Here is a 49,435-nt window from a genome sequence, read left to right on the forward strand (position 1 = left end):
AGGAACAGCTCGCGGGCGATCTCCGGATTCGACATGCCGCGGGCGATCCGGTCGAGGATCTCGGTCTCCCGCGCGGAGAGCTGGGGGAACGGCCGCGCGTCGGCCTGGCGCAGCGCCGCCGCGGCGACCATCCGCCCGACGGGTCCGCTCAGCACCACGTCGCCCTCGGCGACCGCGACGAGGGCGCGGGCGATGGCGGCGGGCCCGGACGACTTCAACAGGTATCCCCGCACGCCGGCGCGCAGGGCCTTCAGCACGCTCTCCTCGCCGGCGTGCATGGTCAGCACGACGACAGCGAGCTCGGGGCGGCGGTCCAGCAACTCGGCCGCCGCCCCGGCGCCGTCGAGCACCGGCATGTCGAGGTCGACGACGGCGACGTCCGCCTCGATCCGCTCCGCCTGCCGGAGCAGCTCCGCTCCGTCCGGCGCCACCCCCACCACCTGGACGCCCCGCACCGTGTCGAGCATGGTGCGGAGCCCTTCGAGGAAGACCGGATGGTCGTCGGCGATCAGCACCCGGATGCTCACGCCCGCACCCCCGGCAGCACGCCGCGCACCACCGTGCCGCCCTCGGCCGGCGACTCCACCCGCACCGCCCCGCCGAGCGCCTCGGCCCGCTCGGCCATCGAGCGCAGCCCGACCGCGCCGACCCGTACCGGCGTCGCGGGCAACCCGGCGCCGTCGTCGCGGACGTCCACGGTGAGGGTGCCGTCGGAGATCGCCAGCCGCACCCGCGCCGATCCTCCGCCGCTGTGCCGTTCCGCGTTGCGCAGGGCCTCCAGCACGATCCGGTACGCGGCGGTCTCGGTGGCCGGTTCGATCGGAGGCAGCGGGTCCGGCGCCTCCAGGGTCACGGTCAGCCGCCCGGCCCAGTGGTCGACCTGGTCGCGGAGCGCGGCTACCAGGCCCCGCTCGGCGAGCTGGCCGGGCCGCAGGTCGGCGATGATGCGTTGGACCTCCTCCAGCGCCCCGGCCAGGTCGCCGGTGGCGGTGTCCAGCACGGTCGTGGCACGGTCGACGTCGGCCGGGTCGGCCAGCAGGTTCCGGGCGGCCGCCACCCGCATGTTCGCCGCGCTGAGCAGCGGACCGAGGCCGTCGTGCAGGTCCCGCTGGAGCCGGGAGCGCTCCTCGGCACGGATGTGGGTCAGCCGCTCGTGACTGCGCCGAAGGGCGGTGTCGAGGCTGGCGCTCTGCACCACGACGCCGAGATGGCCGGCCAGGTCCGTGAGCAGGCGCCGGTCGGCGGGGGACAGCGGCTCGGCCGGATGCCGCCGGGACGTGACCAGCGCGCCGACGGTCTGCCCGCCGACCTGGAGCGGGATCCGCAGCCCGTTCCCGGTCGGCCCGCCGGTGCCCGCCGCCGCCGTCACCGAACCGTCGGGCAGCTCGATGGCCACCCGGGGCAGCCGCAGCGCGGCGGACAGTTCGGCCACCACCCGTTCCAGCAGCGGCTCCCGGCTCGACTCCAGCAGCCGGCCAAGCGTGCGTACGACCTGGTGCGGGTCGCGCCGGGCGCCGAAGAGCACCCGTTCGAGCGCGGCCTGTAAAACCTCGCGCAGCGGGAGCGCGACGATCGCGACCACCCCCGTGACCAGTACCTCCGGCAGCAGTTCGGGCGCCGTGGGCAGCGCCGCGTCGAGGCTGAGCACCCCGCCGACGTAGGCGCCGAGCAGCACCGCGGTGAGCAGGGCGTAGAGCAGGGTGCGGCGGAGCACCAGGCCGAGGTCCCACAGCCGGTGTCGCAGCACGGCCACGGCGATGGCGCCCGGCAGGAGGACGACCGCGGCCGCCTCGGCGATCCAGGCCGTCCCGAGCAGTGCCGTCCCGACGCTGACGGGCGCGAGGATCCCCGCCGCGGCCACCACCCAGCGGATCTGCTGCCGTTCGACCGGTCCGCCGCGCCGGTACCGGACCACGAGCGCCGCGGCGCCGAGGAGGAACGCGCCCGGCAGGACCGTGAACAGGGCGTTGAGCAGCGGGGTCAGGGTCACCAGCGCGGGGACCCCGAACGGTTCGGCTCGCCCGTCACCGTGCCCTCACCACCCGGCATGAACCCCGCGAGCAGGGCCAGGCAGAGGGCGAGCGCGGCGGCCACCCGCTCGGCGAGCCGCCACCAGCGGCCCAGCGGCGTGCCGGTGGGGAACCGCAGCAGCAGCGTGACGATGCCGACCGGGACGGCCAGCCACAGCCACGTCGGCAGCCAGGCGAGCACCGGCCCGACCACCGGCAGCCGGTGGTGGCCGTGCGCGACCGCCGTCGAGGCGGCGAAGAAGCCGGTGCCGCCGAGCCCGGTCGCGATCAGGACCGCCGCCAGCGGGTGTCGCTGCCGTCGTGCCAGCACCACGCCGGTGCCGGCCAGCAGCCCGAGCGCGACCGCGTAGAGGCTCACCGCCGGACGGTCGGGCAGGGCCGAGGCGCCGGGCAGCACCCACAGGGACAGGACCAGCCAGACCGTCAGCGCGGACTGCGCCGCCAGCGCCGCTCGGCCGGCGCGTCTGTCCATCATCTCGACCTCCGGATCGCCGCCATCGAGGGCCGGTCGCGACAGGGTAGCCGCGACCGGCCGCCCTCCGGTGTCAGCTGGCCGTCGGGACGGCCGGCGCCGGGTCGTACGCGGCGGGGGCCGGCGACCGCAGCCCGGCCGTCCCGCCCCAGAGCAGCGCCGCACCGGCGAGGGGGACGAGGACGAAGGGAAAGATGCCGCCGACCGCCGCGACGATCAGCATGACCGCGGCGGGCCGGGGCAGCAGCCGGGTACGCACGCTGCCGATGCCCAGCGCGAGCAGGCCCACGACCAGCAGCAGCATGCTCCCGTAGAGGGGGAGACCGCCCATCTCGCCGGTCAGGTCGGGGTGCGCGGAGCCGGCCAGCCACGGCAGCACCGTGCCGATGTACCACTGCGACACCATGCCGCCGGCGGCGCCGAGCATCGCCAGCAGCGTGACGGTACGCCCGAACCGGCGGCCGGCCGGCCCGACGTGGGTGGCGAGGGCGGGAACCGCGAGCAGCAGCGCGCCGAAGCCGAGCAGGATCAGCCAGGCCGCCGTGCGGTGCGGCCCGCCCGCGGCGACCTCGGCGAACGGTCGGTCGTCGAACGCGGTCATCACCTCGAACGGGGTGCCGACCAGCAGGGCCAGCCCGGAGAGCACCATCAGGGGGCGGGCCAGCCCGTGCAACGCGGACGGTTCCAGGGACGACGTCGGGTCAGTGGTCATCGGCGTACTCACAATCCTTCCGGCGGGGCGCGGCGGGTGCCGCGTGCGGGAACGATCGTCGGTCGCCGGCCTTCCCGGAGGCATGAGGCGGATGTCCCGACCATGCGGGAGCGCTCACGGGCGGCGGCGGGCCGCCGCGGGTCACCCCGCGACGCCCGCCTCCACACCCACCGGCTCCTCTTCCGTCACCGGGCGGGTGAACTGCGACCGGTACAGCCGGTGGTACGCGCCGCGCGCGGCCAGCAGCTCGTCGTGCGTGCCCTGCTCCACGATCCGGCCGTCCTCCATCATCAGGATCAGGTCGGCGTCGCGGATGGTGGAGAGCCGGTGCGCGATGACGAAGCTGGTGCGGTCCGAGCGCAGGGCGGCCATCGCCCGCTGGAGCAGCACCTCGGTGCGGGTGTCCACGGAGCTGGTCGCCTCGTCGAGGATCAGCAGCGACGGCTCGGCGAGGAACGCCCGGGCGATGGTGATGAGCTGCTTCTCGCCGGCGCTGACGTTGCTGCCCTCCTCGTCGATCACCGTGTCGTAGCCGTCGGGGAGGCTGCGCACGAACCGGTCCACGAAGGTCGCCCGGGCCGCGGCCAGGATCTCCTCCTCGGTCGCGCCCGGCCGGCCGTAGGCGATGTTGTCGCGGATGGTGCCGCCGAAGAGCCAGGTGTCCTGGAGCACCATCCCGACCCGGTCGCGCAGGTCGTCGCGGCGCATCGTGGTGATGTCCACGCCGTCCAGGGTGATCCGGCCGGCGTCCAGCTCGTAGAAGCGCATGACCAGGTTGACCAGGGTGGTCTTGCCGGCCCCGGTCGGCCCGACGATGGCGACGGTGTGCCCGGGCTCGGCGACCAGCGACAGGTCCTCGATCAGCGGCTTGTCCGGGGCGTACCGGAAGGAGACGTGCTGGAACTCGACGCGGCCGTGCGGATCGGTCACCCGCGCCGGCTCGGCCGGGTCGGGGCTCTGCTCCTCGGCGTCGAGCACCGCGAAGACCCGTTCGGCGGAGGCCACCCCGGACTGGAGCAGGTTCGCCATCGAGGCGACCTGGGTGAGCGGCTGGGTGAACTGCCGGGAGTACTGGATGAACGCCTGCACGTCGCCGAGGCTCATCGACCCCGACGCCACCCGCAGGCCGCCGACCACGGCGATCGCCACGTAGCTGAGGTTCCCGACGAACATCATCGCCGGCATGATGATCCCGGAGATGAACTGGGCGCCGAAGCTGGCCCGGAACAGCTCCTCGTTCTTGGCGGTGAAGGCGGCCTCCACCTCGCGCTGCCGGCCGAAGACCTTGACCAGTTCGTGGCCGGTGAACGCCTCCTCGATCTGGCCGTTCAGCTCACCGGTGTGCGTCCACTGGGCGATGAACTGCGCCTGCGACCGCTTGGCGATCGCGCCGGTGACGACGACCGACGCCGGCACCGCGACCAGCGCCACCAGGGCCAGCAACGGCGAGATCCAGAACATCATGGCCAGCACGCCGACCACGGTGAGCAGCGAGGTGAGCAACTGGCTCAGCGTCTGCTGGAGGCTGGTCGAGATGTTGTCGATGTCGTTGGTGACCCGGCTGAGCAGCTCGCCGCGGGGCTGCCGGTCGAAGTAGGGCAGCGGCAGCCGGTTGAGCTTGTCCTCCACGTCGGCGCGCAGCCGCAGCACGGTCCGCTGCACCACGCCGGTGAGCAGCCAGCCCTGCCACCACATCAGCGCGCTGGCCGCCAGGTAGAGGCCGAGCGCCAGCAGCAGCACCCGCGCCAGCGCGGCGAAGTCGATGCCCACGCCGGACACCACGTCCATCCGCGCGAGCATGTCGGCGAAGCTGTCGTTGCCGGCCGCCCGGGCCGCGGCCACCGCCTGGTCGGCGGTGGTGCCCGGCGGCAGCTGCCGGCCGATCACCCCGGTGAAGATCAGGTCGGTGGCGTGCCCGAGCACCTTCGGCCCGACCACGCTCAGCCCGACGCTGACCACCGCCAGCGCGATCACCGCGACGAGCGCGAGGCGGTCCGGGCGCAGCCGGCGCAGCAGCCGCCGGGCCGACGGCCCGAAGTTCATCGACCGCTCGGCGGGCATCCCGGCCCCCGCCCACGGCGGGCCGCCACGCTGCCCGCCGCCCGGCAGCCGCTTCGGCGTCCCCGCGTCGGCGGCCGGCTTCTGCTGCGGTACGGCGCCTCGCGCGGCCACCTCGCTCCGCTCGGCGGCGGCGCGAGGCGCCACGCTGCTGTGCCCGATGGTTCGCTCGCTCCGCTCGCTCACGCGGCCACCCCCGCCGTGTTCTGCGACGCCACGATCTCGGCGTACGTCGGGCAGGTGTCCAGCAACTCGTCGTGTCGGCCCATCCCGACCACGCCCCCGTTCTCCAACACGATGATCTGGTCGGCCTCGACGATCGTGGAGACCCGCTGCGCCACGATCACCACGGCGGCGTCCGCGGTGACCGGCCGCAGCGCCGCCCGCAGCCGCGCGTCGGTGCCGAGGTCGAGCGCGGAGAAGGAGTCGTCGAAGAGGTAGATCTCCGGCCGGCGCACCAGGGCCCGGGCGATCGCGAGCCGCTGTCGCTGCCCGCCGGAGACGTTCGTGCCGCCCTGCGCGATCGGCGACGCCAGCCCCTCGGGCATCGCCTCGACGAAGTCCCGCGCCTGGGCGATCTCCAGCGCGTCCCAGAGTTCCGCGTCGGTCGCGTCCGGGTTGCCGTAGCGCAGGTTGCTCGCCACCGTCCCGGTGAAGAGGTAGGGCTTCTGCGGCACCAACCCGATCCGGCGCCACAGCTCGTCCGGCGCCAGGTCGCGGACGTCGACGCCGTCGACCAGCACGGTGCCGGCGGTCACGTCGACCAGCCGGGGGACGAGCGACAGCAGCGTGGTCTTGCCCGCGCCGGTGCTGCCGATGACCGCCGTGGTGGTCCCCGGCGTCACCCGGAAGGAGACGTCCCGCAGCACCGGTGCGGCCGCCCCTGGATACCGGAACGACACGCCGCGCAGCTCCAGCTCGCCGCGCGTGGACACCTCGGTGACCGGGCGGGGCGCCGGCACCACCGAGGAGTCGGTGTCCAGCACCTCGACGATCCGCTCCGCGCAGACCGCCGCGCGGGGCACCATCATCAGCATGAAGGTGGCCATCATGACGGCCATCAGGATCTGCATCAGGTACTGCAGGAAGGCGGTGAGGGCGCCGACCTGGATCGCCCCGGCGTCGACGCGCTGGGCGCCGAACCAGAGCACCGCGACGCTGGAGACGTTGAGCACCAGCATCACCACGGGGAAGATCAACGCCATCAGGCGGCCGGTGCGCAGGGCGGTCGCGGTGAGGTCGGCGTTCGCCGTGGCGAAGCGCTCCGTCTCGTACGGCTCCCGGACGAACGCCCGGACCACCCGGATGCCGGTGATCTGCTCCCGCAGCACCCGGTTGACCGTGTCGATCCGGGTCTGCATGAGCCGGAAGCCCGGCACCATCCGCCGGATGATCAGCCCCAGGGCGACGGCCAGCACGGGCACGCTGACCAGCATCAGCCAGGAGAGCCCGAGATCCTCGCGCAGCGCCATCACCACGCCGCCGACGCTCATGATCGGCGCGGCGACCAGCATGGTGCAGCTCATCAGCACGAGCATCTGCACCTGCTGCACGTCGTTGGTGCTGCGGGTGATCAGCGAGGGCGCGCCGAACCGGGCCACCTCGCGGGCGGAGAAGCGGTTCACGTGCCCGAACACCGCCGCCCGAACGTCCCGCCCGAATCCCATCGCGGTGCGTGCGCCGAGGTAGACGGCGGCGACGGAGCAGACGATCTGCACCAGGCTGACCGCGAGCATCCACCCGCCGGTGCGCACGATGTAGTCGGTGTCGCCCCGCGCCACGCCGAGGTCGATGATGTCGGCGTTGAGGCTGGGCAGGTAGAGCGACGCCATCGTGCCGACGAACTGGAGCAGCAGCACGGCCGCCAATGCCCGGTGGTAGGGGCGCAGGTGTGTGCGCAGCAGCCGGATCAACATGTCGGCGCCCCTTCCGGCGTGCCGGCGTCCCCGCCGCCGATGACCTCGAGGAGGAACTGGCGGATCACCGCCGCCTTCGCCGGGTCGGCGTCGACCGAGGTCAGCGGAGCGCCGGACCGGATCACGGCGGTCAGCGCGTCGATCCGGGCCTGGCCGGCCGGGGTGATCGCGATCCGGACGCTGCGCCGGTCGGCCTCGTCGCGCTGCCGCTCGACCAGGCCGTCGCGTTCCAGCGTGTCCACGATGCCGGTGAGGGTGGCCGGCCGGACGAAGCAGTGCTCGGCCACCGTGCGGTGCGGCAGCCCGCCGTGTTCGGCGAGGGTCATCAGGGTGGCCATCCCGGCCTGGGTGAGCCCGTGCTCCTCGGCGAGGTAGCGGTTCCACCGCTGCCCGGTGACGTGCCCGGCGACCACGAGCAGTCGCCCGAGGGGCACGTCCCGCAGCTCGATCAGTTTCATGGTGGCTAGGTTAGCCCCCTGAACGTCAGGCCCCAAACGAAATAGCGGCGGCCGCGCCGACGAAGAGGAGCTGTTCCGCCGTCCGTGGTCCCAGGGGGGTCGCCGGCCGGCCCCCGAGGGTCAGCCCGCGCCGCACCGCCGAGACGTTCGCCGGGAACATGGCCAGCATCAACAGGGCCAGCCCGGCCGCGGCCCAGCGGGCGGTCGCCGGCACGAGCAGCCCGGCCGCGCCCACCAGTTCCAGCACCCCGGTGACCGTGACCAGCAGGTCGGGTCGGGGGAGGGCGGGCGGCACCATCGCGATCATGTCCGACCGGTAGGTGGCGGCGAAGTGTGCGAGGCCGGTCACCACGAACATCAGCGCCAGCCCCACCCGCAGCGCGGGGTGCCAGCCGTCGAGCGCGGCCACGCCGGCGAGGCCGGCCAGTCTGGCGAGCGCGGTGCCGGCCACGAGCGCGATCAGCGGAGCCATCGATACCTCCCGAGCGGGTGAACTTGTCGCCGACAAGATTGCGCCCCGAGGTGGCATCTTGTCAATGGCAAGATAGGATCACGGCATGACCGGAACACGCGGCTACCACCACGGCGACCTGCGTCGCGCCCTGCTCGCGGCGGCGGTGTCGGTGATCGAGGAATCCGGCCCCGGGGCGCTGAGCCTGCGCGACCTGGCCCGCCGGGCCGGCGTCTCGCACGCCGCCCCGGCGCACCACTTCGGCGACAAGGCCGGCCTGCTCACCGCCCTCGCCGCCGAGGGCTTCGACCTGCTCGCCGAGGCGTTGGGCGGCGCGGAGGACCTGCTGGACAGCGGCGTCGCGTACGTCGACTTCGCCGTCCGGCACCGCGCGCACTTCGAGGTGATGTTCCGCCCGGACCTCTACCGGGCCGACGCCGACGACGTGGCGGCGGCCCGCCGGCGCGCCGGCGACGCGCTGCACGCCGGGGTCGCCGGGCTGCCCCAGGGGCGCCCGACGGCGGAGGATCCGCAGGGCGACGCGCTCGCCGCCTGGTCGATCGTGCACGGCTTCGCCACGCTCTGGCTCGCCGGCGCGCTGCCCGAGCGGGTGGGCGACGACCCCCGGGCCGCCGCCCGCGAGGTCATCCGACGCCTCTTCCCCGACGAGTGACGGCCGGCGGGGGTCGCCTCACCAGCTCGTGGGCAGCGGCATCCCCTCGGTGTAGCCGGCCGTGCTCTGCACGCCGACGACGGCCCGCTCGTGGAACTCCGCCAGGTCCCGGGCGCCGGCGTAGGTGAAGGCGCTGCGCACCCCGGCGATGATCTCGTCGATCAGGTCCTCCACGCCGGGGCGGGCCGGGTCCAGGTACATCCGGGCCGAGGAGATGCCCTCCTCGAAGACCGCCTTGCGGGCCCGGTCGTACGCGCTGTCGTCGGCCGTCCGCGCGCTGACCGCCCGCGCCGACGCCATCCCGAAGCTCTCCTTGTAGCGCCGGCCGTCGGCGTCGGTGTAGAGGTCGCCGGGGGACTCGTAGGTGCCGGCGAACCAGGAGCCGACCATCACGTTCGACGCGCCGGCGGCCAGGGCCAGCGCCACGTCCCGCGGGTGCCGTACGCCGCCGTCGGCCCAGACGTGCCGGCCGAGCTGGCGGGCCGCCGCGGCGCAGTCGAGCACGGCGGAGAACTGCGGCCGGCCCACCCCGGTCATCATCCGGGTGGTGCACATCGCACCCGGGCCGACGCCCACCTTGACGATGTCGGCGCCCGCCTCCACCAGGTCGCGTACGCCCTCGGCGGTCACCACGTTGCCGGCGGCGACCGGGACCGCCGGGTCCAGCGCGCGGACGGCCCGCAGCGCGGAGATCATCCGCTCCTGGTGGCCGTGCGCGGTGTCCACGACCAGCGTGTCCACCCCGGCGTCCAGCAGCGCCGCCGCCTTGCCGGTCACGTCGCCGTTGATGCCGACGGCGGCGGCGATGCGCAGCCGGCCCCGGTCGTCCACCGCCGGCTTGTAGAGGGTCGCCCGCAGCGCGCCCTGCCGGGTGAGCACCCCGACGAGGCGGCCCTCGGCGTCGACCACCGGGGCGAGCCGGCGCCGGCCGGCCGAGAGCCGGTCGAAGCCCGTACGCGGGTCCGCGTCGGCCGGCACGGTGTGCAGCTCGGTGGACATCACGTGCCGGAGCTGGGCGAAGCGGTCCACGCCCACGGTGTCCGCCTCGGTCACCACGCCCAGCGGACGGCCCTCGTCGTCGATCACCACCACGGCGCCGTGCGACCGCTTCGGCAGCAGGTGGATCGCGTCCCCGACGGTGTCGGTCGGGCCGAGCGTGATCGCGGTGTCGTGCACCAGGTGCCGCCGCTTGACCCAGGCGACGACGTTCGCCACCACCTCGATCGGGATGTCCTGCGGGATGACCGCGATCGCGCCGCGCCGGGCGACCGTCTCGGCCATCCGGCGGCCGGACACCGCGGTCATGTTCGACACGACCAGCGGGATGGTGGTGCCCGTGCCGTCGCTGGTGGCCAGGTCGACGTCGAGCCGCGAGCCCACCTCGGAGCGGGCCGGCGCCATGAAGACGTCGTTGTAGGTCAGGTCGTGCGCGGGAACCGCGCCGTGTAGGAACCGCACCCCGCCATCATTCCCGTCGGCCGCCGTCCGCGCCCCCGGTGGTCGCCGAAAACACCCCGGGCCGGGCGTCGCCGAAGACCCAGCTCGGCCAGGAAGAGGTCGCGCGCGCCCGGCGTCGCCGGGTCAGCCGAGCAGCAGCCCCGCCGCGAGCGCGGTCATCACGAGGGCGATCGCACCGTCGACGACCCGCCAGGCCGCCGGGCGGGCCAGCACGGGCGCGAGCCGGTGGGCGGCGGCGCCGATGGTGGTGAACCAGACCACGCTGGCGAGCGCCGCGCCCGCGCCGAAGACCCAGTGGTGCGGGTGCTGGCGGGCCACCCCGCCGAGCAGGAGGACGGTGTCGAGGTACACGTGCGGGTTGAGGTAGGTGAAGGCGAGGCAGGCCAGCAGCGTCGCCCCGAGCGTGGCCGGCGGCCGGTCGGCGGGGGAGAGCGCGCCGGGGCGCAGCGCGCGGCGGGCGGCCAGCACGGCGTACCCGAGCAGGAACGCGGCCCCCAGCCAGCGGACGGCGGTCAGGACGGCGGGGTGCTCCGCCGTGGCGGTGCCCATCCCGGCGATGCCGACCGAGATCAGCAGCGCGTCGGAGGCGGCGCACACCGCGACCACGGGCAGGACGTGCTCCCGGCGCAGGCCCTGCCGCAGGACGAAGGCGTTCTGCGCGCCGATGGCGGCGATGAGCGCGATCGAGAGGGAGAAGCCGGCGGCGGCGGAACCTGTCACGGAGCTGCTGAGGATGTCGGGCACAAGCCGAGGCTACGAGCCGCAGCCGATGCAGCCCAGCTAAAGATTCTCACGGCAGATAAGCTCAGCTTCATCATGCTTGACTCCACGCAGCTCCGGACGTTCGCCGCGGTGGTCCGCGAGGGCAGTTTCGAGGCGGCCGCGCACGCGCTGCACGTCACCCCGTCGGCCGTCAGCCAGCGGATGAAGGCGTTGGAGCAGACCGTCGGGCAGGTGCTGGTCCGCCGCACGAAGCCGTGCCAGGCCACCGACGCGGGCCGGCCGCTGCTGCGGCTCGCCGGCCAGGTGGCCCTGCTGGAACGGGAGGCGTTGGAGGCCGCCCGCCCGCCGACGGTCGGCGGGCCCGCCCCCAGCCGGGTGACCATCGTGGCGAACGGCGACTCGCTCGGCACCTGGTTCGTCGGCGCCCTGGCGCGGCTGCCCGCCGAGCTGGCGCTCCTGTTCGACGTCCGCCGGGACGACGAGGACCACACGGCGGAGCTGATCCGCGACGGCACGGCGATGGCCGCGGTGACCGCGCAGCGCGAGGCCGTGCAGGGCTGCCGGGTGGAGCGGCTGGGTGCGATGCGGTACGTCGCGCTGGCCGGGACCGGGTTCGCGGCCCGCCATTTCCCCGACGGCGCCACCGAGGCCGCCCTCGCGACGGCGCCGATGATGGCGTTCGACCGCAAGGACCAGCTCCAGCACCGGTTCGCCCGCACCGTGACCCGGCGTCGGATCGCCCCGCCGGTCCACTACGTCCCGTCCTTCGACGGCTTCAACGAGGCGGTACGGCTGGGCCTGGGGTGGGGGATGGTGCCGGAGCGGATCGCCCGTGCCGACATCGCGGCCGGACGCTGCGTCGACATCGGTGCCGGGCGTCACCTGGACCGCCCGCTGTACTGGCAGCACTGGCGGGTGGACTCCGCCACGCTGGACGCGCTGACCGCCGCCGTCCGGGCGGTCGCCGGCACCGAGCTGCGCTGACTGTGCGGCTGGCCGGGTCGGCCCGCAGGAGGGTCAGGCGATCGTGCAGATCGCCGCGCCGGCGGAGATGACGGCGCCGACCTCGGCGGCGAGGCCGCTCACCGTGCCCGCCTTGTGCGCGTGCAGCGGCTGCTCCATCTTCATCGCCTCCAGCACCACGACCAGGTCGCCCTCGGCGACGGTGTCCCCGTCGGCGACCGCGATCTTGACGATGGTGCCCTGCATGGGCGAGGTGAGCGCGTCGCCGCTGACGGCGGCGCCGGCCTTGGCCGCGCCGCCCCGGCGGGCCGGCTTGCGGGCGGCGGGCGCGGCGGTGGCCGTACCCCCGCCGAGGCCGGCGGGGAGGGTGACCTCCAGCCGCTTGCCGCCGACCTCGACCACGACGGTCTCGCGCTCGGCCGGCGCCTCGGCGGTGCCGGCGGCGGCGGTGAACGGCGGGACGGTGTTGTCGAACTCGGTCTCGATCCACCGGGTGTGCACGGTGAACGGCTCGGCGGTGAACGCCTCGTCGCGGATGACCAGCCGGTGGAACGGCAGCGCGGTGGCCATGCCCTCGACGACCATCTCGTCCAGCGCCCGGCGGGCCCGCTCCAGCGCCTCGGTGCGCGTCTCGCCGGTGATGATCACCTTGGCCAGCAGCGAGTCGAAGTTGCCGCCGATCACGTCGCCGGCCGAGATGCCGGTGTCGACCCGGACGCCGGGGCCGGTGGGCAGCCGCAGCGCGGTGACCGTGCCGGGGGCGGGCAGGAAGTTGCGGCCCGGGTCCTCGCCGTTGATCCGGAACTCGATGGAGTGCCCGCGCGGCGTCGGGTCCTCGGTGAACCGCAGCTTCTCGCCGTCGGCGATCCGGAACTGCTCGCGGACCAGGTCGATGCCGGCGGTCTCCTCGGTGACCGGGTGCTCGACCTGGAGACGGGTGTTGACCTCCAGGAAGGAGATGGTCCCGTCGGCGCCGACCAGGTATTCGACCGTGCCGGCGCCGTGGTAGCCGGCCTCCCGGCAGATCGCCTTGGCGCTGTCGTGGATCTGGGCGCGCTGCGCGTCGGTGAGGAACGGCGCCGGGGCCTCCTCGACCAGCTTCTGGTGCCGGCGCTGGAGCGAGCAGTCGCGGGTGCCGACCACGATCACGTTGCCGTGCTGGTCGGCCAGCACCTGCGCCTCGACGTGGCGGGGCTTGTCGAGGTAGCGCTCGACGAAGCACTCGCCCCGGCCGAACGCGGCGACCGCCTCGCGGGTGGCCGACTCGAACAGGTGCGGGATCTCCTCCATCGTGCGGGCCACCTTGAGCCCGCGCCCGCCGCCGCCGAAGGCGGCCTTGATGGCGACCGGCAGGCCGTGGTCGACGGCGAACGCCATCACCTCGTCCGGGTTGGCCACCGGGTCGGGGGTGCCGGGCACCAGGGGGGCGCCGGCGCGCTGGGCGATGTGCCGGGCGGTCACCTTGTCGCCGAGGTCGCGGATCGCCTGCGGGGTGGGACCGATCCAGGTCAGCCCGGCGTCGATGACGGCCTGGGCGAAGTCGGCGTTCTCGGCGAGGAATCCGTAGCCGGGGTGGACGGCGTCGGCGTCGGCCTTGGCGGCGACCGCCAGCAGCTTGTCGATGCGCAGGTACGTCTCGGTCGCGGAGTCCCCGCCGAGCGCGTACGCCTCGTCGGCCAGCGTGGCGTGCAGGGCGTCCCGGTCGGAGTCCGCGTAGACGGCGACGCTGCCCAGACCGGCGTCGCGGCAGGCGCGGATGACGCGGACGGCGATCTCGCCGCGGTTGGCGATGAGTACCTTGCGCACCTTGGGGGCTCCTCCCGGGAGGTTACTGACCGGGAGTGTATCGGCCACCCTGAGGGGGCCCTAACGATCGCTCAGTGTGGGATGCCGCACTGCCGCGACGCGCCCTAGTCAAACTTGCTTATTACGCTTGTCCGATGTCTGCCACGCGAATGATGATCCTCGGGCTGGTGCGCTGGATGCAGCCCGTGCACGGCTACGACGTGCGCCGGGAACTGCTCAGTTGGAACGCCGACAGGTGGGCCAACGTGCAGCCCGGCTCGATCTACCACGCCCTGCGCAAGCTGACCGCGGAGGGCCTGCTGCGCGAGGTGGCCACCGAGCAGGTGGGCGCCCGGCCGGCGCGCACCACGTACGAGGTCACCGCCAAGGGCGAGGACGAGTTCGAGTCGCTGCTGCGCGGGCACTGGTGGCAGTTGCACGAACCGCCCGACCCGTTCGCGGCGGCGTTCTCGTTCCTGCCCGCGCTGCCCCGCGAGGAGGCGTCGGCGGCCCTGCGCAACCGGGCGAACCTGCTGCGCGCCGGCGTCGAGTCGATGCGCGCGGCGCTGGCCTCCGACTGGATGCGCAACTCCAAGCCGGTGCACGTCGGGTGGATGTTCGAACTCTGGGCCGCGCGGGCGGAGGCCGAGGTCGGCTGGTGCGAACGGATCGCCGAACGCATCGACTCCGGTGTGTCGTACCTGCCTGACGGGCTGGTCGGGACGGAGGGTTGGAACGGGTGGTCCGACGGCGAGACCACACCTCGCGACACAACCGAATAATCAAGATTGACCACTGGAGCTATATCGCGTTAGCCTGCTCGCGGCGCGACGGGGGGAGCACGCCGTCCGGCGTCGTCCCCGAGGGACAGACCAGGTGGCCGGTCGCACCGGCCCGGACGACCAGGAGCAGAGATGATCGAGACCAGAGGGCTGCGGAAGTCGTTCCGCTCCCGCGAGGGTCGCCAGACGAGGACCGTCGACGCGGTGCGCGGGGTCGACCTGGAGGTCGCCGCGGGAGAGATCTTCGGTTTCCTCGGCCCCAACGGCGCCGGCAAGACCACCACCCTGCGGATGCTGGCGACCCTGATCGAGCCGGACGGCGGCGAGGCCACCATCGCCGGGGCCGACCTGCGCAAGGACCCGGCCGAGGTGCGCCGCCGCATCGGCTACGTCGCCCAGGGCGGCAGCACCTGGGACGAGTCGACCGCCCGCGAGGAGTTGGTCCTCCAGGCCCGGATGTACGGCATCGGCAAGGCCGAGGCGCAGCGGCGCGCCGTCCGCGCCCTCGACGCCTTCCAGCTCACCGAGTACGCGGACCGCAAGTGCAAGACCTACTCGGGCGGCCAGCGGCGACGGGTGGAGATCGCCCTCGGCATCATCCACGAACCGAAGATCGTCTTCCTGGACGAGCCGACCAGCGGCCTCGACCCGCAGAGCCGCGCGCACATGTGGGACGAGATCCGCCGGCTGCGCGCCGAGGGCATGACGGTCTTCATCACCACGCACTACCTCGACGAGGCCGACGCGCTCTGCGACCGGATCGCGATCATGGATCACGGCGAGGTGGTCGCGGAGGGCACCCCGGCGGGCCTCAAGCGCGAGATCTCCGGCGACGTGGTGCTGGTCGGGCTGGACGCGGCGGCCACCCCGCAGGCCGCGAAGCTGCTCGACAGCGAGCCGTACGTCAACAAGCTGGAGAGCGTCGAGGAGGGCGGCCTGCGGCTCTACGTCGACGAGGGCGCGACCGCCATCCCGCAGATCCTGCGCCGCGTCGACACGGCGGGCCTCACGCTCGACTCCATCGAGCTGCACCGGCCCAGCCTCGACGACGTCTTCCTCACCAAGACCGGCCGCTCGCTGCGCGAGTCCTGACCCAGACCGGAGAGACCGCATGAAACTCGCCCGTGACACCTGGCTGATCTTCCAGCGCCAGCTCCAGCTGCTGCTGCGCAACCCCGTCTGGGTCTTCGTCGGCATCTTCCAGCCGGTGATGTACCTGCTGCTGTTCGCCCCGCTGCTCAAGCCGGCCCTGAACGCCCCCACCCAGGCGGAGGCATACAAGATCTTCGTGCCCGGCCTGCTGGTGCTGCTGGCCATCTTCGGCGGCCTGTTCCAGGGCTTCGGCCTGATCGCCGAGCTGCGCGCCGGCGTCATCGAACGCTCCCGGGTCACCCCGGTCAGCCGGCTCGCCCTGCTGCTCGGCCGCTCCCTGCGCGACGTGGTGTCGCTGATCGTGCAGGCGGTCATCATCACCCTGCTCGCGCTCCTGTTCGACCTGCGCGTCTTCATCGTCGACCTGCTCCTGGCGTACCTCATGCTCGCCCTGATCGCGCTGATGACCTCGGCCGTCTCCTACGGCGTCGCGCTCAAGGTCAAGAGTGAGGACGCGCTGGCCCCGCTGATGAACACCGTGGCGCAGCCGGTGCTGCTGCTCTCCGGCATCCTGCTGCCGCTCACGTTCGCCCCCGGCTGGCTCCAGGGCATCGCCGAGTGGAACCCGTTCTCCTGGGCCGTCGACGGCACCCGCGCCCTCTTCAACGGCGACCTCGGCGACGACAAGGTCTGGCAGGGGCTCGGCATCATCGCGGTGCTCGCCGCGGCCGGCGTCGTCTGGGCGGCCCGGCAGTTCGCGCGCACCGTCCGCTGAACGGCCGGGCACCGCGACAGCGCCGCGCTCCCGGAGACCTGCGTCGCACTGCGGTGGGGCACCGGCCGGACGCTTGTACCGTAAGGCCGGTGCCCCGCCTCACCCGTGACCGGATCACCTGGCTGACCTATGCCCAGCTGGGCCTGTGGGGTTTCTTCCTCTACGGATTCGGGCCGGTCGTGCCCCTGCTCCGCGACGAACAGGGCACCTCGGCCGCCGTCGCCGGCCTGCACAGCACCGGCATCGCCGTCGGCGCGCTGGCCGGCGGGGCGCTCTTCGCGCCGCTGGCCCGCCGGGTCGGCCGTGGCGGTGCCGTCTGGACCGGGCTGGCCGGGGTGGCGCTCGGCGTCACCGCACTCGGCGCCCTGCGGGCACTGCCGGCCACGATCACCGCCGTCGCGGTGATCGCCACCTTCGGCATGCTGGTGATCAGCGGCGTGTCGGTGGTGCTCACCGACCGGCACGGCACCGGCGCGCCGGCCGCGCTGACCGAGGCCAACGCCGCCTGCGCCGGCATGGGCATCCTCGCCCCGCTGGTCATCGGCACCAGCGTCGACGCCGGCTGGGGCTGGCGGCCCGTGATGGCCGTCGAGGCCGGCCTGATCGCGCTGGTCGCGCTCGCCGCCGTGACCTTCCGCGTACGCCTGCCGCGCGCCGCCCCCGCCGCGGCTGCCGGGGATCCCCCGGCCGGTGAGCCGGCCGACACCGGCCCGCCTGCCGGCGCGCGTCGGGCTGCTCCCGTCGCCGGGGCCGCGCGGCGGCTGCCCCCGACGTACTGGATCGCCTGGGTGCTGATGGCGGTCACCGGCTCGATCGAGGTCTGCCTGTCCCTCTGGACCGCCGACGTGCTCCGCTCGCACGCCGGAATGGCGGCCGGAGCCGCCTCGGCCGCCGTCGCGGCGATCGTCTGCGGCATGTTCGTCGGCCGGCTCGTCGGCGGCCGGTTCGCGTTGCGGTACCGGCCGGTGCCGCTGCTGCTGGCCGCGCTGGGCGTGTCGCTGGCCGGGTTCGCGCTGTTCTGGGTCGCCCCGGTCGGCTGGCTCGCCGTCGCCGGCCTCGTCGTGCTCGGCCTCGGCAACGCGCTGCACTACCCGCTGGCCATCTCGATCGCGCTCGCCGTCGCCGGGCCGGCCGCGGACCGGGCGGCCGGCTGGGCGTCGTACTCGATGGGGGTCGGCTTCGGGATCGCGCCGGTCGCGCTCGGCTGGGTGGCCGACGGGGTGGGGCCGCACCTGGCGTTCCTGCTGCTGCCGGGCTTCATCGCGGCAGCCGCGCTGCTCACCGCCCGCCTGGGCCGCGCCCTACACCCGGCCCCCGACGAGGTCCGGACCCCGGCTCCCGCCTGACCCCTTCGGGCACTGGATCTTGGTACGGAACGGCCGGTCAGGGCCGTTTCCTACCAAGATCGCGCAGGGGTGGGGCGGTCAGTGGACCCGGGCCAGGGTCAGGCCGTCGGCGATCGGGAGCATCACCGCGTCCACCCGGACGTCGGCGAGCACCTCGTCGTTGAACGCGGCGATGGCCCGGTCGTCGGCGTTCTGCGGCGCGATCACCCGGCCGCCGCGCAGCACGTTGTCGACCGCGATCACCCCGCCGGGACGCATCCGAGGCACCAGCTCCGCCCAGTAGATCGGATACCCGGTCTTGTCCGCGTCGATGAACGCGAAGTCAAGATGACGTTCGTGGGGCAGCTCGCGCAGCGTGTCGCCGGCCGGGCCGATGCGCAGCTCGATGCGATCCGCCACGCCGGCGCGGGCCCAGTACCGCCGGGCGATGCCCGTGAACTCCTCGGAGATGTCGAAGCAGGTCAGCCGCCCACCCTCGGGCAGCCCCCGGGCGATCGCCAGCGAGGAGAGGCCGGTGAAGGTGCCCACCTCCACGGCCTGCCGCACGCCGAGCAGCCGGGTGAGGAACGTCAGGAACGCGGCCTGCTCCGGCGCGACCTGCATCTGTGCGTTGTCCGGCAGGGCGGCGCGGGTCTCCTCGGCCAGGTCCCGCATGATCTCGTCCGGCGGCGACCCGTGCGTCACCAGGTACGCGTGCAGTTCCGACGTGAGCGGGATCGACTTCGTGGTCATGAACGGACGCTAGTGCAGTGTCCACTAACGTTCACCGAGTTTCTGGTGCGGTGTTGTGGATCCTCGCCGTGTGGGCGAGCGACTCCCCACCAACGGTTGGTGGGGCGGGCCACTGCGGGCCATCTTGATCCTCGCGCCGCCCTGGGGGCGGCGGGGGTCACGTCGGGACCGGCCGGTGCCGGGGAGGTGCCGGCCGGCTCGACGGTGCGTGACCACCCCAGGCAGCACGACGGCTGTGGGGGTGGTGGGTCCGCCGCCCGGGGTGCGGGTGGCGATGCTGGCCGCCGCGACGAGGTCACGGTGGCCTGAGAACTGGCAGTGTGGGCAGGTCAGGGTCCGGCCACGTGGCTTTGGTATCCGCCGGTGGCAGGTGGGGCAGGTGGACGATGTGCCGCGTTCGTCGACGAGGTGGAGGGTGATGCCGGCGAGGGTGGCCTTGTCGGTCAGGATCTGCAACAGCCGGCCGATCTGCCACTGCCGTAGCCGCAGGTTGTGTCGCCGCCCCGCCGGCAGGTCGAGGACCCCGCGTGGGTCGCCGACGTGTAGCACCCCGACCCGCTGGCTGACGGCCCAGGTGACGACGGTGCGGGCGGCCTCGTGCTGGGCCTGCCGCACCCGCCGCCGGTGCCGACCCTCCACCGCCCGCGCTCGGGCCCGGTACTGGCGCCACCGTCGTGACCCGCGCTGGCCCGGCTTCGGTGCGCGGCGGGCGGTGGCCCGTTGGCGGGCTTTGGTGTCGGCCAGGTGCATACGGTGCTCGGCGCGGATCGCCCGCCCCGACACCAACAACGCGTCCCCGCTGGGGCCGGCCACGGCGTAGGGGTGGATGATCCCCACGTCCACACCCGCCACCCTGGCCGGGTCCGGACCCTCACCAGCCGGGTAGACCGTGATCGGAATCTCGGCGGTGACGTCGAGGAACAGCCGGCCGCCCTCGCACAGCAGGGTGACTGAGCGGACTCGCTCGACCGGATACGGCACCTGGCGGGCCAGGCGCACCCACAACGGCGTGGTACCTCGTGCGGTGGGGATGCGCACACGATGGCCGTCGAGGGTGAACGTGCCGTGATACCAGCGCACCGGCACCAACCCCCGCCGCCGACGCGGAAACCGCGCCGACAGGTCACCAGCCTGGCGGCGTTTCGCCGCCGCGAACCACGCATCGGAAAAACGCCGCAACACCGACCGCGCCCCGGCCGAGTCCAACTCCGAGAACGTGCCCGGACCCGACGCCGCCAACTCGCGACACAACTCCTGATAGCCCACCAGCGGCGGGTCATGGCGCCGGCGCCGCCACGCGTTGACCTCCAGCACGCACGCCCACACATCACCGGCCGAGCGCAACAACCCGAAACACCGCCGGCGCTGCCCTGGAGTCACCCGTAGTGCAACACGAGCGGTGCGATACACCACGCGTGGTGCAGCGGGATCCCGACGACGAGGCACAACCAGGACCCAACCCCATCGGTACGACAATTTTTACCGCCGACGAACCCAGCAAAGGTTCGTGGCCACCGCACTAGCCGAGCGGTTCGACCGACTGGTTGCCGGGCGCGACCTTTGTCCACAGATCGGTGATTCGCAGATCCAGCTCGGCCAGGAGGCGGCGCAGCATCGGCAGCGAGAGCCCGATGACGGTGCTCGGGTCGCCCTCGATCCGCTCCACGAACGGCCCGCCCAGCCCGTCGATCGTGAAGGCACCGGCCACCGCGAGCGGCTCGCCGGTGCCCACGTACGTGGCGATCTCGTCGTCGCTGACGTCGGCGAAGTGCACGACGGTGGAGGCGACCGCCTCGGCCCGACGCCCCGTCACGATGTCGATGAGGCAGTGCCCACTGTGCAGCACGCCGCTGCGCCCGCGCATGCGCTGCCAGCGCCGGGTGGCGTCCGCCGCGTCGGCCGGCTTGCCGAGGATCTCCCCGTCGAAGGCCAGCACCGAATCGCACCCGATCACCAGCGTCCGCTGGTCGTCGGTCGGCCGGAGCCGGGTGAGCACCGCCTCCGCCTTCAACCGGGCCAGTTCCAGGCAGAGATCCTCGGCCTGCTCGGTGACCACCAGGGACTCGTCGACGCCGCTGACCAGCACGTCAGGTTCGATCCCGGCGGCCTGGAGAATCTTGCGGCGGGCGGGGCTCGCCGAGGCGAGCACGAGGCGGAGCGGCATCGTTTCTGGCACGTCGCCGACGTTACCGGCTGATCCGGGGAGGTGGGTCGTCGCCGTGGCGCCGGCGACGCGCAACCAGGACCCACGCGCCACCGGCAGCCACGATCACACCGAGGGTGACCAGGCCACGGGCGGTCGCTTCGCCGTCTCCGTCGTCGGCGGGCTCCGCGACCGCCGTCGTGGTCGAGGCGGTGGGCGCCGGGCCGCTCGCCGTCGCCGAACCGAAGCCCAGCGGGGGTACGTCTGCCGTCAGCGCCGCTACGAGATCGATGACCCCGTAGCCGTACTCGTCGTCCCGTCCCGGTGGTCCCTTGTCGACGGCGGTAGCCGTGAGCCGATGCACTACCTCGGAGGCCGGGAGGTGCGGGTACTTCGACCGAATCAGTGCAGCAGCTCCGGCGACGATCGCCGTCGAGTCCGACGTGCCGGTGCCCTTGCGGTATTTGCCGTCAATACTCGTGCTGTAGATATCGACGGCTGGAGCAACCACGTCAATTTCGGGGCCTGTGGCCGATATTGCTGCATGCCGACCGGCTTGATCTATCCCGCCAACGGCGAGGACGCCAGACTCCCTGGCTGGGTAAGCAACCGTTCTGTCGAACGGGATGTTGCCGGAACCCGCAACTATTACGACGTCTGAGGCAAGCGCCGTTCGGACCGCCTGTGTGAGGCGAGGACTGGTGCCGCCTCCGCTAGAGACGCTGATTACATCGGCGCCGCTAGAAATGGCAAACTCTATTCCTAGCGCCAGGTCATCCGCGTCCCCGAGGTTGCTAGCCGAGGACGACATGATCGGGAGGATCTTGGCGTCGGGGGCGATGCCCAGCGCGCCCAATTGTCGGGACTGGCCGTGCGCAGCGATCAGTCCGGCCATCCCGGTTCCGTGCCCGTTGCGGTCCTGCCAGCCATCGCCGCCTCCTCCAGAGATGGTGTCTGTTCCCGAGAGCAAGTTTTTGCGGAGGTCGGGATGAGGTTCCACCCCAGTGTCTGGCACCGCGACAGTAACACCATCGCCGCGGGAAAATCGGTGCGCTCGCTCTACCTTCAGGTAGCGCAGATGCCACTGGTCACTTCGGATCCGGTCGACGCCGCGTGGCTGCGCTGCGCGCTCTGAGGTGGCAACTTGTGCGGCAGGCGCCGTCAACAAAGACGCACTTATTGCGAGCGTGCCGAGGATTGCGCGGAGCATCACCTGCTGAAGCCGATAGCTGGCCCCGGGTCGATTGGTCCCTCCTCATTTGGTGGGCCGACGACTGGAGGCACTCCCTTGTCTGTCTCCCACGGGTGGTCCGGGTCCCAACGGCGCGTTTCCTCGGTCTCTCGCCGTCCTGGCCGCCCCGACGTGCTGCCGAATGGAGCGCCGCCGATTGGTGGCATCCCGTGCGCCGACCCGATGCCACGACCGCCACCCGGGCGGGATCCGGCGCCGCCCGTCGGCGCTGTGCCCGCGCCACCGCCGCCGATCACGCCGCCGATGGGATTCACTCGCCGTGGCTGGTTGTTGGTCGCGCTGGGCTGGCCAAGCCCCATCCCGGGAGTTCCTCCTATTAGCCCGCCAGGAGGCATTGGTCGACCTGGAGAGGGGGTCGGTGGGTTGGCTTGGTTGCCGGCACCTCCCGCGACGGGCCTGCCCAAGGAGCCGCGCAGCGGCCCGGTAGCGATGGGTCGGCTCGCTCCTGTCGGCAACGGCGGTAAACCTCCCACACTCTGGTGCGGATTGGGCGGTGCGGGCGGCGTAGCGATCGGCGCCCCTGGATTGGCTGGTGACGGTGCCAATCCGGTGCCAGCGCCGCCCAGCACGGGACCGGTGTTCGGTGCGGTGGGGGTTTGGACCGGCCGGACGGGAACCGAGGGTCGGTTGACCGATGGAGCGCCAGTTGGTGTCGGGACTGGGACCGGCATGATCGGTGGGATAACTGGCGCCATCCCGCCTCCGTAGATGTCTGAAGTCCCAGGATCGATGCCAGGCCGTGGCGGGCGTACTGCTGGGGGCGGCTTTTGGAGCATTACTTGGGCGTGTTGGAGTTCGCCGCTGAGGCCGTACATGATGCCCCGCGCCTGGACGTTGAGCCGTTCCAGGTCGGCGTCCGTCACGGGGCGGTCGGGGACCCGACTGCCCATGGCCGCCTTCGGGTCCGCGAGCGTCGCCTCGTACGTCCGCTTCTCCTGGAGCTTGACGGCGTACTCGTCGTAGATCTTCTTGAGTTCGGCGCGAGTGGTCCCGATGGCCTGTGTCGCGGCGGAGAGCGCGGTGTAGTTGGCGCTGGCCGCGTCGTGGGTGCGCTGCACCTTGTCGATCAGCTCGTCGAGCTCGCGGACGTACGCCCGGGCTGCCTCGTTGGTCTCCGGCGGCCATGCCTCCGCCAGCCCGCGCCGGTATTCCTGGAGCCGGCTCAGGTGGGTTCGGGCGAGGTCGCAGACCTTGCGCCAGCCGGCGACCTGCTTCCAGTGGTTGGTGGTGTCGTGGTCCTGGAGGCAGGCCCACATGCTGGCCACGTCCATCAGTCGCCAGTCGGTCAGGCCGGACGTGCGGCCGCTGCCCCGCTCGATCACGGCAGCACCACCGGCCCCGGTCCCGTCTCCGGACCGGTGGGGTCGCGCAACACCGGCGCCGGGCCGCGCGTCGTGGCGGCCGCCGGGTTGGCGAGCGCCCGCTCGACGTCGGCCACCCGGGCGGAGGAGAAGGCGTCGGACTGGGTGTAGCTGTTGGCGACCGTGCCGGCGGCGACGGCCAGGTGGCCGGTGGTGTCGCGGACGCCCCAGACCATGTCGGCAGTGGCCTGCTGGGTCTCGTGGTGGGCGTGCAGGAAGTTGACCAGCTCGATGAAGGCGTCGGCCGGGTTGGGCACCGGCGCCTTCATGTCCTCGGCGATGTACGACAGGTGGGGCGCGTAGTTGCGTTCCACCTCGGCCTGGAGCTTGTCGGCGAACTCGCGCAACCGGCGGATGTCGGCCTCGATGCCGCCGTAACCGCGGAGCCAGGACGCTGGACGGTCCTCCTCGGGGATCATCGGCCCTCCCTACCCGTCACTGCGCCGTTTCCCTGAGTGAGGTTAATGGGTGTCCGGCGATGTCGGCAGCCCCAACCCCGCACACCCGAGCCGTTCGGCGGGTGGGCAGGGGCACCGAGCTGGGGTGATCCGTACCGGGAAAAGGTCAGCGGGGCAGGCCCGAGGCGCGCCACCCGCCGGGGCCGGCGACGGGCGTCGCGGTGGCCGGTCGCCCGCTGCGCGCCCAGGCGGACGCGGCGACCGGCGAGGATGCCGCGGCCGGACGGGACCGGACGACGATCGCGCCCACCAACGCGGCCAGTTCCTCGGCGGTGGGGACCCCGCGGACGACCCGGAACAGCGGCTCTTCGGCAGACATGGCGTCAGCGTACGCGGCGGCAAGCTTGACCTGAACCGCACAGTGGCGTGCCGGCGGTGTGAGCGTCGTGCCCGCCGGGTACCGTCTGGGCGATGTCTAACGCGCTGCCCCAACTCGTCGCTGACCGATACCGGCTCCTCTCGCCGCTCGGTCAGGGCGGCATGGGTCGGGTGTGGAAAGCGCGTGACGAGGTGCTGCACCGGGACGTGGCGATCAAGGAGCTCGTCCCGCCGCCCAGCCTCACCGACGACGAGCGCCGCGAGATGCGGGAGCGGTCGCTGCGCGAGGCCCGGGCCATCGCCCGGCTCAACCACATCAACGTGGTCCGCATCTTCGACGTGCTGCGCACCGACGGCGACCCGTGGATCGTGATGGAGTACGTGGCGTCGAGGTCGTTGCAGGACACGCTCGCCGAGGACGGCCCGGTGCCGCCGGCGCGCGCGGTCGAGATCGGGCTCGGCGTGCTGGGCGCGCTGAACGCGGCGCACAAGGCCGGCGTGATGCACCGCGACGTCAAGCCGGGCAACGTGCTGCTCGGCAACGACGGCCGGGTGGTACTGACCGATTTCGGTCTCGCCACGATCCCCGGCGACCCGAACGTGACCCGGACGGGCATGGTGCTCGGTTCGCCCGCGTACATCGCGCCGGAGCGGGCCCGCGACGGCACCGCCGGGCCGGAGGCCGACCTCTGGTCGCTGGGCGCCACCCTCTACGCCGCGGTCGAGGGCAAGTCGCCGTACGCCCGGCCGTCGGCGATCGCCACCCTGGCGGCGCTCGCCACCGAGGCACCCCCGCCGCCGAAGAACGCCGGCCCGCTCAAGCCGGTGCTCAACGGCCTGCTGCGCAAGGACCCGAACGAGCGGATCACCGCCGAGGTGGCGGAGAAGCTGCTGCGCCGTGCCGGCGGCAAGCGCACCCGCACCATCCCGCTGCTCGACGGCGTACGCCGGCCGGGGCCGAACGGCCCGCGCGAGCCGCGCCCGCCGCTGGTGCCGGCGCCGCGACCGGCCGAGGACCCGGCCGCCAGGCCGGTCAGCCCGCCGACGCCCCGCGCGCCGCAGGAGGCCGTCGCCTCCGCCGCTGTCACCGTGGCGGCCGAGAGCGCGTCCGCCGCCTCGGATGCCGCGCCGACCGCCAAGGTCGAGCCGTCGACGTCCGACACCGCGCCGACGGCGAAGGTCGACGCACCGAAGCCGGCGGTCGGCGCCTCGCCGGCCGAGCCGGTGAGCCCCGCGCCGCCCAGGCCGGTGAACCCCACATCGGTGATGTCCGCGCCGGTGATGCCCGCGCCGGTGAGCCCGCCGTCCGGCCGCGCCACGGTGGTGCCGTCCGACGGTACGAAGCCCGACAACACCCGGCGCAACGTGCTGATCGGGGTGCTGGTGGCGCTGCTGCTGGTCGGCCTGGTGCTGGTCGTGCCGATGCTGACCAGCGGCGACGGCGACGACGACACCCCGCAGGCCGACCCGACCACTGCCGCCTCGCAGGCGCCGCAGACGTCGGGGCCCGCCGCGCCCCCACCGACCAGCGCCGCCCCCAGCCCGACCACGTCCGCCACCCCCTCGGCGGCGGAACTGCCGGCCGGCTGGAAGCTGCACAAGGACCCGGCCGGGTTCGAGCTGCCGCTGCCGGCGAACTGGGTGCGCCGGAGCGGCGGAGCGGACACCGTCATCTTCGACGAGCCTGGCGGTGTCGGCGAACTGCTCGTCCAGTGGACGAGCACGCCGAAGTCGGACGCGGCCGCCGAATGGAGGCGAATCGAGCCGGCCCGCAAGAAAATCGTCAAAAATTACCAGTACCTGAGCATCGAGCGCTGTGACTACTGGAAGACCTGCGCGGACTGGGAGTGGTTGGAGACCCGCGACGGCACGCGGATCCACGTCCGCAACCGGGGCTTCGTGACGGCCAAGAATCGCGGTTACGCCCTCCGGTGGGAGGTCGCCGCGGCGGACTGGCAGGCCAACCTGCCCAACTTCGACCGGATCGCGGCCGGGTTCGTGCCCGACCGCAAGGACTGATCCGCGGGATTCGTGCCGCTGCGAGGTTGATTCGCATGACCTTCCGTCGTACGGGGTATCTGACCTTCACGACGGAAGGGAGGCACGACATGGGTTACCGACGGAAGGACACCCGGCCCCGGGTGGCACTGTGGATGCTCGTGGCCCTCGGCGACGTCGTCCTGCTGCTCGTCGGCGCCGGCCTGTCGGCACTGTTCGCGCTGCTCAGCGTCGTCACTGTCACCCTCGCCGCAGTGGTGGCCTGGCGGATCACGCGGCGTGGTGGGCTCGTCCGCGACAACGCGGTGACCGTTCCGGTGGCGGCCCGACGGCGGGCCTGACGCCCGCAGGCCCGACGGCGGGCCTGACACCGGCGCCGGTGGCGTGGCGGCAGCCGGACCAGTTGTCGACCGTACGGTGACAGCCGATCCCGCTGCCGCCAACTGCCTCCCCAGGCGAGTCGGGCTCAGGCGGTGTTGTTGGCCAGCGCGATCAGCCGGGTACGGTCACCGTTCCAGTAGTTGCGGTCGACGGGGCCGCTGATACCGGCGACGCTGCCGCTGTCGGTGTACTGCCAGAAGCTCCAGAACGGCGCGCCGGCCGGCAGGGTGCCGGGGGAGGTGGACCAGCGGGCGATCCAGAGCGGGTGGTTCGCCCAGGGGCCGGTCCAACTGCCGGTGCACTGGTTCCACCAACTGGTGGTCGTGTAGATGACCGCGTAGCGGCCGGTACGCGAGCGGTAGGTGTTGAGGAAGTCCTGGACCCAGCTGCGCATCCCGGACGTGCTCAGGCCGTAGCAGTACCCTCCGCTGTACGGGTTGGCCTCCAGGTCCAGCGCGGCGGGGAGGGTGCGGCTGTCGGCCGACCAGGCGCCGCCGTTGGAGGCCAGGTAGTTCGCCTGGATCGCCCCGGAGGAGATGTTCGGCCGGGCGAAGTGGTACGCCCCCCGGATCACCCCCGCGTAGTACGAGTTGGTGTAGTTGCTGTTGAAGTTCGGGTCCTTGTAGCTCGTGCCCTCGGTGGCCTTGATGAAGGCGAACTGGATCCCGGCGTTGCGCACGCTCGTCCAGTTGATGCTGCCCTGGTAGCGCGAGACGTCGATGCCGGGCGTGGTGGCCGCGGCCGCCGGGGTGCTGGTGGCGACGAGCCCCGCCGCCACGGTGGCGAGCACGGTGAGGCCGGTGGCGAGCATTCTGCGCAGCGATGGTCTGGTACGGGTCATGGATGCCTCCAAGGACGCCGATGGGATTGACGACCATCTTTGGAGGTAAGCATCCTCGATCACAAGGGGCGCTAAACAAATTTACATTGACGACTGACGTTGGAATCAGCGGAGCGAAGCCGGGTCGACACCCCAGCGGAACGGCTCGGTCAGGGTGAGGCGCTCGCCAGCCTTGGCGACCTGGTCCTCGACGTAGTGCGCACCGTCCAGCCGGAACAGCCGCAACGAGTGGGTCTGGCCGTCCTGCTCGACCAGCAGATACCAGGGAATCCGGGCGATGGCGTAGAGCTGCATCTTGACCAGTCGGTCGGCCGCCGCGTTCCCCGGAGAGACGATCTCGCAGACGAGGACGACCTCGCCCGCCTCGACCACGGTGCCCTCGTCGTCGGTGTCAGCGACGACGACGTCCGGGATGACGATCCGGTCAACCCCGAGCCGGACGTTCACCGCCTCGAATACCGCGAGGGCTCCGGCCGCGCCGTCGAGGCTGTTGGCCAGCAGCCGCGACACCCGCTGGTGTCGCTTGCTCGGGGCAGGGCTCACGATCAGGCTCCCGTCGAGCAGTTCGATCCGGTTCGGCGTCTCGCCCATGGCGAGGTACTCGGCCTCCGTCCACAGGCCGATGTGGGGTTCCAGGGGTGCCGCGCTCACCGGCGTCCACCTCCCGCTCCGATCGCCACCAGGTCAGCTTCACACGATACGGACCGACGAGGGCGTAGCGACACAGTCCGGGCCGGTAGGCTCGCGCCCCATGGTGTCGATCGACGGGCTCGGCGGTCTCTGGGACAAGCTGTTCGCGGCGCAGCCGGACCCACCGCCCCTGCTGGTGTTGCTGACCGCCGCCGTCGCGCTGGTGGTCGTGTCCACCCGGCTGCCCTGGCGGATCGCCCGAAACGCCGTCACCATCGCCCACGAGGGCGGGCACGCGCTGGTCGCGCTGCTCACCGGCCGCCGGCTGCACGGCATCCGGCTGCACTCGGACACCTCGGGGCTCACCCTCTCCGCCGGCCGGCCCGCCGGCCCGGGGATGATCCTCACCCTGCTGGCCGGTTACGTCGCCCCGCCGCTGGTCGGGCTGGCCGGCGCGTGGCTGCTCGGCGGCAACCGGATCACCCTGCTGCTCTGGGTCGCCGTGGCGCTGCTACTGGCCATGCTGGTCATGATCCGCAACGTTTTCGGCGTGCTCTCGCTGCTGGTCACCGGCGGGGTGGTGCTCGCCGTCTCCTGGTACGCCACGCCGCAGGTGCAGGCGGCGTTCGCGTACACCGGGGTGTGGTTCCTGCTGCTCGGCGGCGTGCGACCCGTGGTGGAGCTGCAACGGCTGCGCTCCCGGGGACGGATGCCCGCCTCCGACGCCGACCAGCTCGCCGGGATCACCCCGCTGCCCGCGTTCTTCTGGGTCACCGTGTTCGCCCTGGTCAACCTGGTAGCCCTCGGCGCGGGCGCGCTGCTGCTCGCCGGCCCGATCCTCGCCGAGGCCGGCATCACGCTCTGAGCGGCGCCGACCCGGCACGGGGAAGTACGGGGCAGACACCACGCCCGACCAGGCAATCCGCCGTCGCCGGGGAGGGGCGCGGAAGCGCTGCGGGCAGAATGGGCCCGTGCGACACGTGATCATCGGAGCGGGCGCGGTCGGCGGGTTCCGGCCGGCGGAGCCGGCGAAAATGATCGGTTGACCGGGCAACCGACGGCCCCCGCCGGCGCGTGTCCCCTGCGACCGTCACGGGGGAGGTAGCAGGGTGCCGGACGTCGACGGCTTCGACGAGTTCTACCGGGGCAGCCGGCAACGGTTGCTGGGCTTCGTCTACGTGCTCACCGGTGACCTCGCCGAGGCGCAGGACGCCGTGCAGGAGGCGTACGTGCGCGCCTGGCAGCGCTGGTCGACCGTGAGCGCGTACGAGGAGCCGGAGGCGTGGGTGCGGGTGGTGGCCAGTCGGATCGCGGTCAGCCGCTGGCGCAGCCTGCGCAGCCGCGCCCGCGCCTACCTGCGGCACGGCGCCACCGAAACCGTTCCCGGCCCGGATCCCGACACCGTCGACGTGGTCGCCGCGCTGCGCCGGCTGCCCGAGGAGCAGCGCACCGCGATCGCCCTGTACTACCTGGTCGGCATGCCGGTGGCCGAGGTGGCCCGGCAGACCGACGCCCCCGTGGGCACGGTCAAGGCCCGACTCTCCCGGGGGCGCGCCGCGCTGGCCGGGCTGCTCGCCGTCTCTGATCTGAAGGAGGCCGCCGATGCGTGACGAGACGAGGTTCGTCGACCGGCTGCACCGGGACCTGCGGGCCGTCCGCTGGCCGGAGCCCGCCGAGATCCGCGCCCGGGCCCGCCGGCGCAGCCGGCGTACGGCGCTGACGGCGGCGGTCGCGGTGCTCGCCGTGATGTCGGGTTCCGCGTACGCGGTGGCCGGGCGGCCGGTGTCGCCGCCGCCCCCGGTCGCCGCCACCCTGGTGTCTCCGGCGCACGCCGCGTCGGCCGAGATCCCGCAGGAGGCCCTGCTCGCCCCCGGGGACGTGCCCCTGAAGACGGGTGCGCAGCTCGGTGAGACGGGCGTGGTGGAGCCGGTACGGGTCGACCCGGTGCTGGAGTCCTGCGGCCGCGAGCGGGGTGTGCCGTCGGGCCCGGCCACGTCCCGCTATTCGCGGTCCCAGACCCTGCTCCGGGCGCCGGTGGACCCGACGACGCGGCAACCGGTGCTCAGCCAGGACGTGTACCGGGTCGACCCGGGCCAGGGGCGGCTGGTCTTCGGCCTCGTCGGGCTGCTGCTCAACGCCTGTGCGGAATGGCAGCTCGCCGGCTCCGCGTTCGTGGACGGCCGCACGGTGCCGACCGTCCAGACGCACCGGTGGGAAACGCCGGCCAGCGGCTTCGCCGGCGACGAGTCCGTGATGCTGCGCCACGTGTCGCTGCCCCCCCACCGCGCGGGCGACGGGAAGGTGGTGGCCGCGACCCCGGCGGTCGAGGTCACCATGGTGGTGCGGGTCGGTGACCTGGTCACCGTGGTCGCGACCGGCCCGGGCGCCGTCGCCGACACGGTCGACGGCGTCCGTCCCGGCCGTGGCCTGAGTCACGCCGAGCTGGAAGCGTTGGGCAGGACCGCGGCGCACCGGATGTGCGCGGCGGCGAACCCCGGCTGCTGAACGGAGGTCCCCGCCTCCACGACGACGCGGGGACCTCCGGAAATGTCCTTACAGCGGGATGTTGCCGTGCTTCTTCGGGGGCAGGGTCTCGCGCTTGGTACGCAGCACCCGCAGGGCGCGGACGATCTGCGTGCGGGTCTCGTGCGGCGGGATGACGCTGTCGACGTAGCCGCGCTCGGCCGCGATGTACGGGTTGGCGAGGGTGTCCTCGTACTCGGTGATCTTCTCGGCCCGCACGGCGGCCGGGTCCTCGGCGGCGGCCAGCTCCTGCCGGTAGAGGATGTTCACCGCGCCCTGCGCGCCCATCACCGCGATCTGCGCGGTCGGCCAGGCGAAGTTCAGGTCCGCGCCGAGGTGCTTGGAGCCCATCACGTCGTACGCCCCGCCGTAGGCCTTGCGGGTGATGACGGTGACCTTCGGGACGGTGGCCTCGGCGTACGCGTAGATGAGCTTCGCGCCGCGACGGATGATGCCGTCCCACTCCTGGCCGGTGCCGGGCAGGAAGCCGGGAACGTCCACGAAGGTCAGCACCGGGATGTTGAACGCGTCGCAGGTGCGCACGAACCGGGCGGCCTTCTCCGACGCGGCGATGTCCAGGGTGCCCGCGAAGTGCATCGGCTGGTTGGCGACCACGCCGACCGGACGCCCCTCGACCCGGCCGTAGCCGATGATCAGGTTCTGCGCGTAGAGCGGCTGGACCTCCAGGAACTCGCCGTCGTCCAGGACGTGCTCGATGACCCGGTGCATGTCGTACGGCTGGTTCGCCGAGTCGGGGATCAGCGTGTCCAGCTCCCGGTCCTCGTCGCTCACGGAGAGGTCCGCGGGGGCCTCGTAGACCACCGGCTCGTCCAGGTTGTTCGACGGCAGGTACGACAGCAGCGCCTTCACGTACTCGATCGCGTCCTCCTCGTCGCTGGCGAGGTAGTGCGCGTTGCCGCTGCGGGAGTTGTGCGTACGGGCGCCGCCCAGCTCCTCCATCGCCACGTCCTCGCCGGTGACGGTCTTGATGACGTCGGGGCCGGTGATGAACATGTGCGAGGTCTGGTCGACCATCACGGTGAAGTCGGTGACCGCCGGGGAGTAGACGGCGCCCCCCGCGCACGGGCCCATGATCAGGGAGATCTGCGGGATGACGCCGCTGGCCCGGACGTTGCGGAAGAAGATCTCGCCGTAGAGCCCGAGCGACGCCACGCCCTCCTGGATGCGGGCGCCGCCGGAGTCGTTGATGCCGACGACCGGGCAGCCGATCTTCATGGCCAGGTCCATCACCTTGACGATCTTCTCGCCGAAGACCTCGCCGAGGGAGCCGCCGAAGACCGTGAAGTCCTGGGCGAACACGCAGACCTGGCGGCCGTCGATGGTGCCGTAGCCGGTGATCACGCCGTCGCCGTACGGACGGGTCCTGTCCAGCCCGAAGTTGGTGGACCGGTGCCGGGCCAGCTCGTCCAACTCGACGAAGGAACCCTCGTCGAGCAGCATCTCGATCCGCTCGCGGGCGGTCTTCTTGCCCCTCGCGTGCTGCTTCTCGACCGCGCGCGCCGACCCGGCGTGCACCGCCTCGTCGACCCGTCGCTCCAGGTCAGCCAGCTTTCCCGCGGTGCTGTGGATGTTGATCCCGGTCTCGGTAGTCACCCTGGGAATATAACGATGGTTCAGGCCGTCGCCCCTGTGCAGTTCGCCTCAGCCCGGCGACCGCTCGGCGACGACGCCCACGGACGCCCGCCCGGCGGCCGGCGGGTGGGCGTCGGGCGGGCCGTAGGCTGGCGGGATGCCGGGCTCGCCGTACACCGATCTGGACCGTCCGCCGCTGTCGGCGGCCCGGTTGCGGCGGGCGCTGGTCGCCCCGCACGGGCCGTGGGCGCGGCTGGAGCTGCGTGTCGAGACCGGCTCGACCAACGCGGACGTCGCCGAGGCGGCCCGGTCCGGCGAGCCGGAGGGGCTGGTGGTGGTCGCGGAGCGGCAGACCGCCGGGCGCGGCCGGCGCGGCCGGGCGTGGCAGTCACCGGCGCGGGCGGGCATCGCCACCAGCGTCCTGCTCCGGCCGGGGGAGGCCGTCACCGACCGTGGCTGGTCGCCGGTGCCCCCGTCGGGGTACGGCTGGCTGCCGCTGCTCGCCGGCGTGGCCCTGGTCGAGGCGGTGGCCCGGCTGGCCGAGCTGGACGCCGGCCTGAAGTGGCCCAACGACCTGCTGATCGGCGACGCGAAGTGCGCCGGGATCCTCGCCGAGGCGGTGCCGGGGGACTCGCCGGCGCAGCCGCCCGCGATCGTGCTCGGCATCGGCCTCAACGTCACGCTCCGCGCCGACGAGCTGCCGGAGCACCCGACCGGCCTGCCGGCGACCTCGCTGCAACTGGCCGGCGCGGCGGCCACCGACCGCGATCCGCTGCTGCGGGCCCTGCTCCGCTCGGTCGCCGACTGGTACGCCCGCTGGCGTTCGGCCGGCGGGGACGCGGTCGCCAGCGGGCTGCGCGACGCCTACCTGCCCGCCTGCGCGACGATCGGCCGCCAGGTACGCGTGCTGCTGCCCGGCGGCGGGGAGATCACCGGCGCCGCGACCGGCGTGGACGCCGACGGCCGACTGCTGGTCACCACCCCCACGGGCGTGCGCGCCCTGGCCGCCGGCGACGTCCTCCACCTCCGCTGACCTCGGCCCTCCCCTTCCCGCGAGCTTGCACCTTGCCGTGGCGAACGGGGCGAGAGCCGCAGACGGGGGCCGACACCGCAAGATCTCGGGGGCGGGATCGCCGCGCGGCTGATGTCGCGGCGGGAGGGAGAGCGGTTACGGTCAGCGCGTCCGTTTCTGCGAGGAGGTTCCCGTGGCGTTCCCCGATGACGTGCTCACCGAGGACGAGCATGTCGTGCTGCACCTGCACCCGCACTGGAAGGCGCTGATCCGGCCGGTCGCGGTGCTCGTGCTCGCCGTCGCGGCGGTGGTGGCCGGCATGGTCCTGCTGCCGTCCGGCGGGGGCGGCTCGATCGCGCTCGCCGTGATCGGGGTGCTGGCCCTGGTGGCGGTGCTCTGGCTGGCGCTCTGGCCGTTCCTGGTCTGGCGGACGACCCACTACCTCTTCACGAACGAGCGGGTGTTGCTCCAGCACGGCGTGCTCTCCCGCGACCGGCGGGACATCCCGCTCACCCGGGTCAACGACCACGCGATGAACCAGCGGTTCGTCGAGCGCCTGCTCGGTTGCGGCACCCTGACCATCGAGTCCGCCGGCGAGCGCGGGCAGTCCGTCCTGCACGACGTGCCTGGGGTCGGCCAGGTCCAGACCAAGCTCTACGAGCTGGTCGAGGCCCACCACGACAAGCACTCCCTCGGCGACGCCGAGATGCGCGACATCCTGGCGGACATGAACGAGGGGAAGCCGCTGCGCGACCCCACCGCCTGAAGCCCGGCCCCACGCCTGCCCGCCCGCCGCACGGTAACGGCGCGGCGGCGCGGGGCGTGGCGGGTCAGCGGCGCGGGGTGCGGCGGGTGCTGGCCTGGAGTTCGGCGGCCAGCTCGGCCTCCAGCTCCCGGTCCAGGGAGCCGCCGATGCCGGCGTCGAGCGGCACGGGGCGGCCCTGGAGCGGGGCGCTCTGGCCGGTCGCCGGCACGGGGGCCGGGCCGTGCCGTTCGGCGCCCGGTGGTGGCTGCGCCTCCTCCAGCTCGGAGATGGATTCGGCCAGCTCCGCCACCGGGTCCATCTCGGCCATCGTGTCCCACTCGTCGCGCGGGATGCTGTGCCAGGTCTCGGCGGCGTGGGCCGGTGCCGGTTGGAAGACGAACGTCCGGTAGGACCAGAACCGGAACAGCGTCGCGAGCAGCACGCCGCCGGTCTTCGCCACGTTCAGGGCCAGCAGGCTGGTCACGCCCAGGCCGTACTTGGCGGCGGCGAGGACGCCCAGTTCGATGAGCAGGCCGGCTCCGTTGAAGAGGAAGAACAGGGCGTATTCGCGTCGCATCGCCGACTTCGGGCGGTCGCGGTACGTCCAGTGGCGATTCATCAGATACGACGTGATGGTCGCCACGATGGTGGCGATGACCGTCGCCTTCAACTGGCCGTCGACAAAAACGGTGAGTGCCAGGGCATTGAACACCGCGTAATTGATGACGGTGTTGACGCCGCCGACGATGCCGAATTTGAGCGCCTCGTGGATGAACTTCTGCCAGCGCTCGGGCAGCAGACGGACAAGACGCATGCGGAACACCTTAGGGCAGTGGGCGGGGCCGGGAGGCTCCGGCCGGGACGAGGTGGGCGGCAGGTCACGCCCGGTGGTCTCGGTCGTGCTTCACTTCCGGAACGGCTGGGGTTCCCGCTTCCACGAAGACGAACCGTCGGTAGGACCAGAATCGGAACAGCGTCCCGAGCCCGGTGCCGACGATGAAGCTGGCGATGTTGTCGGCCAACGGGGTCTGGAAGACCTCCGGCCAGATGCTGCCCAGGCCGTAGCGGCTGATGGCCAGGCAGGCCACCGCGATCCCCAGGCCGACGCCGTTGAAGAAGAAGAACAGCGCGTACTCGCGGGCCGGGTTGGAGCGCTTGCGGTGCCGCCACGTCCAGAACCGGTTGCCGACGAACGCCACGGTCGCCGCGATCACCGTCGAGACGGTCTTCGCGGTCACCTGCTCGACGCCCCGCACGCTCGTCATGTAGTTGAAGAGCGCGAAGTCGATCAGAAAGGCGATCCCGCCCACGGTGGCGAACTTGCTCATCTCGCGGACGAGGTGGCCGAAACGCTCGACCAGTGCGTGGGCCAGACCCGGGCGGGTCTGCCGGGAGCCTGGCTCCCCGGTCATCGTCGCGGCCACGACGCCGAGCCTACCGGCTGGTTGCATCCCACACGGGTAGCAACGACGGGCGACCCGCACGGGTGTGCGCCTGTGGACAGAGCGTAACGAGTCGGGGCGGTCGAGGCGGGACGGTTCGCGAGTCCGTCGACGGGACGCGGCGGGTCGGCCATCGGTGTTTCCCACAGGATTTGCGTGAAACTGCGCGCGAAAGCGGGTATTAGCTCGTGATGCCGCAGCGTGACCGCACCTTGTGCAGTTCTTCACAACCAGTCCCACTGACTGGCGACGCCACCCGGTTTACGCTGAGGCCAATCCCAGGTTTCCACGAAGGGCGACGCACCGCGCCGTAAGGGCGCCCAGCGCCGTCAAGACTCGTGCATCCCATAGACCGGTCAGCGTCGACCACCAAGGAGATGTGTCATGGTTGCTCCGGCTACCGTTCGGGGTATCGATCAGGCCCCGACGTCCCACCCCAAACTGCTCGCCTGGGTCCGTGAGGTCGCTGAACTGACCACCCCCGATCGTGTCGTCTGGGTGGACGGGTCCGACGAGGAGTGGCGGCGCCTCACCGATGAGCTCGTCGAGGCGGGCACCCTGATCCGCCTCAACCCGGAGAAGAAGCCCAACTCGTTCTACGCGCGGACGGACCCGACGGATGTCGCCCGGGTCGAGGAGCGCACCTTCATCTGCTCCGTCGACGAGGCGGACGCCGGCCCCACCAACAACTGGATGGCGCCGGCCGAGATGAAGCGGACGATGACGGAGCTGTACCGCGGTTGCATGCGCGGGCGCACCATGTACGTCATCCCGTTCTGCATGGGCCCGGTCGAGGCCGAGAGCCCCATGTTCGGCGTCGAGATCACCGACAGCCCCTACGTGGTCGCCTCCATGCGCATCATGACCCGGATGGGCGCCAAGGTCCTGGAGGCCATGGGCGACGACGCGGACTTCGTCCACGCGCTGCACTCCATCGGCGCCCCGCTGGCCCCCGGGCAGCAGGACGTGGCGTGGCCGTGCAACGAGACGAAGTACATCTCGCACTTCCCGGAGACCCGGGAGATCTGGTCCTTCGGCTCCGGCTACGGCGGCAACTCCCTGCTCGGCAAGAAGTGCTACTCGCTGCGGATCGCCAGCGTGATGGGCCGCGACGAGGGCTGGCTCGCCGAGCACATGCTCATCCTCAAGATCACCTCGCCGGAGGGCAAGGTCTACCACGTCGCCGGGGCGTTCCCGTCGGCCTGCGGCAAGACCAACCTCGCCATGCTCGAGCCGACCGTTCCGGGGTGGAAGGTCGAGACCATCGGCGACGACATCGCCTGGATGCGCTTCGGCCCCGACGGCCGCCTCTACGCCGTCAACCCCGAGTACGGCCTCTTCGGCGTCGCGCCCGGCACGGACTGGAAGACCAACGCCAACGCGATGCGGACGCTGGACCGCGGCAACTCCATCTTCACCAACGTGGCCCTGACCGACGACGGGGACATCTGGTGGGAGGGCATGGGTGAGCCGCCGGCGCACCTTATCGACTGGAAGGGCAACGACTGGACGCCGGAGAGCGAAAACCTCTCCTCGCACGCGAACAGCCGGTTCTGCACCCCGATCACCCAGTGCCCGATCCTGGCCGAGGACTACTACGACCCGAACGGCGTGCCGATCGACGCGATTCTCTTCGGTGGCCGTCGCCGGGACACCATCCCGCTGGTGACCGAGGCCCGCGACTGGGTGCACGGCGTCTACATGGGCGCGACGCTCTCCTCGGAGACCACCGCCGCCGCCTCCGGCGCGGTCGGCGTCGTCCGGCGCGACCCGATGGCGATGCTGCCGTTCATCGGCTACCACGCCGGCGACTACTTCCGGCACTGGATCGAGATGGGCAAGGGCGCCGACGGCGACGAGTCCAAGCTGCCGAAGATCTACTACGTCAACTGGTTCCGCAAGGACCCGGACGGCAACTTCCTCTGGCCCGGTTTCGGCGAGAACTCCCGCGTCCTCAAGTGGATCGTCGAGCGGATCGAGGGGCGCGCCGAGGCGGTGGAGACGCCGATCGGCATGGTCCCGGCCCAGGACGCGCTCGACGTCGAGGGCCTGGACATGACCCCGGAGGACGTCCGGATCGCGCTGAAGGTCGACCCGGAGGAGTGGCGCAACGAGCTCCCGCTGGTCACCGAGTGGTTCGAGAAGTTCGGCGACAAGCTGCCGGGCGTGCTCTGGGCCGAGCTGGACGCGCTGCGCGCCCGGCTCGACGCGGAGCCGCAGCGCTGACGACAGGTGTGATCGACGCCCGTACCGGGCATCATCGGTCCTCATGAGGACGGCCGCCGCGACCGAGGTCCGGCGGCCGTCCGCCGTCCGGGCGCTGACCACGCTGCTCGCACTGACCGCGGCGGCCACCGTCGTGGTCGAGCTGCTCAACTGGTGGTACGCCCCGGAGCAGGGCTTCGGGCTGGCCGTACGCACCGGCTGGGCCATGCTCCGCTCGCTCGGCTTCCTGCTGCTGATCGGGCACGTCCGTCGCGGCCGGACGGTGGCCCGGCCGTTCGGGCTGATCCTCGCGGTGACCACGGTGTTCGCCGTCGGGCGGCTGATCGTGCCCCGGCAGGGCGTGCCGCCGCTGCCCGGGCTGCTCGGGTTCGCCCTGATCACCGCCCTCTGCGCGGCCGTGATCTGGCTGCTCTACCGCTCGCCCGCGGTGTCCGGGCACCTGGTCCGCCACCGGCCCCGGCTGGTCATCGACCGTAGTGGCATCTCCTGGCGGGAGACCCCACCCCGTCGGCCCGAGGTCAACGGCTGGCTGCTCACCAGCCGGGTTGCCGCGTTCACCTACAGCCCGCTGATGCTGGTCCCGGCCCTGGTCGCCGGCGGCGCCGTGCTGGACGACCGGCTGACCGCCGCGCCGGCAGTGCTGTTCTGGTTCGTCGCCGGCATCGTGACCAGCTACGCGGTACTGTTCTGCACCGCCTTCCTGATGCGCGGCAAGGGCTGGGCGCGCATCCTGCTGGTGGCGGTGACCGTCGTCGTCCTCGCCGTCGACCTGCCGCTGTGCTGGTGGCTGCTCGGGCTGGACGGGCTGGTCCGCGACGGCGGCCCGCTGCTGGCCGCCGCCGCCCTGACGCTCTACGGCCTGTGGCGCGTGACCCGCGCCGAGCGAACCGAGCGCGCCGGGTGAGCCCGAGCGCGCCGGATGAGCCCGAGCGCACCGGGCGAACCGAGCCGGGCCGGGTCAACCGGGCGCGCCGCACCGGCCTGACGGAGCGACGAGTCCGGGACAGATCACGGGTGCCGCGGGGACCCCCCGTCGAGCGCTGTCGAGCTGCCCCGTCCATGGGACCGCCGGAATGACGAGGCTGGCCGCCCGGCTGGTGCCCCGCCTGTGCGGGCAGCTCGACAGGGCTCGAGCCGTTGGTCGGTGCCGGGTCGACGACGTGCTGACGGACGTGCCGGTGCGGCATCGGCGCGCTGCGCGTGCGCGACGGCAGGATGGCCGGAAGGCCGGAAGGCCGAAAGGTCAGGAGGCCGAAAGGTCAGGAGGCCGGGAGGCAGTCGGACCGGCGGGGCGGTGACCGGACCCGACGGTCGCCGGGCACTGCCGGTTCGCCGGGCACGACGGTTTGCAGAGCACGACGGATCGCCGATCACGCCGAATAGCCGGGCAAGACGAATCGCCGGACCGGTGAATGGCCGGGCAGGACGGGTTGCCGGCGTCGGCCGGGGCGGGCCGGTGACGCCGGCCGGAGGGAGGCGACGCGGTGAGCGACGAGTTCGACGTGGTGGTGGTCGGGGCCGGTCCGGCCGGGTCGGCCGCCGCGCTGGCGGCCCGGCGGGCGGGGGCGAGCGTCCTGCTGCTGGACCGGTCCGACTTTCCCCGGGACAAGGCGTGCGGGGACGGCATCGCGGCGCATGCGCTGGACGTGCTCGCCGAGCTGGGTGTGCCCGACGCGGTGGCCGGGCACGCGCCGCTGCCGGCGTTGCGTCTGGTCGGGCCCGGTGGCGGCACGGTGGCCCGGGCGCTGCCCCGGCCGGCGTACACGGTGCCCCGGACGGTCTTCGACGCCCGGCTGGTGGCGGCGGCCGTCGCGGCCGGCGCGCGGTTGCGCCGGCACGCGGTGCGGCGGGTGGAGGTCCGCGCCGACCGGGTGGTGCTCGACGGGGAGCTGGCCGCTCGGGTGGTGGTCGGCGCGGACGGCGCCGGGTCGGTGGTCCGGCGGACGCTCGGGCACCGGGTGAACCCCGACCGCCACCTGGCGCTCGCCATCCGGGGGTACGCCCCGGCGCTGCCCGGCCCGCCCGAACAGCTCATCGTCACCTCGGCGCCGCGCTGGCCGGCGTACGCCTGGTCGTTCCCGATCGGCGACGGCCGGGCGAACGTCGGGTACGGGGAGGTGCTGCGGGGGGAGCCGCTGAGCCGGGCGCACCTGGTCGACCGGCTCGGCGCGCTGCTGCCCGGCACGGACCTGGCCACGGTGACCGACCTGCGGGCGCACCACCTGCCGCTGTCGACGCACCGCCCGCCGCCCGGGCGCGGCCGGGTGCTGCTCGCCGGCGACGCGCTCTCGCTGATCAATCCGTTCACGGGCGAGGGGATCTTCTACGCCCTGCTCTCCGGCGCGCTCGCCGGCGCGGCGGCGGCCGGCCCGCCTGAGCAGGCCGCCCGGCGGTACGCGGCGGCGCTGCGCCGCCGGCTCGGCGCCCACCTGCGGCACAGCTCGTTCGCGGCCTGGCTGGCCCGGCGCCGGCGGGTCGTCGACGCGGCGGTCCGGGCGGCCCGCCGGGACGACCGGGTCTACCGGACGGTGGTCGAGTTGGGGCTGGGCGACGGGCAGCTCGACGCCCGCACGCTGGGCATGATCGGCATCGGTCTGGCGGCGTGGGAACGCCATCCGAGGGGGTGATCGGCGGGACAGGTCGCTACGCTGCAAGGTGATGACTCTGCGGGACCTGATCTATTCGGTGTACGAGCGTCGCCTCACGGCCAAGCTCGCGGGCAAGCCGGTGCCCCGACACGTCGGCGTGATGTGCGACGGCAACCGCAGGTGGGCCCGGGAGATGGGCTACGTCGACCCGAACGACGGGCACCGGGTCGGCGCCGCCAAGATCAAGCACGTGTTGGGCTGGTGCGACCAGGCCGGCATCGCGCACGTCACGCTCTACCTCCTGGCCACCGACAACCTGCGCCGGCCGGCCAGCGAGCTGGACCCGCTGCTGCAGATCATCGAGGACCTCGTGGTCGAGCTGGCCGAGGAGGGAAACCCCTGGCGGCTGCGCATGGTCGGCGCGCTCGACCTGCTCCCGGCGTCGACCGCCGCGGCGCTGAAGGCCGCAGAGGAGCGCACCCGCGAGCGCAGTGGCGGGGCCGAGGTCAACATCGCGGTCGGCTACGGCGGCCGGCGGGAGATAACCGACGCGGTGCGCTCCCTGCTGCTGGAGCACGCCGCCTCCGGCGGCACCATCGAGGAGTTGGCCGAGGTGCTGGACGTCGAGCACATCGCCGAGCACCTCTACACCCGGGGCCAGCCCGACCCGGACCTGGTCATCCGCACCAGCGGCGAGCAGCGGCTGTCCGGCTTCATGCTCTGGCAGTCCGCGCACTCGGAGTTCTACTTCTGCGAACTCAACTGGCCGGACTTCCGCCACATCGACTTCCTCCGCGCCCTGCGCTCCTACGCCAACCGGCAGCGCCGCTACGGGGCCTGACCTCCCGACCCCGCCATGCTCACAGTCAGGTGAGGTGGTGGGCGGCGGCGGTGAGGAAGTCGCCGAGCGCGGCGGGGGAGTCCAGGGTCAGGTCGGCGGCCTCCGCGACCTCGTGGCCGGTCTCCGGGTTGGCGACGGCGACACAGACGCCGAAGAAGTGCGGATCGGCGGCGGCCCGGGCCCGCAGCGCGGCGAACGCCTTGATGTCGGAGACGTCGTCGCCGAAGTACCAGGCGCCCCGGGCGTCCCGGACCACCTCGTCGATCACCATGCCCTTGTCCCGGTCGACCGGCGGCTTGACTTCCAGCACCATCCGCCCGGCCTGGACCTTGAGCCCGAGCCGCTCGGCCTGGGCCCGGCCCCACCGCTCCACGGTGTCGCCGAGCTGCGGCACCGTACGCCAGTGCAGCGCCACGGAGAGCCGCTTGTACTCCACCAGCGCGCCCTCGGGCAGCTCGGCCCGGGCCAGCTCGGCCAGCTCGGCCATGGTGGGCACCCACGGCAGGGCCGCCGGCTCGGTCACGGTCTCGCCGCCCGAGTGACTGTGCTCCAGGCCGTAGAGGCCGTACAGGTCGATCCCGGCCAGCCCGCCGAGGTGGTCGCGGAGGAACTCGACCGGTCGCGCGGAGACGATCGCGACCCGCCGTACGACGGGGGCGAGCGCCTCGATCGCGGCGAGCACGTTCGGCGCGGGCCGCACCGCGGTGGGGTCGTCGTCGACCGGCGCCAGGGTGCCGTCGAAGTCGAAGAAGAGCACCGTCGCGGCGGCCCGCCCGGCGGTCGTCCGCCAGGCACGGTCGGCGTCCAACGGGGTCTTCGGCTGCTGGTTGCCCTGGTTCAACGGCGGCACGCGCGTCAGCGTACCCCGGCCGGGTCGGCTCAATCCCGGCCGCACGAGTGGGGTCCGGCCGGCGTCCGAAGGGCGCGGTCGGCGCGGGAGGCGGGCCTGGCGGGGTCAGCGTTCGGCGGCTCCCCGTCCCCGTCGCCCGAACGGCACGACGGCCGCCTCCTGGCCGTGGCTGAGCAGGTAGCCCTCCACGAACCCGGTGTTCCGGTCGCCGCTGCGTTCCTCGATCTCCTTGAGCCGGCTCACCAGGAAGTCGGCGAGCGCGCTGATCCGGTCGTTCAGCCGGTCGTGCAGCTCGGCGACCACGGCCAGGACGACCGCGGTGCCGGCGGTGGTGAGCGCGAGGAGGTTGACGAGCAGGGGAAGCTGCCCGCCGTTCACCGCCAGCGTCACCACGTTTCCGGTCACGCCCAGTGTCACCGACACGGTGGCGATGACGACTGCCGTCCACTTCAGGGTCATGGACAGACCCCTCCTTCTGTCCCGCAGGGCTGGGTTCGGCCTTGTCCCGTCCCCCCGCCGACGACGAGCCCAAGCAGTACGAATAGGGACGCTAGCGTGCCCGTTCCGGCCCCGGAGCGAAACGAATGGGTCTGACCTGCTGTTCTTTCGCCATCTGAGGAACTAGCCGGCCTGTTTACCTCGTTTTCGGACATCGGCCGGCATGGTCGGGCGATATGCGAGGTAACGGATGGTCTCCCGGATGTGGAACTTCTCCGCGTCCGAGACGTCGGGATCGACGAGGCGGCGCAGCAGCGCCTCGACGTCGGGGTCCATCGGCGGCGGGGTGGGGGTGCTGCGGGGCGTCGCCGTGCGGTCCCAGCCCAGCGCGACGAAGGCGGTCGCCGGGTTGAGCCCCAGGCCCTCGCAGAACGCCACCACGCGCTCGGCCTCCGGGTCGCTGGCCCAGTCGCCCCGGACCCAGCGGTTGATGGTCTGCCGGGAAACCCCGGTGCGACGGGAGACCTCGGTGCCGGTCCAGGCCCGGGTGGCCCGGGCCTCGTCGAGCGCCCGACGGACGAAGGTGGCGAAGGCGATCTTCCGTGCGTTGGCCGTCTCGGTCACGTCGTGACGGTACGACCCGCCGGCCAGTCGTGCCCGTCCCGGCACGCTGGTGTCACGCGGACGAGACGCGAATGTCGGCCTGCCGGTAAACGATCCGGCACTGCTTCTGAGGGGTGTCACCTGGGCAGAGTAGGTGCCCGTAGAGGCGGAGTAAACAGACGAAAAGCTGATACTGTCACGCCCATGAGACAACCTACGGTGTGTCACGTGCATGAGACGATCAGTGCTCACATGCGTCACGCCCCCGGCGCGAGGGGGGTGTGGTGACCGAACTCGCCACCCGAGCCCAGGCCTTCGGCCTGATCGCGGAGGGAGTGGCCGCCGGCCTGAGCGCGCCCTGGCGCCTCTACGTCGCCCGGGGCTGCCGCTACCTCTCGCTCAGCGTCGGCGACCGCACCGAGTGGGACACCTGGCGTACCCACCTGGGCTGTCCGGAGCTCAGCGTCCGGGTGTACGACGCCGGCGGCGAGATCCGCCGGGCCTCGGTGGCCGAGGTCGTCCTGGACGGCTGCCGGATCAGCGTCGAGCTGGTCGAGGAGGTCGGCACGGACGACCTGGATCGGCTCCTGGTCGCCGATCCCACCTCGATCGAGCCGGAGGAGCGATGACCGGGCACCCGCGGCGCACCGGAGCCGCCGGATGAGTCCCTTCCTCGCGGTCTTCCTCGTCCTCGTTCTCGGCGCCACCAGCTACGCCGCCGGACGGCTGCACGGGCAGCTCAGCTACCGGATCGGCTACCGGTTCGGCTACCGCCAGGGCTACTTCGACGGCGACCGGGGCGCCTGGAACCGACGCCGCCGCGACGCCCAGGCGGCCATCGCGTCGGCGCTGGCCGGCCCGTCGCCCACCACCCGCGTCACCGGCACGGTCGTCCGGCCGGGCACCACCTACACCGGCTCGTCGTTCGCGGCGCCGGCCGCCCCGGTCACCGGGCGGCATCCGACCGGCACCCTCGTGCGGCGGACCGGTTGAGCCCGGTCGACGGGGATCCCGAGGCCCCGTCGGCCGGTACCCAGGGCACGGTGCGTCGTCCGCGGCGGACACGCACCGTCGGGACCACGTCAGACCGGTGACGGTGGTCCCACCGGCCGGGATGCGCGCAGGGGGCATGCATCCCGGCCGGTTCCGCCGCCGACGCCTGTTAACGTGCCGGTCCCCGGAGATCCACGATCGCCCTCTAGCCCGGAGGGTCCGACGCCGCTAGCGTCTAGGCATGGCACGGGGTTCTCCCGAGCCAGCCGGTCCGCCCGGATCTGCGACCTCGCGCACGGGGTTCCGCATCCGACCCCGTGTCCCCGGGCACCGGAGGAGGCGGAACGCGGGTGGCGGATGCCCATCCGTCGGAGCAGGCCTGTGACGACTCGCCGTACGACCGCCGGGGCCGACCGGACCACGGCCGCGACTGCCACGACCCGCCGCACCACCCGGAGCCGCCGCGGGCCGTCCGCCGCTCCGGCCGACGCCGAGGAGCCCCGACCAGCCGGCCAGGCGTTCGTCCTGGACACCTCGGTGCTCCTCTCCGACCCGGCGGCCTTCCACCGCTTCGCCGAGCACGAGGTGGTCCTGCCCCTCGTGGTGATCTCCGAGCTGGAGGGCAAGCGGCACCACCCGGAGCTGGGCTGGTTCGCCCGGCAGTCCCTGCGCATGCTGGACGAGCTGCGGGTCAGGCACGGGCGGCTCGACCGCCCGGTGCCGGCCAACGACTCCGGCGGCACGCTGCGGGTGGAGCTCAACCACGCCGACGACGGTGTGCTGCCGCCGGGCTTCCGCACCGACTCCAACGACGCGCGGATCCTCTCCGTCGCGTTGAACCTCGCCGCCGAGGGGCGGGAGGTGACCCTGGTCAGCAAGGACATGCCGCTGCGCGTCAAGGCGGCCTCGGTGGGCCTGCGGGCCGACGAGTACCGGCACGGCCAGGCCAGCGACCCCACCTGGACGGGGATGTCCGAGCTGGAGCTGGCCGAGGAGCAGATCGGCCGGCTCTACGCCGGCGAGACGCTCGACCTGGACGCGGCCGCCGGGCTGCCCTGCCACACCGGCCTGGTGCTGCACTCCGCCCGCGGCTCGGCGCTCGGCCGGGTGCTGCCCGACAAGACGGTACGGCTGGTCCGCGGCGACCGGGAGGCGTTCGGGCTGCACGGCCGCTCGGCCGAGCAGCGGATCGCCCTCGACCTGCTGCTCGACGAGTCGGTCGGCATCGTCTCGCTGGGCGGGCGGGCCGGGACGGGCAAGTCCGCCCTGGCCCTCTGTGCCGGGCTGGAGGCGGTGATGGAGCGCCGGCGGCACAAGAAGGTCGTGGTCTTCCGCCCGCTCTACGCCGTCGGCGGGCAGGAGCTGGGCTACCTCCCCGGCTCGGAGTCGGAGAAGATGTCGCCCTGGGCGCAGGCGGTCTTCGACACCCTCGGCGCGGTGGTGCACGAGAACGTGCTGGAGGAGGTCACGTCGCGCGGCCTGCTGGAGGTGCTGCCGCTGACCCACATCCGGGGCCGGAGCCTGCACGACGCCTTCGTGATCGTGGACGAGGCGCAGTCGCTGGAGCGCGGGGTGCTGTTGACCGTGCTCTCCCGGATCGGCCAGGGCTCGCGGGTGGTGCTCACCCACGACGTGGCTCAGCGGGACAATCTCCGCGTCGGCCGGCACGACGGGGTGACCGCGGTGATCGAGGCGCTCAAGGGCCATCCGCTCTTCGCTCACGTCACCCTCAGCCGTTCGGAGCGTTCGCCGATCGCCGCGATGGTGACGGACCTGCTGGAGGACATCCCGCACTGATGACCGTTATCTGGCCGATTGTGCCGATAATTTGAGTGACCCAAGTCACAATTGCGCCTGTTGGTTTCCCATCGGCCTCACCGTGCGCGATGGTGTCCAACGAGCGCCCACGTACCGACAAGATCGTTGGTGATCGTTCGTCACACCGACATCTCCACCCCCGGTGCGTCGGCTGCGACCGGCACAGGGTCGGGGCGCTCGCGGCGCGGACCCACCCCCTGACGGGTGCCCGCGCCGTGTCCTTGCCCCCGACGAAGGGACCACTTCGTGAGTCGGCTGTGGAGCCGGTTCGGCGCCCGCACGGCCGCTGTCGCGCTGCTCTCCGTGGGCGTTGCCGGCGGTGTCTACCTGGGCGAAGACCGACAGACCCAGCAACAGGGCCTCACCGCGCAGGTCGGCGCCGCCGTGGAGGAGGCCGAGTTCGACTACCAGCGCGAACGCCAGGCCGCCCACCAGGTGCAGTCGGCGAGGCAGCGGGCCGCCGAATACCAGGCGAAGCTGCGCGCCGCCGCGGCGGCCAAGGAGGCCGCCCAGCGGGCCCGCGAGGCCGAGGCCGCCGCCGCGTCGCGGAAGAAGGCGCGGGAGGCCGCCGCCAAGGCCGCGGCCGAGAAGGCCGCCGAGAGCAAGCCGTACGACGGGCCGATCCCGGCGTCCTGCGCGGAGTTCAGCGGCAACCGCGAGGTCGGCTGCGCGCTCATGGTGAAGGCCGGCTTCGGGATGGACCAGTTCCCCTGTCTGGACAAGCTCTGGACCAAGGAGAGCGGCTGGAACCACAAGGCCCGCAACTCCTCGTCCGGGGCGTACGGCATCCCGCAGGCGCTGCCGGGCAGCAAGATGGGCTCGGTCGCCGACGACTGGCAGACCAACCCGGCGACCCAGATCAAGTGGGGCCTCGGCTACATCGAGGGCCGCTACGGCTCGCCCTGCAAGGCCTGGGCGCACTCCCAGGACGTGGGCTGGTACTGACCGACCGACCGGAGGCGGGGTGTGTGGGCGTCCACACACCCCGCCTCCGTCGTCGGGGCGTACGGATCGCCGCAGGAGTGGCGGCACGGGCCGTCACCTGATAGCTCTTGACGGGTGACCCTGCACCCGCGAAGCGGCGATCCGCACCGGTTCGGCACCGAGGCGTTCTACGCCGCGCTCGGCCGGGCCTTCGTCGCCATGTGCGCGGTGGTGCCGTTCCTCTTCCTCATCGAGGCCCTCGACCAGGGGCTGGCGGCCGGCTTCGACGCCGCCGCCGGGATCATCCCCAAGCGCATCGACGGGCTCGACGGGGTGTTCTTCTCGCCGTTCCTGCACCACGGCTTCGACCACCTCTACAGCAACAGCATCCCGCTGATCCTGCTCGGCACCTTCGTGCTCGCCGCCGGCGCCCGCCGGTTCCTCTGGTCGACGCTCGTCATCGTCCTGGTCAGCGGGCTGGGGGTGTGGTTCACCGGCTCGTCCAACTCCGTGGTGGTCGGCGCGAGCGGCGTCATCTTCGGCTACCTGGGCATCCTGCTCATGCGGGGGATCGTCGAGCGGAGCTGGTGGAACTTCGCGGTCTTCCTGCTGGTCGGCCTGCTCTACGGCTGGCAGCTGGTCGGCATCCTCCCCACCGACGAGCGGATCTCCTGGCAGGGGCACCTGTTCGGGCTGCTCGGCGGGGCGGTCGCCGCGATCATCTTCCGGCGCCGCCGGGACGACCTCGGTGGCCCGTACCGCTCGGAGTCCACGCTCACCCTGCCCTGAGCGCCGACGCGCCGGCCGTGCGGCCGGTGGGACGTGCTTGCCCGGGCACACCGCCGGCCCTACCGTCGGGATCAGCACGCGTTGATCCGTGAGCGGAAAGCGACGGTACGCCCATGCGCGAGGTCGATGTCGCGGTGATCGGGGCCGGTCCGGCCGGGTTGTTCGCGGCGTACTACGCCGGCTTCCGCGGGCTCTCCGTCGCGGTCGTCGACGCGCTGCCCGAGCCCGGCGGCCAGATCACCGCCATGTACCCGGAGAAGCTGATCCACGACGTGGCCGGCTTCCCGGCGGTCAAGGGGCGGGACCTGATCGCCAACCTCGTCGCCCAGGCGGCGCCCTTCGACCCGCGCTACCTGCTCGGCACCCGCGCCGAGAAGCTCTCGTACGCCGACGGGCGGCCGGTGCTCGGCCTCGCCGGGGGCGAGCAGCTCGGTTGCGGGGCGGTGATCGTGACCGGCGGGCTGGGCAGCTTCACGCCCCGCCCGCTGCCGGTGGCGGAGCACTTCGCCGGTACGGGGATCGTCTACTTCGTACCGCAGCCGACCGAGCTGGCCGGCCGGGACGTGCTGATCGTCGGCGGCGGCGACTCCGCCTTCGACTGGGCGCTGACGCTCCAGCCGCTGGCCCGCTCGGTGACGCTGGCGCACCGGCGGGAGAAGTTCCGCGCCCACGCCGCCACCGTCGCCCGGGTGCTGGAACTGCCGGTGCGCATGATCGTCAACGCGGAGGTGACCGGGCTGCACGGCGACGGGGCGGTGACCGGCGCCGAGATCACCGTACGCGGCGGCGCCGCCGCCGAGCTGCTGCCGGTGGACACGGTGGTCGCCGCCCTCGGCTTCACCGCCGACCTCGGCCCGCTGGCCGAGTGGGGGCTGCGGCTCGACCGCCGGCACATCGTCGTCGACAGCGCGATGGCGACGAACCTGCCCCGGGTCTTCGCGGCCATCGACCCGAGCGCGCACCTCTTCCCCGGGCACTCCTCCGACGGCACCTGACGCACCGGTACCGGATGCCGCCCCGGCCGTGGCCGGATCGAGATCAATGGCTGCGACGGTGGGCGGATGAGCGTCCCGGCCCCACACCGTGACGGCGCGCCGGCGACCCTGGCCTGGCTGGGGCACCCCGCGACGGTCGCCGCCCTCGTCCTCCTCGTGGTCAACGACCACCTGCTCAAGGCGGCCTTCCCCGGCGCGCTGACCGGCAAGCTCAGCGACGTCGCCGGCCTGGTCCTCGCGCCGCCGCTGGTCGCGGTGCTGCTCACCCTGCTGGCGCCGCGGCTGCCGGCCCGCACCGCCGCCGGGCTCGGGCTCGGTCTCGTCGCCGCCGGCTTCACCGTGGTCAAGTCCACCGGGTACGCCGCCACCGTCGCCTCGGCGGCCTGGAGCGCCGTCAGCGGGCCCTCGCTGATCCGGGCGGACCGCACCGACCTGCTCGCCCTGCCGGCCCTGGCCCTCGCGGGCTGGTGCTGGGCCCGGGCGCGGCGGGAGCCGGTGCGGCGGCGGTCCGCCCGGCTGGTCCGCCTGCTGGTGCTGCTGCCGGCGGCGACGCTCGCGGTGGCGGCGACCAGCCCCGTCCACTATCCCGACGCCGTCCGGGCAGCGGTCCTCGACGAACGGTTGGCGGCCGGCATCGGCCACGGCTACGCCGACCAGGTCTTCGGGAGCACGCCCGACTGGCGAATGAGCGATGACGCCGGGGTGACGTGGCGCGATCCGACGAGGAGCGAGATCGAGGCGCTGACCGGCACGAACGGGCCGGTCGCCGGCCCGGTCAGCCGGGGCTGCTCGACCGCCGTGCCGGCGCGCTGCTACCGGGTGGTCCCCGGCCGGCTCGCGGTGGAGCAGAGCGACGACGGGGGCCGGAGCTGGCACCCCGCCTGGGCGGTGACCGAGGCGCAGCGGGCCGTCCTCCTCCGGCAGTACCCGGACCCGGGGCCGCGGGGGGAGCGGATCGCCGCCCAGGAGCTGACCGTGCGGGACACCGGCGACGGCCGGCACGTCGTGCTGGTGGCCAACGGTCGGGACGGCTTCGCCCTCCGCCGGCCGGACGGGACCTGGGAGCGGCTCGGCTTCGTCGACGCTCAGGTGGGCGGGTACCCGTTCGACGGACGCCCGCCGGCGCTCGGCCGGAGCACTCCGGCCGAGCGGGGCGCGCGGACGCCGCGCCGAGCAGCAGGCCGTGCTCGGCGTGGACGGTGACCGCGTTGCGGGCCAGCGCCAGGTACGGGGCCAGCGCCGCCCGG

General features: G+C 72.9%; 50 protein-coding genes. 25 read left to right on the top strand and 25 right to left on the bottom strand.

The genetic code is table 11. The features are described 5' to 3' along the window. From AB0L34_RS12285 to AB0L34_RS12320, 8 genes are all read right to left on the bottom strand, one after another. A partial coding sequence (locus tag AB0L34_RS12285; RefSeq protein WP_363704294.1) for a response regulator transcription factor occupies positions 1–527 on the bottom strand: 527 nt, incomplete at its 3' end. After that, the gene (locus AB0L34_RS12290) at positions 524–1,990 is read right to left on the bottom strand and encodes a GAF domain-containing sensor histidine kinase (RefSeq protein WP_363704296.1); all 1,467 of its coding nucleotides are present in this window, start codon (positions 1,988–1,990) and stop codon (positions 524–526) included. The genes AB0L34_RS12290 and AB0L34_RS12285, both read right to left, overlap by 4 nt. Beyond that, a complete protein-coding gene (locus AB0L34_RS12295; RefSeq protein WP_363704298.1) occupies positions 1,987–2,505 on the bottom strand; it encodes a hypothetical protein in 519 nt (172 codons plus the stop codon). The genes AB0L34_RS12290 and AB0L34_RS12295 overlap by 4 nt, the downstream gene beginning before the upstream one ends. 70 nt (positions 2,506–2,575) lie before the next feature. Continuing rightward, positions 2,576–3,214: a hypothetical protein gene (locus AB0L34_RS12300; protein WP_363704300.1), complete on the bottom strand. Its 639-nt coding sequence runs from the start codon at positions 3,212–3,214 to the stop codon at positions 2,576–2,578. A gap of 141 nt (positions 3,215–3,355) precedes the next feature. After that, positions 3,356–5,275 carry an ABC transporter ATP-binding protein gene (locus AB0L34_RS12305; protein WP_363704365.1) on the bottom strand — a complete coding sequence of 640 codons (1,920 nt, stop codon included), beginning with the start codon at positions 5,273–5,275 and terminating at the stop codon, positions 3,356–3,358. Positions 5,276–5,454: 179 nt separating this feature from the next. Further along, positions 5,455–7,188 carry an ABC transporter ATP-binding protein gene (locus AB0L34_RS12310; RefSeq protein WP_363704302.1) on the bottom strand — a complete coding sequence of 578 codons (1,734 nt, stop codon included), beginning with the start codon at positions 7,186–7,188 and terminating at the stop codon, positions 5,455–5,457. After that, positions 7,182–7,646 carry a MarR family transcriptional regulator gene (locus AB0L34_RS12315; protein ID WP_363704304.1) on the bottom strand — a complete coding sequence of 155 codons (465 nt, stop codon included), beginning with the start codon at positions 7,644–7,646 and terminating at the stop codon, positions 7,182–7,184. Before AB0L34_RS12315 ends, AB0L34_RS12310 begins: the two co-directional genes overlap by 7 nt. Positions 7,647–7,671: 25 nt before the next feature. Continuing rightward, positions 7,672–8,118 carry a DoxX family membrane protein gene (locus tag AB0L34_RS12320; RefSeq protein WP_363704306.1) on the bottom strand — a complete coding sequence of 149 codons (447 nt, stop codon included), beginning with the start codon at positions 8,116–8,118 and terminating at the stop codon, positions 7,672–7,674. 85 nt (positions 8,119–8,203) lie between these two features. On the opposite strand from AB0L34_RS12320, the gene AB0L34_RS12325 reads away from it, so the two are divergent. Further along, complete coding sequence (locus AB0L34_RS12325) at positions 8,204–8,770, top strand: TetR/AcrR family transcriptional regulator (protein WP_363704308.1); 567 nt, start codon at positions 8,204–8,206, stop codon at positions 8,768–8,770. 18 nt (positions 8,771–8,788) lie between these two features. Here AB0L34_RS12325 and AB0L34_RS12330 read toward each other — a convergent pair whose 3' ends face one another. Both AB0L34_RS12330 and AB0L34_RS12335 read right to left on the bottom strand, forming a co-directional pair. Beyond that, the gene (locus AB0L34_RS12330; protein ID WP_363704310.1) at positions 8,789–10,228 is read right to left on the bottom strand and encodes a GuaB1 family IMP dehydrogenase-related protein; all 1,440 of its coding nucleotides are present in this window, start codon (positions 10,226–10,228) and stop codon (positions 8,789–8,791) included. A 123-nt stretch (positions 10,229–10,351) separates the two neighbouring features. Then, entirely contained in the window at positions 10,352–10,948 is a 597-nt protein-coding gene (locus tag AB0L34_RS12335; RefSeq protein WP_363704367.1) for a LysE/ArgO family amino acid transporter, read from the bottom strand. Positions 10,949–11,044: 96 nt separating this feature from the next. Here AB0L34_RS12335 and AB0L34_RS12340 point away from each other — a divergent pair, with 96 nt between their 5' ends. Next, positions 11,045–11,935, top strand: coding sequence for a LysR family transcriptional regulator ArgP (locus AB0L34_RS12340; protein WP_363704312.1), 891 nt, complete (start codon positions 11,045–11,047; stop codon positions 11,933–11,935). 33 nt (positions 11,936–11,968) lie between these two features. Here AB0L34_RS12340 and AB0L34_RS12345 read toward each other — a convergent pair whose 3' ends face one another. Beyond that, positions 11,969–13,720 carry a biotin carboxylase N-terminal domain-containing protein gene (locus tag AB0L34_RS12345; RefSeq protein ID WP_363704314.1) on the bottom strand — a complete coding sequence of 584 codons (1,752 nt, stop codon included), beginning with the start codon at positions 13,718–13,720 and terminating at the stop codon, positions 11,969–11,971. Positions 13,721–13,854: 134 nt separating this feature from the next. Here AB0L34_RS12345 and AB0L34_RS12350 point away from each other — a divergent pair, with 134 nt between their 5' ends. The 4 genes from AB0L34_RS12350 (at position 13,855) to AB0L34_RS12365 (ending at position 17,694) form a co-directional block, all read left to right on the top strand. Next, positions 13,855–14,481, top strand: a complete 627-nt coding sequence (locus AB0L34_RS12350; protein WP_363704316.1) for a PadR family transcriptional regulator — start codon at positions 13,855–13,857, stop codon at positions 14,479–14,481. 132 nt (positions 14,482–14,613) lie between these two features. Then, complete coding sequence (locus tag AB0L34_RS12355; RefSeq protein ID WP_363704318.1) at positions 14,614–15,573, top strand: ATP-binding cassette domain-containing protein; 960 nt, start codon at positions 14,614–14,616, stop codon at positions 15,571–15,573. A 19-nt stretch (positions 15,574–15,592) separates the two neighbouring features. Continuing rightward, positions 15,593–16,348: an ABC transporter permease gene (locus tag AB0L34_RS12360; protein ID WP_350703478.1), complete on the top strand. Its 756-nt coding sequence runs from the start codon at positions 15,593–15,595 to the stop codon at positions 16,346–16,348. Between the two features lie 89 nt (positions 16,349–16,437). Then, positions 16,438–17,694, top strand: a complete 1,257-nt coding sequence (locus AB0L34_RS12365; protein ID WP_363704320.1) for an MFS transporter — start codon at positions 16,438–16,440, stop codon at positions 17,692–17,694. 78 nt (positions 17,695–17,772) lie between these two features. Here the strand turns inward: AB0L34_RS12365 and AB0L34_RS12370 are convergent, their stop codons facing one another. The 4 genes from AB0L34_RS12370 to AB0L34_RS12385 all read right to left on the bottom strand — a co-directional run bounded on the left by AB0L34_RS12370 (position 17,773) and on the right by AB0L34_RS12385 (position 21,584). Further along, complete coding sequence (locus AB0L34_RS12370; protein ID WP_357458375.1) at positions 17,773–18,426, bottom strand: O-methyltransferase; 654 nt, start codon at positions 18,424–18,426, stop codon at positions 17,773–17,775. A gap of 24 nt (positions 18,427–18,450) precedes the next feature. After that, positions 18,451–19,872, bottom strand: coding sequence for a transposase (locus tag AB0L34_RS12375; protein WP_363704322.1), 1,422 nt, complete (start codon positions 19,870–19,872; stop codon positions 18,451–18,453). 73 nt (positions 19,873–19,945) lie between these two features. Continuing rightward, on the bottom strand, positions 19,946–20,602 hold the full coding sequence (locus tag AB0L34_RS12380) for a nucleoside triphosphate pyrophosphatase (protein ID WP_363704324.1): 657 nt from the start codon (positions 20,600–20,602) through the stop codon (positions 19,946–19,948). Positions 20,603–20,612: 10 nt separating this feature from the next. Further along, positions 20,613–21,584, bottom strand: a complete 972-nt coding sequence (locus AB0L34_RS12385; RefSeq protein WP_363704326.1) for a S8 family serine peptidase — start codon at positions 21,582–21,584, stop codon at positions 20,613–20,615. Between AB0L34_RS12385 and AB0L34_RS12390 the strand changes: the two genes are divergently transcribed. Further along, positions 21,558–21,704 carry a hypothetical protein gene (locus AB0L34_RS12390; RefSeq protein ID WP_363704371.1) on the top strand — a complete coding sequence of 49 codons (147 nt, stop codon included), beginning with the start codon at positions 21,558–21,560 and terminating at the stop codon, positions 21,702–21,704. The genes AB0L34_RS12385 and AB0L34_RS12390 overlap by 27 nt on opposite strands. Before the next feature lie 1,435 nt (positions 21,705–23,139). Here the strand turns inward: AB0L34_RS12390 and AB0L34_RS12395 are convergent. After that, a complete protein-coding gene (locus AB0L34_RS12395) occupies positions 23,140–23,601 on the bottom strand; it encodes a hypothetical protein (protein ID WP_363704328.1) in 462 nt (153 codons plus the stop codon). A 145-nt stretch (positions 23,602–23,746) separates the two neighbouring features. Further along, positions 23,747–23,959: an acyl-CoA carboxylase subunit epsilon gene (locus AB0L34_RS12400; protein WP_363704330.1), complete on the bottom strand. Its 213-nt coding sequence runs from the start codon at positions 23,957–23,959 to the stop codon at positions 23,747–23,749. 92 nt (positions 23,960–24,051) lie between these two features. Here AB0L34_RS12400 and AB0L34_RS12405 point away from each other — a divergent pair, with 92 nt between their 5' ends. Further along, on the top strand, positions 24,052–25,977 hold the full coding sequence (locus tag AB0L34_RS12405; protein WP_363704332.1) for a protein kinase: 1,926 nt from the start codon (positions 24,052–24,054) through the stop codon (positions 25,975–25,977). 89 nt (positions 25,978–26,066) lie between these two features. Beyond that, positions 26,067–26,297 carry a hypothetical protein gene (locus tag AB0L34_RS12410; protein WP_363704334.1) on the top strand — a complete coding sequence of 77 codons (231 nt, stop codon included), beginning with the start codon at positions 26,067–26,069 and terminating at the stop codon, positions 26,295–26,297. A 125-nt stretch (positions 26,298–26,422) separates the two neighbouring features. Here the strand turns inward: AB0L34_RS12410 and AB0L34_RS12415 are convergent, their stop codons facing one another. Then, a complete protein-coding gene (locus AB0L34_RS12415) occupies positions 26,423–27,178 on the bottom strand; it encodes a GH25 family lysozyme (protein WP_363704336.1) in 756 nt (251 codons plus the stop codon). A gap of 105 nt (positions 27,179–27,283) precedes the next feature. Further along, a complete protein-coding gene (locus tag AB0L34_RS12420; protein ID WP_363704338.1) occupies positions 27,284–27,829 on the bottom strand; it encodes a Uma2 family endonuclease in 546 nt (181 codons plus the stop codon). A gap of 100 nt (positions 27,830–27,929) precedes the next feature. Here AB0L34_RS12420 and AB0L34_RS12425 point away from each other — a divergent pair, with 100 nt between their 5' ends. From AB0L34_RS12425 to AB0L34_RS12435, 3 genes are all read left to right on the top strand, one after another. Beyond that, entirely contained in the window at positions 27,930–28,673 is a 744-nt protein-coding gene (locus AB0L34_RS12425; protein WP_350703454.1) for a M50 family metallopeptidase, read from the top strand. Between the two features lie 244 nt (positions 28,674–28,917). Next, positions 28,918–29,418 carry a SigE family RNA polymerase sigma factor gene (locus AB0L34_RS12430; protein WP_350703452.1) on the top strand — a complete coding sequence of 167 codons (501 nt, stop codon included), beginning with the start codon at positions 28,918–28,920 and terminating at the stop codon, positions 29,416–29,418. Then, the gene (locus AB0L34_RS12435; RefSeq protein WP_363704340.1) at positions 29,411–30,313 is read left to right on the top strand and encodes a hypothetical protein; all 903 of its coding nucleotides are present in this window, start codon (positions 29,411–29,413) and stop codon (positions 30,311–30,313) included. The genes AB0L34_RS12430 and AB0L34_RS12435 overlap by 8 nt, the downstream gene beginning before the upstream one ends. Positions 30,314–30,361: 48 nt before the next feature. On the opposite strand, the gene AB0L34_RS12440 is transcribed toward AB0L34_RS12435, so the two are convergent. Continuing rightward, positions 30,362–31,945, bottom strand: coding sequence for an acyl-CoA carboxylase subunit beta (locus AB0L34_RS12440; RefSeq protein ID WP_350703448.1), 1,584 nt, complete (start codon positions 31,943–31,945; stop codon positions 30,362–30,364). 136 nt (positions 31,946–32,081) lie between these two features. Between AB0L34_RS12440 and AB0L34_RS12445 the strand changes: the two genes are divergently transcribed. Continuing rightward, entirely contained in the window at positions 32,082–32,957 is an 876-nt protein-coding gene (locus AB0L34_RS12445; RefSeq protein ID WP_363704342.1) for a biotin--[acetyl-CoA-carboxylase] ligase, read from the top strand. Between the two features lie 172 nt (positions 32,958–33,129). Then, positions 33,130–33,702 (top strand): PH domain-containing protein, encoded by a 573-nt coding sequence (locus AB0L34_RS12450; protein ID WP_357458344.1) that lies wholly within the window; start codon positions 33,130–33,132, stop codon positions 33,700–33,702. Positions 33,703–33,766: 64 nt separating this feature from the next. On the opposite strand, the gene AB0L34_RS12455 is transcribed toward AB0L34_RS12450, so the two are convergent. Next, positions 33,767–34,495 (bottom strand): GtrA family protein, encoded by a 729-nt coding sequence (locus AB0L34_RS12455; RefSeq protein WP_363704344.1) that lies wholly within the window; start codon positions 34,493–34,495, stop codon positions 33,767–33,769. A 64-nt stretch (positions 34,496–34,559) separates the two neighbouring features. Beyond that, positions 34,560–35,093 (bottom strand): GtrA family protein, encoded by a 534-nt coding sequence (locus AB0L34_RS12460; protein WP_363704369.1) that lies wholly within the window; start codon positions 35,091–35,093, stop codon positions 34,560–34,562. A gap of 414 nt (positions 35,094–35,507) precedes the next feature. Between AB0L34_RS12460 and AB0L34_RS12465 the strand changes: the two genes are divergently transcribed. The 4 genes from AB0L34_RS12465 (at position 35,508) to AB0L34_RS12480 (ending at position 40,778) form a co-directional block, all read left to right on the top strand. Continuing rightward, positions 35,508–37,349, top strand: a complete 1,842-nt coding sequence (locus AB0L34_RS12465; protein WP_357458336.1) for a phosphoenolpyruvate carboxykinase (GTP) — start codon at positions 35,508–35,510, stop codon at positions 37,347–37,349. A 43-nt stretch (positions 37,350–37,392) separates the two neighbouring features. After that, positions 37,393–38,253 carry a hypothetical protein gene (locus AB0L34_RS12470; RefSeq protein WP_363704346.1) on the top strand — a complete coding sequence of 287 codons (861 nt, stop codon included), beginning with the start codon at positions 37,393–37,395 and terminating at the stop codon, positions 38,251–38,253. Positions 38,254–38,833: 580 nt separating this feature from the next. Then, entirely contained in the window at positions 38,834–39,976 is a 1,143-nt protein-coding gene (locus AB0L34_RS12475) for a geranylgeranyl reductase family protein (protein ID WP_363704348.1), read from the top strand. A gap of 31 nt (positions 39,977–40,007) precedes the next feature. After that, positions 40,008–40,778: an isoprenyl transferase gene (locus AB0L34_RS12480; protein WP_350678538.1), complete on the top strand. Its 771-nt coding sequence runs from the start codon at positions 40,008–40,010 to the stop codon at positions 40,776–40,778. Between the two features lie 25 nt (positions 40,779–40,803). Here the strand turns inward: AB0L34_RS12480 and otsB are convergent, their stop codons facing one another. The 3 genes from otsB to AB0L34_RS12495 form a co-directional block, all read right to left on the bottom strand. Further along, positions 40,804–41,628 carry a trehalose-phosphatase gene (gene otsB / locus AB0L34_RS12485; RefSeq protein WP_363704350.1) on the bottom strand — a complete coding sequence of 275 codons (825 nt, stop codon included), beginning with the start codon at positions 41,626–41,628 and terminating at the stop codon, positions 40,804–40,806. Between the two features lie 105 nt (positions 41,629–41,733). After that, entirely contained in the window at positions 41,734–42,087 is a 354-nt protein-coding gene (locus tag AB0L34_RS12490; RefSeq protein ID WP_363704352.1) for a hypothetical protein, read from the bottom strand. A gap of 162 nt (positions 42,088–42,249) precedes the next feature. Further along, on the bottom strand, positions 42,250–42,690 hold the full coding sequence (locus AB0L34_RS12495) for a helix-turn-helix transcriptional regulator (RefSeq protein WP_363704354.1): 441 nt from the start codon (positions 42,688–42,690) through the stop codon (positions 42,250–42,252). 263 nt (positions 42,691–42,953) lie between these two features. Here AB0L34_RS12495 and AB0L34_RS12500 point away from each other — a divergent pair, with 263 nt between their 5' ends. From AB0L34_RS12500 to AB0L34_RS12530, 7 genes are all read left to right on the top strand, one after another. Continuing rightward, the gene (locus AB0L34_RS12500; RefSeq protein ID WP_363704356.1) at positions 42,954–43,298 is read left to right on the top strand and encodes a hypothetical protein; all 345 of its coding nucleotides are present in this window, start codon (positions 42,954–42,956) and stop codon (positions 43,296–43,298) included. Positions 43,299–43,329: 31 nt separating this feature from the next. Further along, positions 43,330–43,662, top strand: a complete 333-nt coding sequence (locus tag AB0L34_RS12505) for a hypothetical protein (protein WP_357458317.1) — start codon at positions 43,330–43,332, stop codon at positions 43,660–43,662. A gap of 381 nt (positions 43,663–44,043) precedes the next feature. After that, a complete protein-coding gene (locus AB0L34_RS12510) occupies positions 44,044–45,459 on the top strand; it encodes a PhoH family protein (RefSeq protein ID WP_357458314.1) in 1,416 nt (471 codons plus the stop codon). A 267-nt stretch (positions 45,460–45,726) separates the two neighbouring features. After that, positions 45,727–46,425: a lytic transglycosylase domain-containing protein gene (locus AB0L34_RS12515; protein ID WP_363704359.1), complete on the top strand. Its 699-nt coding sequence runs from the start codon at positions 45,727–45,729 to the stop codon at positions 46,423–46,425. 114 nt (positions 46,426–46,539) lie between these two features. Next, complete coding sequence (locus AB0L34_RS12520; RefSeq protein WP_357458311.1) at positions 46,540–47,193, top strand: rhomboid family intramembrane serine protease; 654 nt, start codon at positions 46,540–46,542, stop codon at positions 47,191–47,193. 113 nt (positions 47,194–47,306) lie between these two features. Beyond that, positions 47,307–48,188, top strand: coding sequence for an NAD(P)/FAD-dependent oxidoreductase (locus AB0L34_RS12525; protein WP_363704361.1), 882 nt, complete (start codon positions 47,307–47,309; stop codon positions 48,186–48,188). Positions 48,189–48,254: 66 nt separating this feature from the next. After that, positions 48,255–49,391 (top strand): hypothetical protein, encoded by a 1,137-nt coding sequence (locus tag AB0L34_RS12530; RefSeq protein ID WP_363704363.1) that lies wholly within the window; start codon positions 48,255–48,257, stop codon positions 49,389–49,391. Positions 49,392–49,435 lie beyond the last annotated feature (44 nt).

The organism is Micromonospora sp. NPDC052213 (genome assembly GCF_040679695.1).
GTDB lineage: Bacteria > Actinomycetota > Actinomycetes > Mycobacteriales > Micromonosporaceae > Micromonospora.

Bases quoted from the DNA above. Each gene is read 5' to 3' on its own strand.
- AB0L34_RS12295 (WP_363704298.1), bottom strand. From the start codon at position 2,505: ATGATGGACAGACGCGCCGGCCGAGCGGCGCTGGCGGCGCAGTCCGCG.
- AB0L34_RS12300 (WP_363704300.1), bottom strand. From the start codon at position 3,214: ATGACCACTGACCCGACGTCGTCCCTGGAACCGTCCGCGTTGCACGGG.
- AB0L34_RS12305 (WP_363704365.1), bottom strand. From the start codon at position 5,275: ATGCCCGCCGAGCGGTCGATGAACTTCGGGCCGTCGGCCCGGCGGCTG.
- AB0L34_RS12310 (WP_363704302.1), bottom strand. From the start codon at position 7,188: ATGTTGATCCGGCTGCTGCGCACACACCTGCGCCCCTACCACCGGGCA.
- AB0L34_RS12315 (WP_363704304.1), bottom strand. From the start codon at position 7,646: ATGAAACTGATCGAGCTGCGGGACGTGCCCCTCGGGCGACTGCTCGTG.
- AB0L34_RS12320 (WP_363704306.1), bottom strand. From the start codon at position 8,118: ATGGCTCCGCTGATCGCGCTCGTGGCCGGCACCGCGCTCGCCAGACTG.
- AB0L34_RS12325 (WP_363704308.1), top strand. From the start codon at position 8,204: ATGACCGGAACACGCGGCTACCACCACGGCGACCTGCGTCGCGCCCTG.
- AB0L34_RS12340 (WP_363704312.1), top strand. From the start codon at position 11,045: ATGCTTGACTCCACGCAGCTCCGGACGTTCGCCGCGGTGGTCCGCGAG.
- AB0L34_RS12350 (WP_363704316.1), top strand. From the start codon at position 13,855: ATGTCTGCCACGCGAATGATGATCCTCGGGCTGGTGCGCTGGATGCAG.
- AB0L34_RS12355 (WP_363704318.1), top strand. From the start codon at position 14,614: ATGATCGAGACCAGAGGGCTGCGGAAGTCGTTCCGCTCCCGCGAGGGT.
- AB0L34_RS12360 (WP_350703478.1), top strand. From the start codon at position 15,593: ATGAAACTCGCCCGTGACACCTGGCTGATCTTCCAGCGCCAGCTCCAG.
- AB0L34_RS12370 (WP_357458375.1), bottom strand. From the start codon at position 18,426: ATGACCACGAAGTCGATCCCGCTCACGTCGGAACTGCACGCGTACCTG.
- AB0L34_RS12390 (WP_363704371.1), top strand. From the start codon at position 21,558: ATGAGGTTCCACCCCAGTGTCTGGCACCGCGACAGTAACACCATCGCC.
- AB0L34_RS12395 (WP_363704328.1), bottom strand. From the start codon at position 23,601: ATGATCCCCGAGGAGGACCGTCCAGCGTCCTGGCTCCGCGGTTACGGC.
- AB0L34_RS12400 (WP_363704330.1), bottom strand. From the start codon at position 23,959: ATGTCTGCCGAAGAGCCGCTGTTCCGGGTCGTCCGCGGGGTCCCCACC.
- AB0L34_RS12405 (WP_363704332.1), top strand. From the start codon at position 24,052: ATGTCTAACGCGCTGCCCCAACTCGTCGCTGACCGATACCGGCTCCTC.
- AB0L34_RS12410 (WP_363704334.1), top strand. From the start codon at position 26,067: ATGGGTTACCGACGGAAGGACACCCGGCCCCGGGTGGCACTGTGGATG.
- AB0L34_RS12415 (WP_363704336.1), bottom strand. From the start codon at position 27,178: ATGACCCGTACCAGACCATCGCTGCGCAGAATGCTCGCCACCGGCCTC.
- AB0L34_RS12425 (WP_350703454.1), top strand. From the start codon at position 27,930: ATGGTGTCGATCGACGGGCTCGGCGGTCTCTGGGACAAGCTGTTCGCG.
- AB0L34_RS12435 (WP_363704340.1), top strand. From the start codon at position 29,411: ATGCGTGACGAGACGAGGTTCGTCGACCGGCTGCACCGGGACCTGCGG.
- AB0L34_RS12445 (WP_363704342.1), top strand. From the start codon at position 32,082: ATGCCGGGCTCGCCGTACACCGATCTGGACCGTCCGCCGCTGTCGGCG.
- AB0L34_RS12455 (WP_363704344.1), bottom strand. From the start codon at position 34,495: ATGCGTCTTGTCCGTCTGCTGCCCGAGCGCTGGCAGAAGTTCATCCAC.
- AB0L34_RS12460 (WP_363704369.1), bottom strand. From the start codon at position 35,093: ATGACCGGGGAGCCAGGCTCCCGGCAGACCCGCCCGGGTCTGGCCCAC.
- AB0L34_RS12465 (WP_357458336.1), top strand. From the start codon at position 35,508: ATGGTTGCTCCGGCTACCGTTCGGGGTATCGATCAGGCCCCGACGTCC.
- AB0L34_RS12470 (WP_363704346.1), top strand. From the start codon at position 37,393: ATGAGGACGGCCGCCGCGACCGAGGTCCGGCGGCCGTCCGCCGTCCGG.
- AB0L34_RS12480 (WP_350678538.1), top strand. From the start codon at position 40,008: ATGACTCTGCGGGACCTGATCTATTCGGTGTACGAGCGTCGCCTCACG.
- AB0L34_RS12490 (WP_363704352.1), bottom strand. From the start codon at position 42,087: ATGACCCTGAAGTGGACGGCAGTCGTCATCGCCACCGTGTCGGTGACA.
- AB0L34_RS12505 (WP_357458317.1), top strand. From the start codon at position 43,330: ATGAGTCCCTTCCTCGCGGTCTTCCTCGTCCTCGTTCTCGGCGCCACC.
- AB0L34_RS12525 (WP_363704361.1), top strand. From the start codon at position 47,307: ATGCGCGAGGTCGATGTCGCGGTGATCGGGGCCGGTCCGGCCGGGTTG.
- AB0L34_RS12530 (WP_363704363.1), top strand. From the start codon at position 48,255: ATGAGCGTCCCGGCCCCACACCGTGACGGCGCGCCGGCGACCCTGGCC.